The sequence below is a fragment of the Actinokineospora inagensis DSM 44258 genome (assembly GCF_000482865.1).
Taxonomy (GTDB): domain Bacteria; phylum Actinomycetota; class Actinomycetes; order Mycobacteriales; family Pseudonocardiaceae; genus Actinokineospora; species Actinokineospora inagensis.
The window spans coordinates 1-57,048 of sequence record NZ_AXWW01000030.1; the positions used below are offsets into that span (position 1 = coordinate 1).

Consider the following 57,048-nt stretch of genomic DNA (forward strand, 5'->3'; position numbering starts at 1 on the left):
CTTGGTCGTTTCGGCAACGCGGCCAGGGACGTCGTGGGCAGGTCGAGACCCGGCCAACCTCCTGGGTCGAGCCACTAAGGTTGTCCGTGATGGACGCCGAGGTCGCCGCCGGGCAGTTGGTCGTCCGCGCCTCCGGTGCCGTCGCCGTCCGCCGCGCCGTGGAGGGACGCGGCGGTGACCCGGCGTCGCTGCAGGTCCTGCTGCGCGTCCCCCGCCTGCCCGCCGCGGACCTCGCGTTCGGCGACTGCTCGCTGCGGGTGCGCGGCGGGACGGTGCTGCTGACCGTCGCCACCGCCAACCTCACCGTCGGTTTCGCCGAACTCCGGCCGCTGCTGTTCCAACCGGTCCCCCTCGACCGCGGCCTGCACGCGCTGGTCGTCTCCTCGGTGGCCCACTTCCTCGGCCTGACCGTGGACCCGCACGGCGCCCGCGCCTACCTCACCGGCCTCACCGAACTGGTCCTGCGCGGCGCCCTGCGCACCGAACTGGACCGAGCCGACGCCATCGCCACCCGCAGGCGCGCCGCCATCAGCTACATCCGCGACCACCTGACCGACCCGACCCTGTCCGCCGACCGCATCGCCGACGCCCTCTTCATCTCCCGCCGCCGCCTCTACCAACTCTTCGACGACGGCGAGGGCGTCTCCGGCCGCATCCGCACCATGCGCGTCACCCGCGCCAAAGAACTCCTCACCGACCCCACCCAGGGCGACCGCCCGATCAGCGAGATCGCCCGCCACTGCGGCTTCACCAACGCCGCCCACTTCTCCCGCACCTTCCGCAAAACCGTCGGCCACTCCCCCCGCGACTACCGCGACAAGACCGGCTCGACCTGAGCAGCCCCCGATTTCCAGCCTACTGGTCAGCACCGACAAAACCCCTAGCCGCAAAGGCTTTCGCGAACAACAAGAGCCGGACCGAACCCAGGAGCGGCGAGCGGCGGCGCGGGCTGACTCGCAGGTCAGGGCATGCCTTGGACCAGCTCTCCCCGAGCTTGGCGATCATGCCCGAACAGCATCCCGAGCTGAGCAGCCCCCGATTTCCAGCCTAGCGGTGGGCACCGACAGGAAACTGCGCTCCGAACGGGCTTTGCGGGCGGTAAGAGCCCACCTGTCCACGGCGTGCGTTCAGCGGCCTACCACAGCCGTTCAGCGCTCCGGCGTCCCGACTTGTCTTCCGTTATCCCGCAAGCGTTTTCGAGGCGGCACTTCTGTCGGTGCCCACCGCTAGGCTGGATTCGGGGGCTGTTCGATTCGAGGCGGCGACGAGCCGAGCCACCTGTCGCTCAGGTGTCCCGCTCAGCTCTTGTTATCCGCGAAAACCCTTGCGGACACGGGTTTTGTCGGCGCCTACCAGGAAGCTCGAAATTGGGGGCTGCTCAGGGCAGGGCACCAATCACCGGCTCGAACTCGACCGTGGTGATCAACCGGCCGAGCAGGGTGGCGGTGTCGAGCCAGCCGCGGCCGGTGGGGGAGTGGAGGGTGAAGAGGGCGATGCGGCGGGTGCCGGGGTCGAGGACGACGGCCTGGAGCTGGCAGCCGGTGGGGGTGAGGCGTTCGGCGATGATCACGGGGTGGCCTGCCGCCGTGGTGGTTTCGGCGACGTCGTGCAGGTCGGTGTCGGACTGGGTGAGGTGGGCGACCAGGTCGGCGGCGGTGGTCGTGCCGTGCGGGTGGTCGACGGTGGTGGTGAGCGCGGTGAGGATCGCCGGGTCGGCGGCGGGGTGGGTGACGACGGCGAGCAAGTGGGCGCCCGCAGCCAGGTCGGCGGCCTCGCGGGCGGACTGCGCGACGCCGGGATCGTGCGCGGACTCAGGGCCGCGGGCGGCGATCATGGCAGCCGTGAGGCGGGCGGCGGTGTCCTCGGGCGTACCCAGGGGCACCGGGGTGATGCCGTCGACGGCGGCCAGCCTCACCGACGGCGCTCGGCGACGACAGCGGCGACGGCACCGGTCGGCCGCGCAACACCCGGTGGATGGCCGATCACCAGTCCGGCCAGCGCGGCAGTCGTGCTGGACATCCGGCGCAAGAGGGCCGAGACGGTGGCGGGTGTGCCGGTGGCCGGGATGTGCTGCCCCCGCAGGGAATCGAGCCGATCGGCGACGGCGGCCGCGGCGTTCAAGTGGTCGGCGGCCAAGGTTCGAGCGTCCCGGAGGACCGCGTCGAGCCGGGCAAGCAGGTCGGTACCGCGGGCCGCGGCGGCACTGTGGTCGGTACCGGTGAACTCGAAGTCGCGGAGCCGGTCGAGTTCGTCCTCGACATCGGCGAGCTGACGGCGGAGCACGGCAGCCTGCCGATCAAGGCGATCCGCAGTGGACTTGGCGACGGCCAGTGCATGCGCCCAGTCGTCAAGGATGTCAGCCGCTCGGTGCAGGTTGCCCGGGTCGATGACGGGCAACCCCGAGCGAAAAGCATCGGCGGCCGGACCGGTCCACGGGAGACCACGAGCCCGACCGACCGAAGATTCGGCCTGGACCAGGGCTTCCGCCGCCATCCGGTAGTCCCGGGCCAGCTCGGCAACGGCGTCCGGATCACCGCTGACGGGGTCAAACCCGAGTCCGGAGTAGACAGTCATCGGAAACGCCGGGCGGTGGCGGTGTCCGAGTCCGTGTAGCTGTCCACGGTGGCGTTGAGGTGGCCCACGGCGGAGATCAGCGAGCTGCGGACCGACGACAGCGTGTCGCGGGTGTCCGCCGAGAAGGCCGCGATCGCCGAGTTCAGGCGGTCGGGGCCGGCGTCGACGGTGGGAAGCTGGACCGCCAGTGCCTCCGCCGCCGAGTCGAGGCTGGTAGCGGCGGCGGCCAAGTCACCCGGGGCGACGCTGAAGCCGGTCATGCGCCGAAGACGGGTGGGTACGCGGGTGGGAGGTCGTCGAACAGGTCGAGACCCTCTTCATAGCGGCTCTTGTGTTCGATGTCGTCCTCGCCGCGCGCACCGGATCCGGACATCGGGCCGTACATGCTGTTGGACCCGGTGGCACCACCCCGGCCCGCGAGACCACGCTCCAGCGCACTGCCCCGCGCGGCGTTCTCGCCGACTCCGGACATCGCGCCCCCACCGGCGGAACCCGAACCAAACCCCGGGCTGTAAGAGCCCTGACCAGAACCGTAGCCGGAACCGGTCGGGGTGCCGTACGTGTTGCCGGGGTTGGCGGCGGACGTCGGCGAGGCGACCGGGGTGTTGGCGGCGACGTAGGTACCGCCGGTCGGGGCGGTCGGCGAACCCGGCGGATCGGGCGTGGGCGGCACGGGTCTCTTCGGGTCTGACGACTCGTGGCCGGGGTGCCGCTGGGTCGGCGGGGTGAACTCGGCGAAGGTGGGGTCGCCGGACGCCTGGGTGGTGGTCGGCGCGGTTCGGTAGTCCGGCAGGGCGGTCTGGACATCGTGGCTCTGCGACGCGTAGGTCTGCATCACGTGGACGGCCTTCGCCTTGGCCTCGTTCCGCTGCGCCACGGTCAGGTGCTGGTCGGTGGTGAGCTGCTTGAGGAGCACGGCGCTCGCCGGGTCGTTGCCCGCCTTGACGTCGTAACCGGCGTCGAAGTGGCGGTCGGCGAAGTAGAACACCGGTTCCGGCATGGTCTTCTGCGCGTGCGACACGGCGTCGGTGAAGTTGGACAGGCCCTCACCGATCTGGGCGGAGGTGTGCGCGGCCTCGCCCGCCCACTGGGTGAGCCGGGTGTTGGCCTCGGCGGCACGCAGGGCGGCCGGACCGCGCCAGGTGCCGAGCAGGTCCTGCACGACGTCGCGGACCCGGCCGGTGGTGGCCGAGATCTCGTCGGCGAGCGTGGACCACTGGACGGCACGGGTGCCCAGCTCACCGGGGTTCGCCTTCATCACCATGTTGTAGAGGGTCGCGTGGTCGTAGGCGTCCCAGTTGACCGATCGGAAGTCGGTGAAGGTCAGGTTCTGCTGCCGGTCGCTCGCGTCCTGGTTGGCCTGCTGCTTCTGGGCCGCGGTCAGGGGGTGCACCTCGTTGTAGTACTTGTCGTACCGATCCGGGTTGTACGTCATCTCAGGCTTCCTCCCCCACGCGCCGCAGCGTGGTCGCGGCGTGCTCGTCGACCCGCTGGTAAGTGGCCAACGTGGCGTTGATCGCTGCCCGGACCTGGTTCAGCTCGCCCAGGTACTGGGTGAGCACGGCCCGCAGCCCGGTCGAGGCGTCGGTGCGGCCGACGAACTCACGTTCCATGGCAGCGGCCAGGAGACCGGCCCCGGCGGGCAGCGGCGCGGCCAGGTCCCCGACTTGGCGCAACTGGTTGTTCAGGTCGTCGGCCAGGATGGCCAGTTCTCGGTCGGCGGCTTGCAGGGCCGCGTAGTCGACCTCGACGCCGTCGCTGCCCGTGCCGGTCACCCGGTAGTCGCCGGGGGGACCCGCGTGGACGTCGGTGTCGGTGACCACCTGCGCGACCGGTCCCGATTCGGACCGCATGGCCCGCGCCTGCCGCATGTCGTGCACCCGCGTCATGTCCCTCTCCCACCCGCCGTTCGCCGCACTCAGGGTGACTCACCGTCACCTCAGGTGCTACCTCTACTCCGGTCTACTGCTCAACTGGGCACTTCTGGCGCGCAGTTCGGCAACAGCGCGCTGATCAGTATCGGTTGATGGGTGACGTTACCCTCCACCAGTGAGTGAATTGGCAACTGACCACAACTCGATTCGCCGCGCGGTGGCGGCGTCCGCGATGGGCAACTGCATCGAGTGGTACGACTTCGGCGTCTTCGGGTTCATGCCCGCGGTGCTCGGGGCCGTCTTCTTCGACGCCGCCACGCCCACCGAGAACGTGCTGGGGACCTTCGCCGTGCTGGCGGTGGCGTTCATCGCCCGCCCGTTCGGCGGTTTCGTCTTCGGCCCGCTCGGCGACCGGGTCGGCCGCCGCCGGGTGCTCGCCACCACCATCGTGCTGATGTCCGGGTCGACGTTCGCGATCGGACTGTTCCCCTCATACCAGACAGCGGGCGTGCTCACGCCCATCCTCGTCCTGCTGGCCCGCCTCGTCCAGGGGTTCTCGGCGGGCGGCGAGTACGGCGGGGCGGCCACCTTCATGGCCGAGTACGCCCCGGACCGCAAGCGAGGATTCCTCGGCAGTTGGCTGGAGTTCGGCTCGCTCGGCGGGTACCTGCTGGGCGCGGGCGTGGTCACGGCGACCACGATCGCGCTCGGCGAGGACGCGATGGCGAGTTGGGGCTGGCGGATCCCGTTCCTGCTCGCCGGTCCACTCGGGCTGGTCGGGTTGTACCTGCGGACCCGGCTGGAGGACACGCCGCTGTTCCAGGAGGCGCGGACCGAGGACCGGCTGGAGTCCTCGCCGCTCAAGACCGTGCTGCGCACCCAGTGGCGGCCGATCCTGCACCTCATCGGCTACATCATCCTGCTCAACATCGCCGACTACGTGATGTTAACCTACATGGAGTCGTACCTGACGACCACGCTCGGCCTGTCCGGGCGCACCCCGCTGCTGGTGATCATGGCGGTGATCGCCGGGATGATGGCCCTGGTCGGCCCGGTCGGCGCGCTGACCGACCGGATCGGCCGCAAACCGCTGCTCTACGCGGCCTGCGCGGGGTTCCTGGCGCTGCCGATCCCGGCGTTCACGCTGATGCGGACGGGCGGCACGGTCCCGCTGGTCTTGGGGCTGGTGCTGATCGCGGTGCCGCTGACGTTCCTGCTGGCCACCATCCCGTCGGTGCTGCCCGCGATGTTCCCGACCACGGTCCGCTACGGCGCGTTCGCCATCGGCTACAACATGTCGACCGCGCTGTTCGCCGGTACCGCCCCGTACATCGTGACGAAGCTGGTCGACGCCACCGGCAACCCGATGGTCCCCGCGTACTACCTGATGGTCGCCGCCCTGATCGCCGCGGTGCCCATCCACCTGCTGCCGGAGACAGCAGGCCGGTCGCTGCGCGAGGCGGCCGACAGCACGCCCGTCCCGGCGAAAGCCCCGGTCAACTGAGGTGCGGGGCGTGTGCGCGACCACAGCCACCCCAGTGCTTACTCTCCAGTAATGAGTCGCACCGCCCAGCCGTGGCCACCGGTCGAGACCGAGCTGCCGGACCGCCACGAGGACACGCCCGCCGCCGGGACCGACCTGCCGCCGCACTACGCGTACTGCTTCGGCTGCGGTGACCGGCAGGAGGACGGCCTGCACCTGACGGCCCAGGTCGGCGACGGCCACCACATCCGGTCGCGGTTCACCGTGACCGAGGCCCACCAGGGCGCGCCCGGCCTCGCGCACGGCGGCCTGCTCGCCTGCGCGTTCGACGAGGCGCTGGGCACCACCGTGGGCAACCTGCTGCGCCGACCCGCGGTGACCGGCAGGCTGGAGACCGACTTCCTCCGGCCCGTCCCGGTGGGCACGACCCTGGTGATCGACGCCCACCTGGACGGGATCGCGGGCCGCAAGGTCTACGTCAGCGCCGAGGGTCGGCTCGGTCCGGACGGCGAGGTCGCGGTGCGGGCGCGGGCGCTGTTCGTGCTCGTGGAGCTGAACCACTTCCTGGACAACGGGCGCCCCGAGGACCTCCAGGCCGTCGCCGCCGACCCGACCCTGCTCGGTTCCCGGCCGGTTGAGCTGAATCCGTAGGCTGGCCGCATGTTCATGGTCGTCGTCAGCATCGGCGTGTCGGCCCTGCACCTGTACCTGTGGCAGCGCCTGGTGCGGGACACGACCAGGACAGTCCGGGCGCGACGGATCGGCACCGGCCTGCTCGGTTTGCCTGCGCTGTTCTCGGTGGCCGCGCTCGTCCTGCCGAAGTTCGTCGGGGTGGCCGCGTCCGAGTGGTTCGCGTGGCCGGGATTCCTGTGGCTGGCGGTGTTCTTCTACCTGCTGCTGATCCTGGTCGTCCTCGAACTGCCGCGACTCGCGCTGCGCCGGTGGACGCGGGCGGACGACGGCGAACCGGACGAGGGCCGTCGGCTGTTCCTGTCCCGCGCGGCGGCCGTGGTCGCCGGGGCGGCGGCTGGTGGTGTGGTCGGGTACGGCACCGCGACCGCCCTGGGGACACCCGAGCTCAAGCGGGTCACGGTGCCGATCCGCGGTCTGGCCTCCGGGTTGGGCGGGTTCCGGATCGCGGTGGTCAGCGACATCCACCTCGGGCCGATCCTGGGCCGCGCGCACACCGAGCGGATCGTGCGGATGATCAACGAGACCAAGCCGGACCTGGTCGCCATGGTCGGCGACCTCGCGGACGGAACCGTCGAGGAGCTGGGCCGGGCCGCAGAACCGTTGGGGGACTTGACATCCCCGTGCTACTTCGTCACCGGCAACCACGAATACTACAGCGGCTACCAGCCCTGGGTCACCGAGCTGGAACGGCTCGGGCTGCACTACCTGCACAACGAGAACACCCAGATCACCCACGGCCCCAACGTTTTCACCCTCGCGGGCGTAACCGATGTGGCCGGGAAGTCGTACGGCGACGGCCCGGACATGGACCGGGCATTGGCCGGACGGGTTGGCGCGACGGTGTTGTTGGCGCACCAACCCGTCCAGGTGTCCGACGCGGCCAAGCGCGGGGTGGACCTGCAACTGTCCGGCCACACACACGGCGGCCAACTGTGGCCGTTCCACTACGTCGTCGGCCTGTCCCAGCCCGCGGTGTCCGGGTTGTCCAAAGTAGACAGCACCTGGCTGTACGTGACCAACGGCGCGGGCGCCTGGGGGCCGCCGGTGCGCGTGGGAGCACCACCGGACATCACAGTCGTCGAACTCGGCTAGTACTCGGCTAGCCCTGGCAGTCAGTCGGCGGCGTCTTCCCGGCCGACCCGGAGCGGCAGTCCCCGGGTCGGTAAACACCTCTTCGGGCTGTCAAGTCCCGCCTTGCGCTCAGGTCAGGGTGCGCGGCCGGATGGCGTTTGCCTTGTCGACCAGGGCGTGTCGTTGCTCGGGGCTGCCTGCGAGCCGGGCGAGGGCGCGGTAGCAGCGCTCCAGGCCGAACCGGAGTTCGCGTTCGGACAGTTCGCAGCCGAGGACGGTGCGTTTGGCGTTCGCCGGGCTGGCGCCGGGTTTTCCGGCCTGTACCCAGCCGTAGGCGGCTTCCAGTAGTTCGGCGGACAACTGGGTGCGGCGTTCCGCGTCGAGCGCCAACCGCTCCAGCCGCTTGGCCGCGTCGTGCAGTTCGTGCTCGGCGACCCGGCTGACCTCCTGCGCGCGGGCCTTCACCTTGATCGCGGCGACCTGGGCGGCGATGTGGTGGCTGGACGACTCGGGTACCGCCTCCAGCACCTCGATCGCCCCGGCCCGACCGCCCTGGGCCAGGTACACGCGGGCGAGCCCGAACGCGGCGCTGACGTAGGAGTGGTCGGTGCGCCAGACCAGTTCGTAGAACCGGGCGGCCGCGAAGTGGTCTCCGGCGAGCTCCGCGCTGACCGCCAGCGCCAGCTTCGGCGCGATCTCCCCCGGTACCGCGTCGTACACCCGCTCGAACGCCTCGCGGGCGGGCTTGGGCGCGTTGTTGGCCAGCGCCAGCAACCCGCGGTACCAGTCCGGTCGCCACTCGGCGGGCGAGGTCGACATCCGGCGGGCGATGTCCAGCTCGGCCACGGCGGCCCGGAGGTCGCCCTGGTCCAGCCGCGCCTTGACCATGCGCAGCCGCACCTCGACGGACTCCTGCGGGGCGGCGGCCAGCGCGGCGACCAGCTCGGCGGGCTCGGTCGCGGTGATGGTCGCCAGCGCGGCGGCGGCCGGGTCGTCGGTGTCCACCAGCGGGAGCGGCAGCACCGACGCCACCTCCATCGGGTGCGGCGGCCGCAACGAGTCGGCCGCGCCGAAGGTCCTGGTCTCCAGGCTGAACACAGTGGACAGTCCGGGCCGCGGTTTCCCGGTGCCCAGCGCCATCACCTCGCGCAGCACCCCGGTCAACTGTTCGGCCATCTCCTCGGCCGAGGTGAACCGGCGCTCGGGGGCGGGGTGCGTGGCGCGCTTGAGGACCCGGAAGTAGCTGCCGAACAACGCGAACAGCGGCTCGGCGTCCGGACCGGGCAGGCTGTGCTTGTAGCGGGTCGTGTACCCGGCGAACTCGATCGAGAGCACCGCCAGCGTGCGGCCGACGGTGTAGATGTCGGATGCCACGGTGGCGCCCTCGGTCGCCAACTCCGGGGCCGCGTACCCGGCGGTGAAGAACAGCGGGCTCTCGTAGTCGTCGACCTTGCGCACGGCACCGAGGTCGATCAGCTTCAACTGCTCACCGGCCTGGATCACGTTGTCCGGCTTGAGATCGCAGTAGAGCATGTCGATGCTGTGCAGGTAGCCCAGCGCGGGCAGCATCTCCAGCCCGTACGCGATCACCTGCCCGATCGGCAGCGGCTCCGGCCGCCCGGTCGCCAGGTGGTGTTCGAGCGCCAACTGCCGCAGCGACTGGCCGCCGACGTACTCCATCACGATGTAGCCGACCATCGAGCCGGTCTTCGGGTCCGGGTGCTGCACGAAGTTGTAGATCTTGACGACGTTCGGGTGCTCGACCTCGGCCAGGAACCGCCGCTCGGCAACCACCGAGGCCATCGAGGTGGCGTCGCCGGTGTCGATCATGCCCTTGAGCACGACCCAGCGGTCGCTGACGTTGTGGTCCTTGGCCAGGTAGATCCAGCCGAGACCGCCGTAGGCGATGCTGCCGAGCACCTCGTACTGGCCGCCGACCAGGTCACCGCGGAACAGCCGCGGCCGGAAGGTGAACTCGTGGCCGCAGGTCGGGCACGCGCCCTCCGCCGCCCCCGGCGCCCCGTCGACCCCCCGGCCGACCTCGGCGCCGCAGTTGTTGCAGAACCGCTTGTTCTCCGCCACGACCGGGTTGTCCAGCACCGCGCTGGACGGGTCCTTCACCGGGACGTTCGGCACCTCGACCAGCCCGGCGCCCAACCGCCCCCGCCCGGACGAGCGCGACCCGGTGCGGCGCCCGGAGTGCGGGAACGGCGTCGACCCGCTGTCCGTGCGCGCCAACAACTCCGTCTTCGGCGCGTCGTCCTCCTCCGGCTTCGGCGGCACGATGCTCTGGGTGAGCGTGGTCTCCGCCAGCACACTGGTCAACTGACCGTCTTCGGCGGGCGGCGCGAACGGGCTCTCCGCCGGGATCGAGTGCCGGTCGGTCACGTCCGGGTTCACCTGCGGCACAGGACTCACCTGCGGTACCGGGAAGCCACCGCTGGTGTTACCCGGCCGTGGCTGGGGTCGGGGCCGGGGCGGGACCGGCTGCCTGCCGGTGATCGCGCCCGGCGGGAACGGGTTCGGGCCGGTGTTGCCGCCGGGGCGCGGGGGCAGCGGCTGCGGGCCGGTCCGCGGTCCCGGGCGCGGCGGCCCCTGGCGCGGTCCAGGCGGGGGACCGGGGCGGGCGCCGGGCTGGACCGGCTGGGGGCCGGAACGCGCGCCGGGTGGGATCGGGTGCGGTCCGGAAGTCATTCCCGGCGGCGCCTGCTGCGGGAACGGGTACGGCCCGCTGGACTGCCCGGGTGCCGCGTGCCTGCCCCGCCGCGGTCGGACCGGCGGGATGAACTGGGTTCCCTCCGCGTCCGGCGCGGGGGGCTCCGGCGGCGTCGGTTCTTCGACCAACGCGCCCGAGAGCCGGTTGGCGACATCGACCTTGGTCGAGTCCGGCTCGGGTGGCTGCCACGCGCTCTCCTGGCCCGGCCGCGCGGACTCGTCCGCCGCCTCGACCTCTTCCCTGGTCACCACGCCGGTCTGCTCGTCGTCGACGACCGGGGCCGACTCGTCGGCGGCCGCGACGGTTTCCTTCGGCAGCACACCGGTTTTCTCGTCGACCTCGGCCACCGGGTCGACTTCGCTGACCTCGCTGATTTCGTCGACCTTGCTGACCTCGTTGACCTCCGCCTCCGGCAGCACACCGGTCTCCTCGGCGTCGGCAACCGGGATCTCAACCGGGGCAGGCGGAACCTCAACCGGCTCGGGCGAGACGTCAACGGGCTCAGGCGCGATCTCAGCCGGGGCAGGCGGGATCTCGACCGGGGCGGGCCGGTCCTCGACCGGGCTGGGTGGGTTCTCCACTGGGGCGGGCGGCTGGTCGGGGGCGGGCTCGGGCGCCACGGGCTCCGGTGCCACCGGCTCCGGGGCGGGCGGCGCGGGTTCCGGCGCGGGCGCCGGTTCGTCCGAAGTGGACTCTTCGGTCGGTGGCGAGTCGAAGCGCCAGCGGGCGGGCTTGGCGACCGGCTCGGGGTCGCCGGGTGGGGTCCAGTGGTTCATCGCCGCTCCTCCCGCTCAGTCCCGGTACCGGGCGACCGGTGGTGTGGCCGCGCCACCGGCCTGGGCCAGCCACTTGCCGTAGCTGGTCGCCCAGGAGCCGTTCGCGGTGGACCGCTCCAGGACGCCGTTGACGAACCGCACCATGTCCTGGTTCTGCTTGGGGATGCCGATGCCGTACGGCTCGTCGGTGAACCGCGGGCCGACCATCTTCACGTTCGGGTCCTGGGCGACCATGCCCGCCAGGATCGTGTCGTCCGTGGACACCGCGACGACCTGGCCCTGCTGCAGCATCACCAGGCAGTCCGACCAGTTGTCCACCGCGACGACCTCCGGTGGGGCGGCGGACTGGCGGAGCTTCGCGATCGACGTGGAGCCCTTGGCGGCGCAGACCCGCTTGCCGCCCAACTGGTCGATGCCGGTGATCGCGGACGACCGGTCGACCGCGACCCGCTGCCCGGCGACGTAGTAGGTGGTCGAGAAGTTGATGTCGGCCCAGCGCTCGCAGGTGGCCGTCATGGTGCGGACCACGATGTCCACCTCGCCCTTCTTCAGCGCGTCGATCCGCTCGGCGGAGGTGATCACCTTGTACTGCACCTTGTTCGGGTCGCCGAAGATGGCGGCGGCGACGTCGCGCACCCGGTCGATGTCGAAGCCCTCCAGCGCGTTGCTGGTGGGGTTGCGGAAGCCGAACAGGAACGTGTTCTGGTCGACACCGGCGATCAACCGGCCGCGGTCCTGGATGGCGCGCATGGTCGACCCGGCGGGCATCGCGCCCGGCTGCGGCTGGGTCCCCGGGCGCAGGCTCGCGGTCGGGTCGCACTGCGGGACCTGGCTGGCGGCACCGCTGGTGGTCGGCGGGTTGATCTCCACGCCGACCGGTTGCGGCTCGTCGACGCTGGTCACGGTCGCCAGGTCAACCGGCTTGCCGGAGGAGGCACAGCCTGCGGCGAGCAGCAGGACCATGACCAGCCCGGCGAGCTTCTCCATCGGTGCCTGCCTCATCGGTACTGCCCTCGTCGGTACTGGCCTCATCGGTATTCCCGCAGCCGCTCGCGGATGCCCACGGTGATCCCGGCGGCGGCGACCACGGCGAGCACCGCGATGCCGAGCACCAGGCCGGTGAGCGCGTTGCCCGCCTTGGTGGTCTGGGTGAAGAACTCCGCGCGCCCGGCGTCGAGCGCGGCGATGAGGTTCTTGTCGAGCTTGGCGAAGGCGCTGGCCGCGCTGTCCGGGGCGTCCCCGATCGCGACCTTCACCGCTTCCTCGTACTGGCCGCCGTCGTCGAGTTCGCGGATCTTGCGGTGCGCGGCGACCCACTCGTCGGCGTTCTGCACGGCCAACTGCACCTCGCCCGCCAGGTCGTCGTTGGCGGCGAGGTCCTTGGCGCGGGCCAGCAAGTTGCCCTGGCCGTCGCCGGTGAAGGTGGCGGCGAGCTGGGCCCACTCCTTCTCGTAGCCGGGGCCGTCGCCGCGAGCCACCAGGGTCAGCGTCTCGTCGGCGCGGCACTTGAGCGAGTTGATCCTGGCCTGCACCAGCACGTCGACCTGCTGCGCGCCGTTGCGTTCGGCGTCACCCACGTGCGTGGACAACACGAACAGGGCCACCGCGCTCCAGATCAGCGCGAGCGCCACGGCCAGGGTCGCTGTGACCAGGCCGATGTTGAGCAACCGGTTCGTCTTGCGGGTCAGGTACCGCTGGGTCAGCACCAGGGTCGCGAGCAGCGCGACGACCAGCACGACCGACACCCACGGCACCTCCTTGGCCGACTCCTGCTCGCCGTCGAGCCTGCCGTAGTTGATCTGGTAGAGCTTCTCGGCCGCGGGCAGCAACTTCGACCGCATCAGCCCGGACGCCTCCCGCAGGTAGGCCGCGCCCGCCGGGAACCCCTGCCGGTTGTTCGACCGGGCCGTCTCCACCAGCCCCGAGTACACCGGGAGCTGCTGGGACAAGACCGACACCTGGTCGGCGGCCAGGGCGTCGTCGCCGACGTCGGAGGACGCCTTGCCCAGCGCGGCACCGGCCTGCAACAGGTCGAACTCGTAGCGGCTGCGCAGGCCCTCGGGCTCCACCCCGCCGGAGAGGAACGCGCTGGCCGCGGTGGCGTCGGCGTCGGAGAGCGACCGGAAGATCTGCTGCGCCGCGGCGGCCAGCGGCTCCCGGTGCTGCACGAGGTCGTCCAGCGTGTCGCGCTTGTCCTGCACGGCCAGGGCCGCGAACACGCCCGTGAGCAGCGTCAACAGGACCAGCCCGACCGCGGCGGCGGACAGCCTGCCTGGCGTGGTCCGCGCCGAGCGGGTCACCCGGCCGAGTACCGGCGGTCGCTCGGGCACGGCCGTCACCACGGGGTCACACCCAACCGCACGTCCGCGCCGCCTTCCCACCGCTGCCTGGTCGGACCTGAACTTAGTGGAGCGATATGGCCCTAGCCACCAACTCGGCAAGGTCGTGACCCTCGTGGTGACCGGTCCACCGGACACAGCCGGTCACCGGTGCCTTCCCACTTGCGCGCCGCGTAGTCGCTCGGTTGCTGTCTGGTTAACACCGGACGCCGGTGGGACCGTGACTAGCATGAACAGCGAGCACATGCAGCACATCGCGACCTTCTGCGGACAGTGCAACTGCGGCTGTCCTGAACTGTGGATCGACCAGCAAGCACCGGAGGAACGCCGCGTGGTCATCACCGACGACTTCGGTCAACGCATCCAGATGAGCCTCGGCCAGCTCAGCGACCTGGTGGACGACGTCAAGGCGGGCGTCGTCGACCAGGTGCTGGCGCCGAGCCGGTAACCGAGGCGCGGTGGCGGCCCCGACATGGCTCGGCTGGGTGCTCACCTCGGCGTTCCTCGTGATCGCCGGGTACAGCGTCGCCCGGCTCGTCGCCGCCGCGCGCCTGGCGGTCCCCGGTTACGGGGGTTGCCACCGGGCGGTGGACACCGCCCACGCCGCCATGGCCACGGGCATGGCGGTGATGTGCTCCCCGGTGGGCGGCCCGTTGCCCGCCGCCGGGTGGCAGGCGGTCTTCGCGCTGGTGACCGCCTGGTTCCTCGGGTCGAGTGTGCTCAACCGGCGCGGTGAGCGCCTCCGGGTCGGCTGGCACGGCCCGGACTGGCAGCACGCGGTCGCCGCGCTGGGGATGCTGTACATGCTGACGGCGGTCCCCCACACGTCGCACGCCATGTCCGCGACGTGGACCGAGCCGCACACCGGTACCGCCGCCATCCCGGCGCTGGGGTGGGCGTTCGTCGGCTTCTTCCTGATCCAGGCCGTCTGGCTCAGTCCGGTGTTAGTCAGCGGCGGCGGCACCGGTCTGCTCGCCGACCGCAGGGTGACCGCCGGGTGCCAGGTCGTGATGGCCCTGGGCACCGGCTACCTGATCTTCTTGATGCTGTAGCACGCGAGCCAGCACCGCCGCGCCGACCCCGAGCGCGGCGAGGACGGTGAACGCCACCGGCGGGGCGTCGAGCAGGAACCCGATGCCGAGCGAGACGACCACGCCACCCGCGTTGCCCGCCAGCCAGATCAACGACGTGATCGGCCCCGCCAGCGCCGGGTGTGCGCGCTCCACCATGGCCAGCGCCACCGGCAGCGCGGAGAGCAGCGTGAATCCGAAGGGGACACTCACCACCAACCCGGTCGCCCCCGGGGCCATCCCGAGCGCCAGGCAGACGACCGCGACGACGACACCGGTGGTGAGCAACGCCAGCGGCTCCTTGCGGGTCCGCTCGGCCAACGGCGGCACCAGCACGCAGCCGACCACCCCGGCCACGAGCATGATCAGCAGGAGCAGGCCGGACCGGTCCGCGGGGAAACCGGACTTGGCCAGCAGCGGGTCCAGCCAGGTCGCCACCGCCACGAAGATCCCCATACCGAGGAACACGATCCCCGCCAGCACCGGCACCCCGGGCACCCGCAGCGCCCCCTTCGGTGCCCGCTCGTGCTCGAACACCGGCCGCACCCGCAGCGCCACCAGCCCGCCGACGGCGGTGAGCACCGAGAACCCGGCACCGATCGCCACCACCAGCGGCACGTCGTCCGGGATCGCGGTGCCGATACCGGTCGCCATGATCATGCCGAGGTAGGTCGCCCCAGCCCCGATCGCGATCCCCACCGCCCGGTGCCCCGGCACCAGGTACGTCGCCGCCACCCTCGTGATCGCGTTGGCCAGGATCGGCTGCGCGACGGCCGCCAACACCTGCCCCACCAACGCCGCCCAATAGGCGTCCTCGACGATCCGCAACCCCGCGCCAACCGCGATCAACAACGCCCCCACCGCCAGCGTCGGCCGCAACCACCGGTCCAGCGCGATCCCGGTCGGCACCGCCAAGACCACGAACAGCAGCGGGAACAGGTTCGCCAGCCACCCGACGGCCTGCTCGGAAACCCCGAAATGCCGGGCCGTCGCGGTCGTCACCGAGGCGTAGCCCAACCAACACACCTGCGTCGCCACACCCAAGCAGGCGAACGCGGCGACCACCGGCCAGCGCGAGGACATACCGGCCAGTATTGAAGTTTCTTCACATCGCCGTCAATCCCCGCCTTACACAACCCGAACACGACCCAGCCCCGCCTTTTACCCGCGCCCGGCAAGGTGATCCGTGTCGGAAGCACGCGACGAGGAGGAGAGAGCAGATGCGAGCCAGGTCGGCCGTTGTTGTCGCAGCCCTGACCGTCGGGGTCGGGGTCACCGGGGCGGGGGTGGCGGCGGCGCAGTCCAGCACGCAGGCGCCGCCGAGCGGGTCGGTGACGATCACGTTGAGCGCGGAGCAGGTGAACCGGATCTGCACGGTGCGGATTCCCAAGATCGAGCAGCGGGCGGACCGGTTGGTCGCCCGGATCAACGGGGGCGCCGAGACCAAGGGATCGGTGGCGTGGTTGAAGGCACGCGCCGACAAGGAACAGGCGGCCGGTCGGACCACGACGGCGAACCTGCTCAAGGAGCGCGCGGACCGCCGGGCCGGTCGGGTCGACGACCTGAACAAGGCGAAGCAGCGGGCCGAGGACTTCAAGGGCAAGTACTGCGGGTCGAAGTGACCCTGCGCAAAGCCGCCGTCGCCATGGTGCTGCTGCTCGGGTGCGTGGCGTGCCGGGCGAACACCAGCACGCCGCCCGCGCATCCGACTGGCAACTCGGTCGACCAGGAGTTGGGCGGCGTCGAGTCCACCTTGGACAACGTCGAGTCGGAGATGGCGGGGGACTAGTACGGTGCGCGCATGACCGCTGACCGGGGCCTGGTGCTCGTCGTGGAGGACGACCCGGCGATCGCCGAGCTGGTGCGGTTGTACCTGCGGCGCGACGGGTACGGCGTGCACGTCGAGTCCGACGGGCCGGGCGCGCTCGAAGCGGTGCGCAGGTTCAAACCGGTGGCGCTGGTGCTGGACATCGGGCTGCCCGGGATGGACGGGGTCGAGGTCTGCCGGAAGTTGCGGTCCGCCGACGACTGGACGCCGGTGCTGTTCGTGACGGCGCGCGACGACGAGGTCGACCGGGTGCTCGGGCTGGAACTGGGCGCCGACGACTACGTCACCAAACCGTTCAGCCCGCGCGAGTTGGTGGCCAGGGTGCGGACCGTGCTGCGGCGCACGGGCGACCCGGGTGGCGGCGACGTGTTGCGCGCCGGGGGCACCCGGGTCGACCCGCGGCAACGGCGGGTCTGGGCCGGGGACGTGGAGGTCCAGTTGACCTCCACGGAGTTCGACCTGCTCGCCCACCTGATGCGCAGGCCGGGTCAGGTGTTCGAGCGGGCGCAACTGTTGAGCGCGGTGTGGGGCTACGCGGCCGCCGCCGGTACCCGGACGGTGGACGTGCACATCGCCCAGTTGCGGGCGAAGCTGGGCCCGGCGAGTCCGATCCGGACCGTCCGGGGTGTCGGGTACGCCGCGGACCGCGGGTGAGGGGCACCCTCGCGGTCCGGGTCACCGCGCTCTGCCTGGCCGTGGCCGGGGTGGTCGCGGTGGTCGGCGGCCTGATCTCGGCCCGCCTGGTGGTCTCGACCGCCCGCCAGGTGACCCAGCAGACCCTGTCCGACCAGGCCGATGTGTTCGTCAGCCAGTTCGCCGACAACCGCATCGGCCTGCGTCGGATGGTCGAGGTGCTCAACGGGCAGGGCGTGGCCGTGGTGCAGGTCCGGCCGAACGGGACGGTCGTCAGCGGCGACGCGACCGCGGAGAAGGCGGCCACGCAGGCCGGGTTGGCGCACGTGACCACGGCCGAGCACGCGGCGGTGGACGTCGGCGGGCGGACCATGCTGGTCGAGCTGCGACCCGCGGACAGCCGGGGCGCGATCGCCCTGGTCAAGGCGTCGGAGACGGTGAAGGGTTCCGGGCGCAAGCTGGTCGCCAACATCGTCGTGGCGCTCGGGATCGGTCTGCTGGTCGCGGCCGTCGCGGGGCTCGTGCTGGCCCGGTTGCTCGCCCGCCCGCTGACCCGCACCGCCGCCGTCGCCTACTCGATGACCCACGGCAGGCGTGACCTGCGGGCGCCGGTGCAGGGGCCGCGCGAGGTCGCCGAGGTGGCGGCGGCGGTGAACGAACTCTCGGACGCCTTGCAGCGCAGCGAATCCCGGCAGCGCGACTTCCTGCTGTCGGTCTCGCACGAACTGCGCACGCCGCTGACCGCGGTGAAGGGCTTCGCCGAGTCCCTGGCCGACGGGGTCGTCACCGGGGACGCCGTCGCGTCCGCCGGGCGCACCATCGAGCAGGAGGCGGACCGGCTGGACCGGCTGGTCCGCGACCTGCTCGACCTCGCCCGCCTCGGCGCCGACGACTTCCGGCTGGACCTGATCACCGTCGACCTGACCGCGCTGGTCGCCGACTCGGCCGAGGTCTGGTCGGCCCGGTGCGCGGCGGCCGGGGTGCGGTTCGCGGTCGAGGCGCCCGCCCACCCGGTCGTGGTCGTCACCGACCCGCGGCGGCTCCGGCAGGTGGTGGACGGGCTCGCCGAGAACGCGCTCCGGGTCACCCCCGCCCATCGACCGATCGTGCTGTCGCTGCGGGAAAGCCCTGGTCAGGCCGTGCTCGAAGTGCGCGACGGCGGCCCGGGGCTGGCGCCGGAGGAGTACGCGGTCGCGTTCGAGCGCGGCCTGCTCAACGCTCGGTACGCGGGCAGCCGCCCGGTCGGCACCGGCATCGGCCTCGCCCTGGTGCACGGTCTGGTGACCCGGATGAGCGGCACGATCAGCGCGGGCCCGGCCCCGGAGGGCGGCGCCGCGTTCACCGTCCGACTCCCGTCCGACGGGTGACTATTGCGTGGCTGCCTCCAACAGGCGGTACAGGGTGGCCGCCAACTCGTGGTCGCCTTCGACGGTGACCGCGTCCACCGGAGCCCGGCGCCAGAGCCAGCGGAGCAGGGTGTCCGGGTCGGCGCGGACGGTGGCGTCCGCGGTGCCGCTGGGGGCCACGGTGATGGTCGAGGCCAGGGTGACGTACCAGGACGACGCACCCGCCTCGACGCGGACGACGCGCCCGTCGAGCGTGTCCAGCACGCCGCCGAAGCCGCTCGGGTAGGCGGCCGACGCGAAGGCGAGGAAGGTGATCAGGACCTCGTCGATGCCGTCGGTGGCGAGTTCGGTGGGCACCGGCGCCGACTCGACCCCGGCGGCCGCCTCGGCGTCGATCCGGTGGATGACGGCCTCCTGCGCCATCCGCCGCCCCCAGAAGCCGACCGACTGGTCCGGTTCGTACCAGGTCAGCGTCTGTTCGGCCGGGTCGCGGGCGGTCAACTCGGCGAGCACGTCGACGGCGGCCGCGTCGAAGGCCACCAGCGGGTCCTGGCCGGTGAAGTCCGGCGGCCACGACTCGGGTTGGGCGTTGAGCCGCATGGTGGTCGCCTTGTCCAGGTAGACCTCGGCGACGTGGAACAGCAGGTCGGTACCGGTCCACCCGGGACAGGTGGGCACGGGCTTGTCCAGCGCGGTGGCGGCGGCCGCGCGCAGGATCTCGTTGTCGGCGCGCAGGTACGCCAAGTAGGTCTCGTGGTCCATGGCCAGACTCAACCACGGACCACCGACAGTCGCGGAACTATGTGGCGATCCAGAAGAACCGGCCGCGCGGGTCGTATTCGACGATCGTCGCGTGGGCGCCGGTGCGCAGTGGGCTCTGTCCGGCTTGGCGGACCTGGACGACGACGACCTGACCGTCCGCCGTGGTCACCTCGGCCTCGCCGAACACCCGGTCGACCCGGCCCGAACGGACAACACAATCGGTGCCGGCGAGCTCAAGCGGGTCGGGCAGCGCGCGGTTGAGCACCGGCACCAGGAACCGCACCGCGGCCAGCGCGGACACCAGGGCCACGGCCAACACCAGGGCACCCGGCAGCAGCGGTGACGGCTTGACCGGGCTGAGCAACAAATCACCGGCAACGCTGACCCCCCAGGCGATCGCGACCACCAGCGACAGCGCCACGCTGAGCGGGACCCGCCCCAGGCCGAACGCCTCCGGGTCGGCGGCGCCAACTGCGTCTACTGTGGACAGTCCAAGGCCGACCAGCAGCCAGTAGCCCGCCACCACCACGAGCAGGAACGTGAACACCACTGCGGGAAAACTGAAGGCAGCGACCAGGATGTGGTCCACTGGCGGATCCCTTCGCCGAAATCGTGCGTCGCAAAGTACTGCGCGACGCGCGGGCGGTCCGCCGGAATCGCCGAACACGATGCGGTGATGTGACAAACCGGGATGCGACACACCGGCGGAACGGGCCACACCGGACGGTTCACCCGTCGAGCGAATTCTCCACCTCGGTCAGCATCGGGGCCACCCGGAACGGGATCTGCTCGGTCATCGCGACCGCGGTCGTGCTGCGGATGACGCCCCGGCAGGCGAGCACCGCGTTGATCACCTCGTGCAGGTGCCGGGTGCTGCGCGCCGCCACCCGGACCAACAGGTCGCCGTCGCCCGCGATACCGTGCGCCTCCAGCACGAACGGCACGGCGACCAGGTCCTCGATCGCGGACCCCAGCCGCCCCTGCGCGACCTGCACGGTGACGAACGCGGTCACCTCGATCCCCAACTGGGTGTAGTCGACCGCCCGCCCGCGCGCGCCGACCACGCCCTGGCGCTCCAGCCGGGTGACCCGGGCGTGCGCGGTGTTGCGCGCGATGCCCAGCCGCTCGGCGAGTTCGGTGATACCGACCCGCGGGTTCGCGACCAGTTCGCGGATGACCCGCAGGTCGAGCCGGTTCACGGTGCCCACGATGCGCAACCTCCCCGGGTTCCTGCCGCCGATTTTGCGCAATCCGCGCAAGTGCACCTGCACAGTCTTGCACTACGCTCACCGCAGGCCGTCTCCTTGCCCGAAGGTGCGCACAAGAAGGTGAGAGCGATGACCGAGTACCGCCCCGCCGACGTGATCCGACTCGACCACGGCCGCGGCGCCCTGACCGGCGTGCAGGCGCTGGGCAGGCTGCTGGTCGACCAGCACCGCGCCGACCAGGCCCGCGGCTGGCGCACCGCCGGGTTGGTCTCCGGTTACCGAGGGTCACCGCTGGCCGGGCTGGACCTCGTGCTGCAGCGCAACGCCGACCTGCTCGCCGAGCACGACATCGAGTTCATCCCCGGTGTCAACGAAGAGCTGGGCGCGACCGTCGTCTACGGCTCGCAGCTCGCCCCGCAGTTGCCCGGGTCGAGGTTCGACGGCGTCTTCGGGCTCTGGTACGGCAAGGCGCCCGGCGTCGACCGGTCGGTGGACGCCTTCAAGCACGGCACCTGGATGGGCACGACCCGCAAGGGCGGGGTGCTGGTGGTCGCGGGGGACGATCCGGCGAGCAAGTCGTCGTCGCTGCCGTCGAACTCGACGATGGCGCTGGCCGAGTCGTACATGCCGGTGCTGGCCCCGGTGGACGTGGCCGACGTGCTGCGGTTGGGCCGGTTCGGCATCGAGATGTCCCGGTTCACCGGCTCGTGGACCGGTTTCACCGTGGTGACCGCGGTCGGCGACGGCTACGAGGTCGTCGACCTGGGCACGCGCCCGGAGATCGTGGTCCCGGAGTTCGAGTGGGACGGTCGCCCGTGGACACCGACGTTCAAGGCGGGCGTGGGCATCCCGGAGGCGCTGGCGCTGGAGCGCGAGGTGCTGGAGGGCAGGCTCGCGGCGGCCGTCGCGTTCGGGGCGGCCAACGGGCTGAACCGGATCGAGGGGGCGGTGCGCGACGCCCGGATCGGGATCGTCGCGTCCGGACACACCTACGCCTGCCTGCGCGACGCGCTCGACCGGCTGGGCGTCGACCCGGAGCGGCGCGGCGTCCGGCTGCTGCGGCTGGGCATGGTGCACCCGCTGGACCAGGAGCTGCTGGGCCGGTTCGCCGACGGCCTGGACGAGCTGGTGGTCGTCGAGGACAAGCGGGCGTTCGTCGAGACCCTGGTCAAGGAAGCCCTGTTCGACCGGGCCGTGCGGCCGAGGGTGTACGGCAAGCGCGGGCCGAACGGCACGGCGCTGATCCCGGTCACCGGCGCCCTGGAGACCGACCGGCTCGTCACCGTGCTCGGGCCGTTCCTGGCCGACCGCGTCGAGGGTGTCCAACTGCCGCGCCGGGTGGAGCGGATCGCGCTGCCGGTGGTCAACCGCACCCCGTTCTTCTGCTCCGGCTGCCCGCACAACCGGTCCACCGAGGTCCCGGACGGCTCGCTGGCGGGCGCGGGCATCGGCTGCCACGCGCTGACCACGTTCATGGACCGCAGCGTCGGCTTCACCCAGATGGGCGGCGAGGGGGTCAGTTGGGTCGGCGCGGCCCGGTTCACCGACACCCCGCACTTCTTCCAGAACCTCGGCGACGGCACCTTCTTCCACTCCGGCAGCCTCGCCGTCCGGCAGGCCGTCGCGGCGGGCACCAACATCACCTTCAAGCTGCTGTACAACGCCGCCGTGGCGATGACCGGCGGCCAACACGCGGACGGCTCGGTCGACCCGGCCGCGGTCACCCGCATGCTGCACGCCGAGGGCGTCGCGAAAACCGTTGTGGTGACGGACAACCCGGGCAAGTACCCGCGCGGAACCGGCTGGGCGCCCGGCGTCCGGGTGCGCCACCGCGACGACCTCGACGACGTGCAGCGCGACCTGCGCGAGACCCCCGGCGTCACGGTGATCGTCTACGACCAGGAGTGCGCCGCCGAGAAGCGCCGCAAGCGCAAGCGCGGCCTGCTGCCCGACCCGGTGACCCGGGTGCACATCAACGAGTCGGTGTGCGAGGGCTGCGGCGACTGCGGCCGCAAGTCGAACTGCCTGAGCGTCGAGCCGGTGGAAACCGAGTTCGGCCGCAAGACCCAGATCGACCAGACGTCCTGCAACAAGGACTACTCGTGCCTGCTCGGCGACTGCCCGTCGTTCCTGACCGTCGAGCCCGGCGACCGGGCCGCGGGTGTCAAAAACTCGGTGCGGCGCCAAGACCTGCCCGGTGACCTGCCGGAACCCGCGTCGCGGCCGGAGTCGGCGGCGCTGGTGATGGTCGGCATCGGCGGGACCGGCGTGGTCACCGTCAACCAGGTGCTGGCGACGGCCGCGCTGATCAGCGGGCTGGACGCGCGGGCGCTGGACCAGACCGGGCTGAGTCAGAAGGCGGGCGCGGTCGTGTCCCACCTGCGGATCTCGGCGGCGGGCGGCGAGGTCCCCGGCCTCGTCCCGGCGGGCACCGCCGACGGCTACCTGGTGTTCGACGCGCTCGCCGCCACCACCGAGCCCAACCTGTCCCGCTGCGGCGCGGACCGGACGGTCGCGGTCGTGTCCACCGCCCAGGTGCCGACCGGCCGGATGGTCGTCGACACCACCGTGGCCTACCCCGGCGACCTGGTACCCAAGATCGCAGGCCGGGTCCGCGACCTGCGTGCGTTCGACGCCCTCGCCCTGGCCGAGCGGCTGTTCGGCAGCACAGCCGCGGCGAACTTCCTGGTCGTCGGCGCGGCCTACCAACTGGGCCTGCTGCCGGTGACCGCGGCCGCCGTCGAGAAGGCCATCGAGCTCAACGGGGTCGGCGTCGCCACCACCGTCCAGGCGTTCCGCGCGGGCCGCAAGGCCGTGCTGGACCCGGCGTGGCTCACCGGGTCCCCGACCACCGAGGTGCCCCCGTCGCCGCTGGCCGAGGGCTTCACCGGGGAACTGCGCAGGCTGCTGGACATCCGGCTGCCGGAACTCGTCGCCTACCAGAACAAGGCCTACGCCCAGCGCTACCTCGCCACGGTCCGCGCCGTCGCCGACGCCGAGGCCGCCGCCGGGCTGCCCGGGACACTGGCCGAGGCCGTCGCGCGGAACCTGTTCAAGTTGATGGCGTACAAGGACGAGTACGAGGTCGCCCGGCTGCACCTGGACGCGCACGTCGAGGTCGAGGCCAAGTTCGGCCCCGGCACCCGGATCGGGTTCGCGCTGCACCCGCCGCTGCTGCGCGCCATCGGCATGCGCCGCAAGATCACCCTCAAGCGCACCGCCCGGCCCGCGTTCACCGCCCTGCGCGCCCTCCGGGTACTGCGCGGCACCGCCGTCGACCCGTTCGGCCTGGCGCGGGTCCGCAAGGTCGAACGCGCCCTGATCACCGAGTACGAGGCGCTCGTGCCCACGCTGCTGACCGCGCTGGACCGCTACGACCTCGCCGTCGAGATCGCCGCCCTCCCTGACCTGGTCCGCGGCTACGAGGACATCAAGCTGACCTCCGTAGCGGCATATCGCGAGAAACTGTCCGAAATGCTCGGACGCTTGGCGGAGTCCCCGGTCGCCATCCCATAGCGTGGGTCCGGTTGCGCCGGGTCCATTTGCGGCCGAACCTGTTGTTCCCCAACCACTTTCGGGAGCAGCGATGACCGTGGACACCCGGCTCAACAACGTCGACATCGAGGCGGTCGGCGCCCTCGTCGACGCCATCCGGCAGGACAGCGCCAAGGCCAACACCACCTGGGCCGCCCACGTCACCTGGCAGGGCGGCTTCCAGTCCACCGCCCGCGTCCGCGGCTTCGCCGAAACCCCCTCCGACGAACCCACCACCCTCGGCGGCACCGACACCGCCCCCAACCCGGTCGAACAATTGCTCGCCGCCCTCGGCAACTGCCTCGCCGTCGGCTACGCCGCCAACGCCACCGCCGCGGGCATCCCCCTCGACTCCCTCCGCATCGACCTCCGCGGCGACATAGACCTGCACGTCTTCCTCGGCCTCCGCGAAGGCCACGCGGGCTTCGACTCGATCACCGCCAAGGTCCACCTCACCTCCCCCGCCCCCACCGCCGACCTCAAGGCCCTGCACCACCGAGTCACCGCCTCCTCCCCGGTCGGCCACACCCTCGGCACCGCCATCCCCGTCAAGATCGACCTGGCCTGACCGCGTGGCGATCTGACAGCGCGTCGGCGAATGCCCGATTCCGTGTGGCCGCTCACGGGAAAACTCACTCGTCCAGAGTCTTTTTCCATCAAGGATTTGTCGGCATAACGTCAACAAAACCGCCGATCCGCTGAATCACACAACAACTGCGGTCACCCGGAGGAACGACCGCACGCGGGCCAGATGGCGGCATACCATGAATCGGAAGCGCCAGTCATCGTGAACAACAGCCGGATTGAGTGAAAATTCCGGCACTTCCCGGCTGCGCGCGGTCGAACTGACGTAAAGTCGGGGGTATACGTGCAGGAAGCCGCCGGGGGGCTTGATGGCGCGGAGCGGAGCGGACCACCACGACCAACCGGACGGCAGGCCCGCGGCGGCGGACAACCGTGTCGTGGGCGCCGTCGGCGGCACCGTCATCCAGGCCGGGAACATTCACGGTGGTATCTATTTCGGCAATCCACCCGCCGCGTCAGTGGTCCCCCGACAACTGAACCCACCACCACCGAATTTCGTGGACCGGCACCGGGAATTGACCGAGCTGGCCACCGCGCTGGCGGGCTCGGGGTCGAATCCGACGGTGGTGGTGATGCGCGGTGTCGGCGGGGTGGGCAAGACCGCGCTCGCGCTGCGCTGGCTGGGGATGATCGGCGACCGCTACCCCGACGGGCACCTGTTCGCCGAACTGACCCAGGCGAGCGGCGCGCCGGTACCGGTCGAGGACGTGCTCGGCCGGTTCCTGCGGGCGCTGGGCGTGCCGACCGAGTCGATCCCGGCCACGCTCGTCGAGCGGACCACACTGTACCGGTCCGTCACCGCCGGGTCCCGGCTGGCCGTGCTGCTCGACGACGTCACCTCCGCGGCCCAGGCCAGGGTCCTGCTGCCCACCTCGCCGGACAGCGTCGTCGTCGCGACGAGCAGGCGGCCGTTGATCGCCCTGGTCGCCACGGGCGCGGTCGCGGTGCGGGTCGAGCCGCTGCCGCCGGACGGCGCGCTGCGGCTGCTCACCTCGTTCATCGGCGAGGACCGGGTGGCGACCGACCGCGGGAACGCCGAGCTCCTGGTCCGGCTGTGCGGTGGGCTGCCGATCGCGCTGTGCGTGGCGGCCGCGCTGGTGGTCGCCCGGCCGCGCCGGTCGCTGGCGAACCTGGTGGAACGGCTGCGCGACGAGCACCGGCGGCTCGACGTGCTCTCGATCGAGGAGGACTACTCAGTGCGCGCCACCTTCGACCTCGCCTACCGGGAACTCCCGGCACCGACCGCGGCGGCCTACCGGGCGATCGGGCTCAGCCCCGGCGGACTCGTGCGGCCCGAACTGCTCGCGCACGCCACCGGCACCCCGGTCGACGCCGCCGCCGACACGATCGAGGAACTGGTCGACGCGGGGCTGGTCGACGAACTGGACGAGGGCTGGTACCGACCGCACAACCTGGTCCACGTGCACGCGAAGGCCCTGGCGACCGGGTGCGACGACGCCACCGCCGTGCTGCGCCGCGTCGTCGACTGGTACGTGTCCGCGACCCGGCTGGTGAGCCACACCGTGATGCCCGCCCGGCAGGTTCCCGAGTGGACGGACGAGGTCGAGGTGACGCTGCCGCCGCGGCTGACCGAGTACGCGCCCGCGCTCGACTGGTTGGACCGCGTGCGCGACGACGTGGTGCTGGTGATGCGGTCGTGCCTGGAGCAGGGTTGGCACGAGTCGGTGTACCTGCTCGGGTACGCCCTGCAGCCGCTGTTCGTGCTGGACAAGCAACTGGTGGCCGCGATCGAGGTCTGCGACCTGGCCAGGCGCGCCGCGGCCGTGGCCGGTGAGCCGGAGCGCGAGGCTAAGATGCGCAAGCGGCTGGCCCGGCTGTTCACCCGGATCGGTCAGTACGACAGCGCCGAGCGGGAGATCCGGGCGACGATCCTGGCCGCCGAGGCGCGGTCCGATGTGTCCGAAGTGGCCAGTGCGCACAAGAGCCTCGGGCTGCTCGCACACGCCCGCGAGTCCTACGACACGGCCGTGGCCGAGTTCGAGACGGCACTGGCGACCATGCGGACCACGGGACCGGCGCGAGCCGTCGGCCTGCTGCTCACCGAACTGGGCAGCAGCGAGATCGCCGCCGGACAGCCCGAGAGCGCGGTCGACCACCTCACCGAGGCGCGAGAACTCCTTGCCACACTGGACAAGTCGGACGAGTACAACACCGCGCGGGCCGACCGCGAACTCGCCCGCGCCCACATGGCCACCGGCGACTTGGACACAGCAGGCGACCTGCTGCGGTCGACGCTGGCGGTCTTCGAACGGCACCAGGCCCGGCACGAGGCCGCGGACACGCACCGGGCGCTGGCGGAGTTGTCCCGGCGAGCCGGTGACCCCGAAGAGGAACGGCGGCACAACGAACGTGCCGCCGCCATCCTCGAAGGACTGTCCTGACTCACCGAAGTCGGCGTGCCGCCGGTAAACCGAACGACGTCACCAACTCCTCCTGCACGAGCGCGCTCGGCGCTCGATCCACCTCAGGCGCACCGCCGACGGCCCACCCGGCGCTGAGCACCGCGTTGCGCAATGCGGTGACCGCGTCGCCGGATGTGGCGTAGTGGTAGGCGAACGAGCCGACGAGCGTGTCACCCGCACCGCTCTGGTACCGCACACCGCGCGGAGTGGTAGCCGGAACCTGCCAGATCCGACGCCGGTCCCGCACCCCGATCACCGCGCCGTCCGCGCCGCAGCCGACCACGACGACCGGCGTGCGGTGCACCCGCCACATGTCCTCGACCCAGTTGACCGGTCCGAGCGGCAGCCCCTCGTGCGAGCAGGCCACCACGTGCGCCGCGGCCATCCAGTCCCGGTTGTGCGGGCTGTCCACCGAGTCCACGATGTGCGCGTCGGTGATGATCGGCACGCCCCGGTCGGCGGTGACCGGGATGAGCGACCGGGTGAACCCGATGTTGGACAGCACGGCGATGTCGCAGTCGTCGCCGAGCAGGGACCCGAACACGTCCGCCGGGTAGCTCAGCCGGGGCGTGTCCCGCAAGTCGCTGGTGCCCGACCGGGTACCAGCGGCGTCGAACAGCACGACCGCCCTCGGCTGCTCCGCGCACACCTGCGCGCCGGGGCCGTAGAGACCCTGCTCGCGCAGGCACTGCACGGCGACCGACCCGAGCACGTCTGCGCCGACATAGGTGGCGAACGCGACGTCGGCGCCCAGCCGCGCCGCCACCCTGGCCACGGTGTGCCCGCTGCCCGCGATCCGGAAGTGCAGCCCGCCGGGCAGCCGCCTGCTGGAGATCAGCGGCACCGGGAACTCCGGTACCAGACAGGAAACCCCGACGTTGACCACCCCGGCGACCGCGACGCGCGGGGTCACCGCAGCGCCGTCCGCGCGACCAGCAGCGAGCACAGCGTCCGGACGGCCGCCGCCGCGATCTCCCGGTCCACGTCCCCGCTCAACGTCATCCACAGTGGACGTCCGATGTGGATACTGTCTCGACCGGCCGCGACCAGCCAGCGGCCGCCCGCGTGCCGGGTGGCCGCCACCGTGCAGCCGGGCAGTTCGGCGAGCGACCGGAGCACCCACCGCCTGCCGTCGGCCTCGTCGTCGTGCTCCCACAACAGCATGTCGGCCCGCTGCAGCGCCGCCCGACCGGCTTCCGACCGGCGGACGAGCACGGCGTCGGCGTCGTACCAGTCACGCATAACGCCTCCCCTCTGCGTGGTGGTCCGGCACCGGGATCGGCTCCGGACCGCGGTGCTTGCCCTGGATCGGCAACCGGAGCAGCTCGTAGAGCCGCTCCCGCAGCGCCCGGTGCGAGCCACCGGGCAACGACGTGAGCCGAGCGGCGATCGCCGCGGCCAACGACCGGTCACCCAGCCGGAACTGGGATTCCGCGTGGGCGCGGGGTTCCCAGCGTGGCGCGGACGCGGCCAGCAGCGCCTGCGGCGAATCCGGGTCCACGACGTCGTCCGGGGTGCCGAAGGTCAGCACGGACCGACCGGTCGCCGCCGCGTACACCCCGGTGGAACCGTGGTCGGCCAGCACGTGGTCGGCGGCGATCACCGCGGGCCGCCAGTCCGCCTCCGGCTCGACCAGGGTCAGCCCGCGCTGCCGCGCTTGGCCCAGCCAGGACCGGAACTGCCTGCGGCCGTGCCCGAGCCACACCGCCGGGTGGACGGTGGCCACGACCTGGAACCGGCGCGGGTCCAACTCGCGCAGCAACCGGCCGAACAGCGGCAGGTCCCGCTCCACCAGTGACGCCTTGCCCCACGTGGACGCGACCACGACCAGTTCCCGGCCGCGCCGCACCCCCAGCGCCCGCCGGTACCGGTCACGCAGGTGCGCGCTGCGCAACATCCGGTCGTAGCAAGGATCTCCGGCAACCAAGGCGACATCGAGTGCCGCCGGGCACTGCCGGGCCAACAGCTCCCGCTGCCGTTCGTGCGAGAGCACCAGCGCCGCGGGTAGCAACCGGCCGTCCCGCAGCAACCGGGCCGGGTCCAGCCCGTATACGGGGCCGCCCACGGTGACCCGCTTCCCGTAGCCTGCTCCGTGCGGGAACAGCACCAGAGGCCCGTGCAGCCGCTCCACCCCGCCGAAGGCAGCGGCCAGCACCAGGTCGAACCGCTCGCGCACCGCTCGTGCCCACGGGATCCGGAACGCCCCCGCGGTGTCGAGGAGCCGCTCCACCCCGGCCCCGAACACGTCTGGCGCGCGCGTGTACAACACCTGCACCCTCGGGTCGGACTCCACCAGGTCCACGACGTCGAGCAACCGCTGTCCGGACACCACGCTGTGCACCGCGACCAGAACCGTGCGATCGGTGCGCACGGTCCGCCACCGCTCGGCATCGATCCCCACCGGCACGGCGGCCCATTCCGCGTCATCCATCCTTCCCCACCCCCTTAAGCGAACAAGGACTTACCCGGCCAACCCTGACGGCACGGGCGAACAGTTCCCTTGCAGTCCGCCTGCGGAGCGGGGAACAGCCCGTGTAACGATTCAGCAACGCGCTGGAATGGGTTGCGACGCGGATCACATCCCGGTCAGACTCGATATCCGCCAGCCCTCCGACCGTGAGCGGGAGGAAGCACCGGTGGACATCCGCATCCTGGGCCCCATTCGACTGGGTGGCCGAGCCTGGAAAGCCGATCACCGCAAGCCGCGCAGCCTCATCGAGCTGCTCCTGGTCAACGCCAACAAGGCGGTCAGCCGGGACTTGATGGTCGAGTACCTGTGGGACGACGCGGGACCACCGAATCCCCGCAAGACGCTCAACGTGTACCTCAGCCGGGCCAGAAGGCTGGTGGACCGCGATGTCGAAGATGCCAAATTGTGGACAAACAAGAACGACTGCGTCCTCGAACTGGCCGCTGAGCGCGTTGACTACCACCGATCCGTCGCCCTCATCGAGAAGGGCAACAAGGCAGCCGCCCGCGGTGACCACGCCGAGGCCGTGCGGCACCTGGAACCGGCGGTGGCGCTCTGGCGAGACGGCCGCCCGCTCGACTCCGCGGACACCTCCCGCGCCCACCGCATGCGCGAGGACCTGGTCAACCAAGACCTCTTACCGGCCTACCGCACGCTGTTCAGCGCCAAGCTCGCCCTGGGCGACCACGAGTACGTCCTGCGCGAACTCCGCGACGTGCAGCAGGAACGCCCACACGACGAGACCCTGGCGGGCCTTTGGATGCGCGCACTGCACGCCGCGAGCCGCACCCGCGACATCCCGGACTTTCACCGCGCTTTCATCCAGCGGCTCAAGACCGATCTCGACACCGGCCCGTCCCCCCAACTGCTCCGCCTGTACGACGCCCTGGTCACCGACGACACCCCGCCGGTCGAACCCGGACCAGCCCTCGCCGACCTCCCCAGGGACACCCCCTACTTCACCGGTCGGGAAGACCTGCTGCGCAGGCTCGACGACGCCGCCGCGCAGGGCAACTCGCTGGTCACGATCGACGGCCCCGGCGGCGTCGGGAAGTCCGCGCTCATCGTCCGCTGGGTGCGCACCCGGATGGACCGCTTCCCGGACGGCGTGCTGTACAAGAACCTGCAGGGCTTCACCCCGGACGCGGAACCGCTCGACCCCACCGCCGTGCTCGCCGACTTCCTGACCAGCCTCCGGCTGCCGCGCGACGAACTGCCCACCACCCAGGACGACCTGGTGGCCCGGCTGCGCGCCCTGCTCAGTGGCAAGCGACTGGTCGTCGTGCTGGACAACGTCCGCGACGCGGCGCACGCCCGACCGCTGCTGGCGGCGACCACGCCCTGCCACGTGATCATCTCCAGCAGGCAGGCGCTCACCGGGCTCGCGTTGTCCGACAACGCCCACCTGGTCACCGTGCCGCCGCTGTCACACCCGCAGCAGATCACCCTGCTCGCCACCCGGCTCGGCGACCGGATGCGCGAAGACCCGGCGGCGGCCAGGAAACTCGCCGTCCGCACCGACGGGCTCCCGCTGGCGCTGCTGGTGGTCGCCGAGCACGTCGCCGCCCGGCCGTCGGTCCCGCTGCGCGAGCTGGCGGCCCAGCTCAGCGAGGCCCACCGCGTCCTCAACGCGGGCGGCCACGGTGACACGAACCTGCGGTCGGTGCTCTCGGTGACCCTGGAGGCACTGGACGAACCGGCGCGGCACCTGTTCGACCTCATCGGCCTGCACCCGCTGCCGCTGATCAGCGGCTCGGTCGCCAAAGCCATGACCGGCACCGGGGAAGCCGCCACCGAGCACGCCATGGACCGCCTGCTCGGCGCCCACCTGATGCGCCAGACCGACGGCGACCACTACCGGGTGCACGACCTCATACACATGATCGCCGCCGAGCGCTCCGTCCACCTCGGCACCGCGCAGGACCAGGCCCGGCGCCGGATGATCGAGTGGTACCTGCTGTCCGCCGCCGCCGCGCGTGACCAGGCCGTGCCGGACGGCGTCGACGTGCCCACCCTGCCCCTGTCGGAAGGCGTGACCCCGCTCGGTTTCGACACGGCGGAAGCGGCCCTGCACTGGTTCGCCACCGAACGCGCCAACCTGATGGCGATCATCCGACTGGCCGCGCGGCACCGGTACGACGACCACGTCTGGCGGCTCACCGCCGCGACCTCCGAACCGCTGCGGCGGCTCGGCTACCTCAACGACGCCCTGGTGGCCAACCGGCTCGGCATCAGCGCGGCGGAAGCGGCGGGCAACGTCCTCGGGGAGGCCGGGAGCACGAACAACCTGGGGCTCATCCACGAGGCGATGCACGACAACGTCGAAGCGATCCGCCAGTTCGAGCGGGCGTTCGACCTGTTCGTCGTGATCGGACACATCTACGGCCAAGCCGCTTCGCTGCACAACGTCGCCCGGATCCGGCGGCACAACGGCGATCTGGCGACAGCGGCCGAGCACGCCACGCGCAGCCTCGAACTCCTGGAGAGCGTCAAGGCGGGCCCGTGGGCGACCGCCAGGGTGCACCGCTCGCTCGGCGAACTGGCCGCACAGATGGGCGACCACCAAGAGGCCCTGCACCGGTACCACCGGGCACTGTCGCAGGCCAAGCTCGTCGACGACGTCGAAGGCAAGGCCGCCACCATGACCGCCCTCGCCGAACTGCACCTGCACGGCAAGGAGCTCCCCTACGCCCTGGACTACGGCCGCAGCGCGTTGACGATGCACAGCCAGGCGATGAACCGGGCGGGTACCGCACGCACCCTGCTCGTGATCGCCGACGCCCAACTCCAACTGGACGGCGGCGGAACCACGGAGGCCGTGGCCGCCGTGGGCGCCTACCGGGAACTCGGCGACGACCTCGGCCTGGCTGAGGCGCTCGAACTGCTCGGCCGCTGCCACAGCTCGGCGGGCGCCCACGAGCTCGCCGCGCGCAGTTGGGCCACCTGCGCCGATCTCCTGTCCACTGTGGATCCAGAGCGGGCGGCTCGGGTGGCCGGGTGGGTCCGCGCCGCCCAGATCCGGGCCGGTCACCCGGTACCCGAACAGCACACCGCCGCCCCGGTCGAGTCCGCCGAGCCGACAAGACCGATGCCCCGGCGGTGACCCGGCTCAGCCCATGCCGATCCACGTGGTGAAACAGGTGACGGCCCCGGACACGACGCTCGCCGCGAACCGGGCGCCCCCCGGGTCGCCTGCGGGCGCGCCCATGCCGATCCACTGCGCGATGGTCGACCCGGCACGCCCCACCGCACTCATGTAGAGGGTGGCCGCCGCCGGGAAGTGTCCCGTGGCAACCAGGTCAACGAAGGTCATTTGTGCCCTCCCGGGGCGATTGTCGCCGAGCGACGAAGATCAACTGAGGCGACAGCCTAGGAGATGGCAATTGTGGAGAATCGCCCGGGTCACCAAATCGAGATCGCCCGGACGTGTGACTAATCAAGAACGAGCCCGATCGACTCCACAATGGAAGCCGCCGCCGAACCGGATCGTCCGATGATCAGCGGGATCCCGGTTGACCCCATTCGCCAGTCGGACTCGCCGAATCCGTCACCGCGACACCGGTTCCCGGGCACCCGACCGCCATCCCGGTACCCACAGCCAGGCGCGGTCGGTGATCACGTTGGCGCGCAACCGGATCTCGTCGGCCGCCGGGATCGGGCCGGTACCGACCCGGTCGGAGAGCAGCACGACCAGGTTGGCGTCCGGGGCCTCGTCGAGGGTGTCGGCGAGGGGTGGGGCGGTGAGCAGGTCTTGGGCTTCGGCGGGGGTGCCGAGGTGAACGGCGACCCGCAGGCGGAGTCGCGGGTGTGCGGTGTTGTGGGCGGCCAGTTCGCAGGCCAAGGCGGGCAGGAAGTGGGGAATGGCGGCGGGGTCGGCGGGGTGCAGGACGCCGGTGAGGGTGTCGGGGAGCCAGTGGGCGGTCAGGTGGGCGTGATCGACCGCGGCGGTGAGCACCTTTTCGGCGTGCTGCCGTGGGGATCCAGCGGCGGCAACGCAGAGTTGGGCGGCCTCTGCGCCGATCGGTGGCATGGATTGAGCCTTTCGTGTCGAGAGGGGGTGCGACCGACACTCTCCGACACTTCAGCCTAGGGCACTACGCATGGCGGCGGATTGTCGCCCCACCCGGCGATCTGGCGCAGTCGGGGCATGTCGACGACGCGGATCTTGCGGTACGCCTTGCTGATCACGCGTTCGTGTTCCAGGTCGGCGAGGGCCTTCTCGACGGTGCGGTTGGCCAGGCCCGCCATGTAGCCGAGCTCGTGCTGGGTGAGCTGGAAGCTCAGGTCCCAGTGCTCGCCGACCCGCTGGCCGTAGTAGGTGGCCAATTCCACGATGAGCCTGCTCAGCTTGATCCGGCCGTCCTTGATGGTGGCGTCCACCCGGCGGCGGTTGGCCCAGCGCAGCCGGGAGCTGATCATGCGGCTGACCTCGATGGCCAGGTCCGGGTAGTCCGCCATCAACGCGCGCAAGCGGTTGCGGTGCACCGAGCGGACCACCAGCGGGGTGGCGGCCTGCACGGTCGCCGACCGGCGGGCGTCCGGGTCGATGGCGCCCATCTCGCCGACCATGTCGCCCGCGACGCGGATGCCCAGCAGGCTCTTGGTGCCGCTGGCGGTCTCCACGAACACCTTCACCGCGCCCTCGATGATCAGGTAGGCGATGTCGCCCTCCTCGTCCTGGCGCAGCAGGTAGTGGTTGCGCGGGTACCGGATCTCCGAACCGGCGGCGAGCAGCGCCGCCCTGGTGCGCTCGGCGAGGCGACCGAGCAGGCTGCTGGGCGGCCAGTCGGAGTCAGCGGTCACGTCGTCTCCCCGGTGCGTCGTACGGACGACGGAATCCAGCCTGCCGCCGTCGCCGACCCCGTGCCGGGCAATCACCCCGATGCCACCGTGATGGCCCGGAACAGCCCACGACGAATTCCCCGGGTCGCGCTACTCCCAGTAGTACTTTGCCCTTTTCGAGCGACCCGGGTTCAGCGGGACTGCGGCAGCTTCCCGGTACGACCACGGAACGACGGCGGCGGCACCAGCGGCCCGATGTCCCCGTCCGGCGCCTCGTCCAGGTCGACGACCACCGGCGCGTGGTCGCTCGGCCCGGTCCCCTTACGCGCATGGCGGTCCACCCACGCCGCAGCGACCCGGTCCGCCACGGGTGACCCTGCGAGCACGAGGTCGATCCGCATGCCGAGGTCCTTGTGGAACATGCCTGCGCGGTAGTCCCAGTACGTGAAGACCCGCTCATCGGGCCACCGGTCGCGGACAACGTCATGTAGCCCGAGCTGGACTATCTCGTCGAGCGCGGCTCGTTCCGGCTCCGTCACGTGCGTGTGCCCGACGTAGGCCTCTGGGTCGAACACGTCCGCGTCCGTAGGGGCGATGTTGATGTCACCGCAGACGAGGACCTCTTTGGGGCCTGCGGCCACGACGTCCTTGAGTGCGGCCAGCCACTTGAGCTTGTAGTAGTAGTGGTCCGACTCGGGTACGCGGCCGTTCGGCACATAGACCGAGTGGACGCGTACACCGCCGCAGGTAGCGGAGACCGCGCGAGCCTCTTGGTGCGGGAAGCCCGGACCGTCAGGGATGCCGCGCACGACGTCATCCAGCCCTACCCGCGACAGGAGCGCCACACCGTTCCACTGCACCTCACCGTTGAGCGCGAACTCGTAGCCGCGTTCCGCCAACGGCTCGGCCAGCAACGCGGTGAACGCGTCGTCGGCGAGCTTGGTCTCCTGCAGGCAGACGACGTCAGGCCGCCGCTCGTCCAACCAGGGCAGCAGCCGGGGGAGCCGCTGCTTGACCGAGTTCACGTTCCAGGTAGCCACGCGCACCCTGGCCACGGTAGTCGTCACGGGCGCGATCGGTCGTACGGCCTAGAGGCTCACTAGTAGGTGAACGTGCCGATGATGTCGTTGACCTGGCGTGCGGTCGCGGCCAGGGTCGCCGCCGAGCGCTGGGTCGCGCTCGCGCCCTCCGCGGTCGCCGTCGCGCTGCCGGAGATGCCGTCGAGGCTGTCCCGGATCTGGCCGGTCGTGTGGCTGACCTCGCCGACCCCGGCGGTGATCCGGCCGGTCGTACGGGTCTGCTCGTCCACCGCGACCCCGATGCCGTGCTGGCCGTCGTTGATGCGGGTGATCACGTCCCGGATGCCGTCGATCGCCTCGACCGCCTCCCCGGTCATGGTCTGGATGACGCCGATCTTGGCCTTCACGTTCTCGGTCGCCGTCGCCGTCTCCTGCGCCAGGTCCTTGACCTCGCCCGCGACCACCGCGAACCCCTTGCCCGCCGCGCCCGCCCTGGCCGCCTCGATGGTGGCATTGAGCGCGAGCAGGTTCGTCTGCTCGGCGATGGAGGTGATGGCCCGCACGATCTCGTCGATCTCCCGGCTCGCCGTGCGCAGCCGCTGCACACCAGCCGCGGTCTCCTCGGCCGCCCGCACCGCCTGCGCCGACACCGACGCGGTGTCCGAACTCGCCCGCGCCACGCTGTCCACCGAGGCCCCGATCTGTGCCGACGCTGCCGCGATCTCGGACACCGTCGACGTCACGTGCCCCGCCGACTCGGCGACGTCGTTGGCCCGCGCCAACGTCTCCTCGGCCGCCGCGCCCAACCGGCCGGACACGTCGTCCAGGTCGGCCCCGGCCGCCAGCAGCGTCGCGGTGCCCTCGCCCATCGACGTCAACACCTCGCGCATCGCCCCGGCCGTCGCGTTGATCGCGTCCGCCATCTCGCCCAGCTCGTCGCGCCGGGGGTGCTCCACCCGCCCGGTCAGATCCCGCGCGGCCATGGCCTGCAGCCCGCGCGCCATCCGCAGCAGCGGCCCGCGCACGGTCCTGATCGTCCACACCGAGATCCCGGCGAACGCCACGGCCGCCGCCAGTCCACAAAGGATGATCAGCGTCAGGTTGGTCGACCCGATGTCGTCCGCGTCCGCCCGCTTCTGGTCGACGGCGGCGGACAGTTGGTCGTCGAACTGCCCGAGCCTTTCCTCCAACTGACCGAAAACGTCCAAGAAGGCGGGCACCAACGCCTTCGCCGCGACCGGATCAGTCGCCGCCGCGGCCACGATCGCCTGCGCCTTCTGCTCGTAGTCCAACACAGAAGCCCGCGCCTGCCCGAACTCCACCTGGATGGCCGCGGGCGCCCCCGCGGCCGCCGTGTCGAACTGCGCCGTCATGTCCGCCGTGTGCTGCGACACCTCATCAACGGAATACGCCTTCCGCTCCGCCGCCGACTGCGCACTCACCGCCGCCATGACATCCCCACGAACCGCGTCGTGCATCATGTCCGCGTTCCACTGAGCGCTCATCGCCGCGCTGACCTTGGCCAACTCGTCGGTAGCCGTCCCCTGCGCCCCAGACGCGTACCCCGCGACCCCCGCCATCACACCGAGAGCCACCACGCCCCCACTCGCCATCAACCCCAAGCGGCCCCTCACGGTCAACCCCATGACACATCCTCTCGGCGCGGGTACGCCCGGGGCAATTGGCAGCACGCGGGGCCGTCTGAGAGATATGCGCGGGTACCGCCCGGTCAGGGCACCCATCGTGGCTGATTCGGGTTCGACGCCACCCTCCGTGACAACCGGGGTCGTCCGCCCGTGGGGCACGGGAGCGGTCAAGGCCCCGACAGAATCCCTGACCGCCCCCGCACCTTGTCTTTCAAAGGGGGAGAAAGACAAGACACAGCGTATGCGCCCGACGTGCGGGCAGACCTGCCGTTGACACCCCCGCATGGGCGACCACGCCGCCCGCACCATCGGGTGAGGCCTCCCGCGCTTACTACTGCTCAGACCGTGATCGTGGCCGATCGGAAATCCCGATCAGCACGTCCTTCTTGAGGTGCTCCTTGATGAGGTAAACCAGTCGTTCGCCATCAATCAGCTCCATCCGACCATGCTCCCGCGCCTTCTCCCAACACTTGGGCGTGAACCAGGAAGTCGTGATCAGAATCCCCCAACCGGCCTTCTTCTCCTCCATCGCTCCCGCGAGCTCGCGGATGTGGTTCACCCCGATCGACCTGCTGTAGCGCTTCGCCTGAACGATGCTCAGACCACCCATCAACGCCTGGCGCTGCACAATCACCGCGTCCACGCCGTCGTCATTGCTTTGCTGCGTTGTCCAGCCTTCCGCACCTTGCGCCTCGAAGATCTGCCGCACGAGGTGTTCGAAGTTGGTGTACGACATGTCCATCAGGTCGGGCCGGGAGTCAAGGGTGGAGACAGCGTCGAATCCATCGACGAACGAGAACTTGCTGAGGTCGAAGTCCAGGATCGGCTGGATGGGCTCCAGTTCGTACGGGTGACTCGACACGATGGCCTTCAGATGGCGAACACAGGCCTCCGGTGACACCTTTTCCAAGTTGCTATCCGGAGGAAACGCGCCACGCTCAACACTGATACTGATGATGCACGGATATTCGTGCTCTCCCGTCGCCGGATTCGTCGCATGCACATGGCCGTTGAACCCAACCGAAGCCAACGTCCGATCGCCGTCGAACAGATCACGCACGCACAGCAACGCGACTTGGCTGATCACACTGCGGTAGAGCGCGGCGACCTCGTTCTTCGGTCGCGCGACCGAGCGCACCTCGTCCTTGGTGGACAGGTACCGGTAGCCCGCCTCAGCAGGCACCACCGTCCGCGGCGGCAACTCGAAACGCACGATGACCTGTTCAGATCGAGGGTTGAACGTAACGTCGACGTTGTGCGGAAACCCCTTCGGCAGCGGCACCCGCTTGAGCACATGCCCAAAATAGCCCTCGACTGCCGCCTTTTCCCGAGCAGCAAACCCCCGGATGTGTTTATCTACGACCAAGTTCTGTTCGCGGGCACCAGCCTCCGCCTTGGCAACACGCCGACCATGTTCTTCCCTCGCCACGACCACCCGCCGCTGGCGTTCCACCTCGGCCTTCTCGGCTTCACCAACCGCACGCTCGTATCTCGCCTTGGCGATCTCCAGTTCGCGCTCATACCGAGCGGCCCCGCCAAACAAACGAGAGACAGCGCCTGGCGAACGAGGTGAATACTGCCCCCAGTCGGGCTTACGCACCGGATCAGCCAAATCCCCAAGATCCAACTGCGGCACCTTCGGAACCACCCGCAGCGCACCGAGGTCGAACCGAGCAGACCGGGACAACCCACCCCGAAGAAGATTGTTCAATGACTCAACAGTTCGCTCAAGCTTCTGGTTCTTGCGTTCGGTATCAGCGACACGCGCCTCCAGATGCCTCTGCTTCGCCGCCTTCTCCGCCGCAACGCGCGCACGCTCCGCCGCCCGCTGCTCTTGCTCCACCTGACGCGCGAGTGCCCTCTGCTGGCGTTCCCAGTCAGGCCGCGCACCACCCTTGGCTCCCGCCATCCACGCCTCCCCCTGCTCCAGTAATCACCCGGGTACACATGGTAGTAGAACCACGGTCCAGGATCACCGGACTCAAGCAGCCAAGCGAAGAGAACACGGCCGACCGCGGCAAGGGTCGACGGCTTACGAGGGCGAGTGGGCCTATATGCCGGACATATCGCCCCACCGAGATCCAGCAGACCTACCGAGGTCAGGTTTCGCCACACCAACGCACCCAGCACCCCACCCGATAGCCACACAAGAGGCAGATGACGATTGCCCGCATCCTCAGCAGCCCAACCAACAGCCGGGTCACCCATCCTCGACAAACCGGGGCCACCGCACGCCAGATCGCGGACCTCCTGGGTCACGCCCGACCATCGATGACCCAGGACGTGTACATGGGCCGGGGCGCGGTCAACCGGACGACCGCCGACAAGCTCCAGGCCGAGCGATGGGGCCGCGAAAACGGTGAGTAAACGGTGAAGATGATCTAGGACCGTCCGGCTACAGCGCCGCTGACCAGGGAGAAGAGTGGGCCGCCTGGGGCTCGAACCCAGAACCTACGGGTCCCCGCTCCGCCCTAACCACTGTCTTCTATGGACTATCCACACCTATCACTACCTGCACAAACGGCCACCGACTACCGGTGATCCTTCCCCGCAGCCGGTGGTCGTTTCACGTCGTTTGTGCGGGGTTTCAGCGGGCTTTGATCTCGTTCCCACCCGCTGCCAGACCCTCCCCACTTCCTCGCACAGGCCATCCCTAGCGGTGGGAGGTTGGTGTCAAGGGTGGAGCTTGCTCCATCGCGCAGCGACGCCGCAGGCGCCCTTGATAGCGACCTCCCACCGTTAGACGCTCGAGGCCGAGGAAGCACCCGCCCGAAGCCGCGGTGACCTCCCGCCAGCTCACCCCGACTCCAGTCGCGTCGCCTGCGCGGAGCGGCGCACCCTCACCCGGTGCCCGGCCGCGCCGCGCGCTCGCGCGGGCGTAGCGAAGCGGCAGCCCGCGCCGTAGCGCGATGGATGCGGAACCACCCACCCAGGTGACCGGCCCGCAAGCCGCGCCGCGCAGGCGGCGCGGCCTTGATCCCATAGAGGCAAGTTCAGCAGTAGGCGGCCTAAACCGCGCCTGGGGCGACGCATGTCTTGGTCTCTGAGTCCATCGTTCGAAGCATCTCAGGGTCATTAGCAGCCATCTTGCCTACGGCGCTGACGAAGACGTCGATGCGGTGCTCAAGGTATGCCGAGAAAGACTCGCGCCGGAAGGAAGCTTCATGGCTCAAACATCAGAATGCACTGAGGAGTCAAGACTGGCGAAGACTTGCGCGCAAGGATATGTCCTTCAAAAGACTATGTCGGAATGTGGTGAATAAGTGCTGCAGCAGGCGAGTTAGGTGAATGGAGTTGAGCCGCTACACGGAGGCTGGCAAGGTGTTCGGCAAGCCGATTCGAGCGGATGTGAGTCGCCATGTCTGCGACTCGGTGGCCGATGGCGACACCGGTTTCCGCGTCGCCGCCGGCGAGATGGGCGGTGGCTAGGTCAGCGAGGAGGAAGGTGAGGCGTTTGGTGCGGGTGGTGTGGGGTTGAGAAGTGGCTTCCGTGAGGGTGTCGATGGCTTTGGTTGCGTAGGCGGGTTCATGAGTGGCGAGAATGGTGTAGACGAGGCCGGTTTCGCCGGTAAGGAGAGTGTGGGTGTAGGTGCGGGGCTGGGGCAATGGGGCGCCGCCTGAGTAGGTGAGGGCGTCTTCAGCGCGGGTGAGGGTGTCGATGGCGCGGGCTACGTTTCCGGACTCGGCGTAGGCGCGGGCATGGGAAGCGAGGATGAGGGCTCGGGCTTCGCCGGAGGTGGAATGGTCGGCGGAGAGGGCGGCGAGGGTGAAGGCGTTGTGGGCTTCGGTGTAGTGGCGGTCTTGGACGTAGACGCGGCCGATTTGGTTGAGGGCCAGGGCGGCGCGGAGGTGGTCGTTGGCTTCGCGGGCAACGGCGAGGGCTTGGCCGGTGTAACGGAGGGCGGGGCCGGGGAGGCCGACGCTGTGGGAGGCCCAACCGGCGAGGGCCAGCAGGTCGGACAGAGTAGCGCGGAGCTGGTGGTCGACGTCATCCGTGTGGGTGGCCTTCAGTAGGCCGCGTGCCCAGCCGAGTTGGGCGATGACGGCGTCACGGACTGCGCCACCGCCGAGTTTCTGTTCTTGGGTCCAGAGAACGCGGGTCAGTTCACGGAGTTGGTCAACCTCGGTGTGGCCGACGCGGGAGGGGGTGGGGGTGGCGACGGCGGGACTGCTGAGGAGGGCGAGGTCGGCGCTGGTGAGGGTGGCGCCCATGGCGATCTTGGCCAGCAGGCCCATGAACTCTCGTCGGTCGGGCACGGGTGACACCGCCTCTCTCTGGGAGGGATCTTGGTGAGTGGGGTTCTCCGAGGTGGGGATGTAGGCGAGGCCCATGAAACCGCGGGGGATGCCCAGGCCGTCGGCGATGCGGGCGAGGACGTCGTAGGTCATGACCTGGCGGCCTCGGGCGATGGCGGAGACCTCGGGCTGGGCCTGGCCGGTGAGCAGCGCGATCCGTCGCTGGGAAACACCGTGACGTTTGAGGGCACGGTAGACGGTGACCATGTCGCGTTCGGCGAGAGCGGACCGGACGATGGGCTGGTCCCAGATCGCCGGGTCCGGCCGCTCATAGAGGTTGCCCCAGGTGCTCATGCCTGCCTGCTTCCGCATCGGCGCTGGTCACACCCCTAGTAGCGGACCAGGTACCCAAGGTAACAACGCCGGAGTGACCCGTCACGCCACAAACGCGATGAGACGACCGGTATATACGCCGGGCATATCACCCCACCGATATTTACCCGGCCCATCAGGGTCAGGGGTCAGCGCGCCAACGGGTCCAGTACCTCGCGCGATGGCCGCACAAGAGCCAAGTGGCGGTCTCTCCTTCGAGCGGCGCATGCCCGCATCCTCGGTGACCCAACCGACGGCCGTTTGGAGTAACCATGAGCGAACAGCAGCGACCGAAGCCAGTGACACCGGAGAACGGCGATGTGTACCTGTTGTCCCGACCTCCACAGACCACGGCTAAGGTCCTCGCCAACGCCAAGCGTGGGCAGTCGTGGCCCGGTGGGGTGCCGTCGCTGGTGGAGGACCTGAACTACGTCATCGGTCATGCGCGAAACCTGCTGACCAGCCTGGCCGACGATGCCTTCTGCGAGGATGGCGGCATAGAGGTCGACAACCTCGACAGCATGGCCTATCGGGTCATCGAGGCATGCCGCTGGCTCCAGGTCCACCAGGCGGTGGCAGCGTGATGACTGCCACGACCGCTGCGCCCGCTGCGATGTGGGACGAGATCACTCGCGCGACCAACTCCATCCGCGAGCACATCGAGCAGAACAACCTGTGGACCAGCAGTGTCACCGTGTTCACGACCCGCTCATCGTCCAGCCGTGTGGAGATCCGCGTGTCCGGTGAGCTCAGCGAATCCTGCGCCCGTCTGCTGGACTGGCGCGACACCCTGACCAACACTTGGCTGTACATGCGGGTAGGCAGGGAGCCGGGCGAGTCCGACGTCAGCGTATTCGGACGCTTCGCCGGAACGGCGGTGACCGTCACCGCACCGCTCGGTGAGGAAGACGTCAGCGGCCTCAGCGGCAACCAGCTCGGTGAATGGGTTCTCGACTGGCTCCACACGCACGCGGGTTAGCACCCGTCCCGCGCCGGCCAACGAGCGATTCCAACCTGGCGCGGGACGGCGCTACCTAGGTGAAGTACGGGGCCTGGTTCTGGCTCCCGTGTTGTATCCGAAGCCGAATGGTCGGGTGCATGTTCAGATCGCCCAGCGAATCGACCGGATGCCACCCGACTTCCTTGCTCTCGTCGCTGGTTCGCAACGTTCCGCCGACTACTCCAGCCCGGAAGCAGATCGAGAACTCCTGTCGAACCTCGCCATCGGTGTAGGCGATGACATGACCCGGGTCGCTATAGATCCCCACCAAGCCGGTCACCTCGACGTCGATGCCAGTCTCTTCCTTGACCTCGCGCATCACCGTCTGCGTAAGGGTTTCCCCCACGTCGAGAGCACCGCCAGGGATCGAATACAGGTCGTTGTCCGTCCGCCTGATCAGGAGCAGGTGCCCGTCAGCGTTGGTGATGTACGCGGTGACGGCGACCACGATGCTGTTCGGAGTCGGCGCGTTAGGATCGTGGTAGTAGTCGGTGCGTGCCATAGGAGTCTCCTACCACCTCGGGGGCTTGGCCAAGCTCCACACGCTGTCGAAGCTCTCGGAATAGGTCTCGAACAGATCCCCACCGGAGAGACGGCGAAGGTGGATCAGTGGCGCGTGCCCGGCCACGTAGCCGTACACATGGGTGTTGACCAACATGTCATCGTCATACCGGTAGATGCTGTTGTAGAGCGTCGTGCCGTGGACGCGAACCTCAGCCCCCGGCGTTTCGGCAACCGGACGGAAGAACGCGAGCGAGTTGCGGGCTTTGGCCGGGATAGCCTCGCGCCCGATCCCTTCCTCCTCGCCGCGTTGAGCGAGTGCTCGGGACGCGGGATCACCGAGCAAGACGCGGACCTTCACCCCATCCGCCGCCTTCGCCTGCAAGGTGCGGATGAAACGCGGATTGTCGGCGAGGAACATGCCCGCGTAGATCAAGATCTCGATGTAGCGGTTGGCGCCTTCCAGCAGCCGGTCCCAGGTCTCAGCGGGCACTGAATGGCGGTGCGGGTAGAGCTTGACCACCTCTGACGTGCCGATCTCCGTCTTCCGTTCGGGCGCCACCGCGTCCGGCCACAGGTAGTTCTCCGTCTCACGGACCATCAAGGCGATGGTGTGGCGGTGACGCGGGTAAGGCGTCCGCCCCTTGGTGATCCAACGCTCGACGGTCTTGGGGTCGACGTTGGTCGCCTTGGCGATCTGATCCAGGTCCAGACCGTTCCTGAGCAGCGCGTCTCGGAGACGCTCGTTGGCCATGCCCGCCCTCCCCGGTGACGTTTAGGGACGTCTCAAGCTAGCACAGGACGTCCGTAGATGTCCCGCCATGCGGTGCTCCCGTCCTCCATTTTGGACGAAAGTTGGGTATGTCCGGGAACCACTCGGGCGGACCCGACCAGGAGGAACGACCCATGCCAGTCATCCCTACGCGGTTCCCGGTTCGGTTCGGGGAGGTGTTCCCCATGGGTGCGTTCGTGCTGGGCGTTGAGCCGTCCATGGCCTTCTCCGACAACCCGGCCGCACCCAAGCAGCAGGAACGGGACAAGGACACCGGGCAGCTCGTGTGGACGGTGCGAGCGCTTGACGCCAATGAAGAGGCAGCTCGGTTCGGTGCTGAGTTCAAGGTCAAGGTTGCGGCCGACCACCAGCCCGTTCCGCCGCCGAAGCCCAACGGATTCCCGTTCCCGGCGGTTGAGTTCGACGGCCTCACCGTCACCCCGTACGCCAATGCGAAAGGCCGTATCGCACACAGCTTCCGCGCGACCGGGATGCAGGCCCCTTCCACCGGCCGCAAACCCGCCGGTGAGCAGAAGACGGCGGCGTGAGCGGCTGGACTGTAGAGATGCGCGACATGGTCCAGGTCCACGTCACCGACGACGTGCCGATCAGAGCACAGGCGCTCCCCTTCGCCGACCGGGTCGAGATCCGATTCGGGAAGGCGTTCCCCGTCGCCTTGATCGTGGACCGGACCGCTCTGGACACCCTCATCACCGCGATCACCGCTGGACGAGCAGAACTCGACGCGGCGAGGACACATGGCCAAGAGCGCGGCAGCCCAAAGCAGCCTCGGGACAGGCAATGACAGGCCAGGACATCCCGGAGAATGAACCACCGACGCTCTCTCAACGGCCGTCGTGGCGGCTGCGAACCCCAATCCCGGCAACTCTGACCGCTGGAAGGGCCTACGTACTGCCCGGCCCAAGGCGCGGCGCACCCCGCACGGAGTGGATCGAGTACTACCGCTGGTGCCAGGAGGTGTTCCGAGCGATCGCCGCGACCGACACCCGGCACCGGAATGAGGCACTGGCAGAAGTGTTCATCGCTTCCGACTGGGAAGGGAGGCTGAACAACCCAGACTCGAACATCGACCCGAACGAGTACTACAAGCCTTAAGTCCATTGTGGATTGACCACGCGAAGCTCGCGTGGCGATGACACACGTCTTCGTACTGATTCAAGGGATCGTGGGCACAGAAGCGGATCTCGGTTTGGCGGCCTGTCCGCTTCTGTGCTGTCCACACCAGACATGGAGTAGACAAGTGATGAAGCTAGAGCATGGCGCTGTGGTGGCGCCAGACGGGTCCACCGTGCTGCGTAGTGGTGGTGGGCTGTGAGGGGCCGGTGGGTCGATCCGGCGCCGTTGGAGGTGGCCCGGCCGCGTTTGCCGTGGTGGACGTTGTTGCCAGTGGGGGCGAAGGTGGTGTTGCTGCCGTTCGCGACGTTGTGGGTGGCCTGCTGGTTGGCTGGGCAGGCGGGACGTGTGGTCTGCCGCTATCCGCTGACGGTGGCGGTGTGTGCGCTGGTGGCGTGGGGTTGGCTGGCTTGGGGTGAGTGGTCGACCACGGTCGTCGGTGGCGTGTTGCTGTTGGGGGCGTCGGCGTGGTGGTACTGGGGGCCGGAGTCGTTCGCGCGGTGGATGGTGTTGCCGCGTACGGAGTTGCGGCGGTTCTGGGTGTACGCGACCCGGTGGCGGTCGGTGATGCGGCTCGCGGAGCTGACCAGGGACAAACGCGGCCGGGAGTACCGCCCGGGGCTGGGCGGTGTCAGAGCGCAGGGGTGGCGCGACGTCGTGCGGGTCCGGATGGTGCGCGGGCAGGCCCCGGAGCAGTGGGAAGCCCGCGCATCCGGGCTGGCGCACGCCTTCGACGCCCGGTCGTGCCGGGTGCGGGTGATCAAACCCGGCGTGATCGCGCTCGACTTGATCCACGCCGATCCGCTGGTGCTGCCGCTGGACGCTCCCCCGTTGGCCGATGCCGTGGACCTGCGGCGATTGGTGGTCGGGCGCACCGAGACGGGGCGGGCGTGGCGGTTGCGGCTGCACGGCAACCACGTCCTGGTGGTCGGCTCCACCGGGGCCGGCAAGGGCTCTCTGCTGTGGTCGGTCGTGCGGGCACTGGCACCAGCGGTGCGGGCGGGGTCGGTGCGGCTCTACGGGGTCGACCCGAAGGGCGGAATGGAGTTGGGGCAGGCACCGGGCCTGTTCACCCAGGTCGCCTATGACAACGGGGACGCCGCCGTGACCCTGCTCGAAGACCTCGCCGCCGAGATCAAACGCCGCGCCACCTCCTACCGAGGACGGCGACGATCGTGGTCACCCGAGTCGGGGGACCCGTTCCTGGTCTTGGTCGTTGACGAGTTGGCCGACCTGATCGCCTACCAGGCCGACAAGGCATTGCGCGAACGCGCGGCCAGGGCGGTGCAGACGATCACCTCGCAGGGGCGGGCGCCTGGCGCGGCGGTGTTGGCGTTGGTGCAGGACCCACGCAAGGAGATCGTGTCCTTCCGACACCTGTTCACCATCCGCATCGCGATGCGCCTGGACGAACCCACCCAGGTCGACATGGTGTTGGGCGACGGGGTCCGCCAGCGCGGCGCGGCGGCCCACGAGATCAGCGAACACACCCCCGGCGTCGCCTGGGTCAAGGAAGACGGCAAACGGGAACCAGTCCGAGCGCGGGCCTTCCACATCACCGATGACGACCTGGCCGAACTCGCCGTACCCACCCTGATCGGCGGTGTCCGATGAACAGGCTCACCACTGTGTTGACCGCTGTCGCCCAACACATCGAACTGTGTGGGCTCACCGACGCAACTCATTTCACGGCGCCCGACCTCCACCACGACGCCGTGATCCAACTGGCCTCAGACAACCTGTGCCAGAGCAGCAACCAACTCTTGACCTGGGCAGCCACGCTCGTCGACCCATCCGCGCACGCCTGGCGCCCACCGCACGGCCACCGTGTCCACGTCGACATCATCGGCACCATCAGCAACGACATCGTGGTCCGCGTCTACATCGGGGTCGCGTTCGACCCGGCTCGGTTCCCGGACCTGGAACCCGACGGGCAACAGAGTGTCGGCATGTCGGTCCTGCGGGCCTGGGCGGCTGAGGCGGTGGCAGCATGAGCACCCGCGCCGAGCGCCTCGCCCAACCCCTCATGACCGACGTCGTCACCGCTACTGCAGAGAAGTACGGCGTCTGCATCCGCCCCTTCACCATGGAAGTCGGCGACCTCGACACCGGCGAACTCAAGTACATCCCGATCCCCTGCGGGACCACCATTGAGTCCGCCTGCGGCCCCTGCGCCCGCAAAGCCCGTGCCCTGCGGATGACCCAATGCCGGGAAGGCTGGCACCTGGACGAGGAACCGGCCATCGACAAGACACCGCCCACCCGCGACCACACCGAACTGATGACCTACCGCGCGGACCTGGTCGCCGCCTACCGCGACTCCGAGGAGGAAGACCTGCGGGAGGAAATCCACTCGGTGGACGAGGAACTGCGAGCCCTCGGTGTCCGAGGCCGCCTCCCCTCCGTCGATGCGCCGATCAAGCGTGCTCCCCAACGGTCCACCAAACGCCGCCAAGAGGCACCGAACCTGCCGCGACGGAAGGTGGAGCGACGGACCGTGGGCAGGGAGTATGCCGGTGGGTTCCGGCCTTCGATGTTCGTCACCCTCACCTGCGACACCTACGGCCCCGTCCGCAACGACGGCACCCCGATCAACCCCGACCGCTACGACTACCGCCGCGCAGCCCGCGACGCGATCCACTTCGCCTCCCTCGTCGACCGGTGGTGGCAGAACCTCCGCCGCGTCGTCGGCTGGGACGTGCAGTACTTCGCCACCATCGAACCCCAACGACGCATCGCCCCACACCTACACGCCGCACTGCGCGGCTCCATCCCCCACGAAGTACTCCGCCAGGTCACAGCCGCGACCTACCTCCAGGTCTGGTGGCCACCCCACGACGAACTCGTCTACCGCGACCGCCTACCCGTCTGGGACAACGGCCACTTCGTCGACCCCGACACCCGCCGGCCGCTCATGCCCTGGGCCGAGGCCATCGACCAAGTCCCACAACCCGCACACGTGGCCACCTTCGGAACACAAGTCCACTCGAAAGGCATCCTCGGCGGCAGCGACCAGGCCGGACGCCACATCGGATACCTCACCAAGTACTCCGTCATTCTCTTACTGCACACTGGTTGGCATGACCGCTTCCCGCCCCCGCCGCGCAGGCGGGCGTACGCATCTGGACATCGTGCCTGAGCTGCTGGTTTGGGCGCTATATGGCCGTGAGTCGTTGGACCCCAAGGGCACAGCCGTTCAGGTCACCAACCAGCTTGCCGACCTTCGCCCGTTCGCCCTGGGGATCGGCGGACGCATCGGTGAGGAATATCCCGAGAACAACGTGTCCGCATTCAAACGGGTACGGGTGATGCTGCCGGACGGCACCTACGGCTATCGCGTGGTGCGGCCCGACTGGGACGCCATGATGACCGCGCTTAGGCGGGGAGAGTTCAACGCGCTAGCGTTGCCCAATATCGACCGTGGGATGCGCGACCCGCGCGACTTGGAAGATCTGATCGATCTGGTCGAGCAGTACGGCGTGTATGTGGTGGGTCGGACCGGGAGCATCGATCTCACTACCGATGAGGGGATTTCCAGCGCGAGACGGGAAGTCGACCAGCGCAATCGCGAGTCACGGAACATCTCGCGTCGCATGGCCGATGGGAACCGGCGGGCAGCGTTGGCCGGTAAGGTACATGGCGGACATAACCGGGCGTTCGGTTGGCGAAAAGACCGAACCACGATGAGCAAGCGGGAAGCCGCCCATATCCGGCGAGAAATTCCGCGCTTGCTCGGCGGTGTGCGTCCACGAACGATCGCGATCGAATGGGAGAAGCGCGGGATACCCACGATCAACGGTGGCCAGTGGCGCGCTATGACGATTCAGCAGATTTTCACTAACCCTCGCCTGTGCGGGTGGCGCACCTACCTTGGGGAGGTGTTGCGCGATGACGACGGCAGTCCGATTCGCGGGCAGTGGGAGCCCATCGTCAGCGAAGAAGAACACTTGGCGTTGGTCGCGAAGCTGACCCCTTCGGACTCGGCAGAGGTTCCCAAACGGGGGCGGGGCCATGTCACGCGGCGGTTGCTCGCACCGTTCACGCGATGCGGTCGGTGCAACGCACGAATGAATGGCGGCACCCGTGTCGACAAGCGTGCTGGCAAACCAGCCGGTCAACGTATTGTCATCTACAAGTGTCCGCCACGCGGTTTCGGAGGATGCGGCCGCGTTTCCCGCGCCGCCGCCCCGATCGATGAATACATCACTGCGCTGGTCCTGGCCGAACAGAGCAAGATTCAACTCAAGCGCGCGGAAGAACTGCCACCATGGAGTAAGGAGCACGAACTACAAGCAGTGCTCGATCAAATTAGGGAAGCTACCGAAGCGTATAAGAAGCGGCAGATTTCGGGTAGTCGCTATTTTCCACTGATGGCGTCACTCGAAGAGGGGGAGAGTAAGCTTCGCGCGGAAAAACGAAAGTACGAGGCGAAACGCCAAGCGCGTGTGACACGAGCTGTGAACCTTGAGGCCGAATGGAACCGTCCTGACTTCACCCTGGAACAGAAACAAGCAGCGATAGCGCGCAGCCTAACCGCTGTTATCGTCCATCCCGCCCCCCACCCCGGGGCTCGCTTCACACCCGACCAGATTACCCCGGTGTGGCGCCAAGACGACGAATGAGCAACAACCGACACGCGAAAGGGGCCCCGGCATGGCGCCGGGGCCCCTTTCATATTTCAGAGCTTCTACCTCTCTCCGGAAACGTCCAGACCGTAGATGGCTGCCACCTCACGCGCCCACGCCCGTGAACGCGGTGGCGCGTTCTTCAACTGCTCCTGCGCCCATTGCTCAGGAGTGGGCACCACAGCAGGCGTCCGGCGGGCCTGTGGCTCCGCTCTGACGACCGACGGAGCGCCTGGCCGACCGCACCCCTTCGCGCGCCGCACGGCCGCCTGAGACGGTCCCTCGACGTCGCGTCTGCCCTGCCGGGGCTGCGGCACCGCCGCGTACCCGTCCGGGGCGGAGACCGATCGGTCACAGCCCAACCGAGAATCCGCGGGGTTGGCTTCCCGTTCATGAACCTGACGATCATCGCTACTTCCTTGACTAGCCGTGAACTCGGTGGTGATCGATAACGGCTCAGATGCCGCAGCCACCACCCCCGCTTACGCCAGGGAGGGACCCCACACGGTCCCCCGGCACATAGCGAATCCAGCGGATTTCGACCATGCGAACACCACCACGTCGCCCCCTCCCTGAACCACTTCTGCCCAGGTCAGCGCAGGGAGAACCAACCAGGGAGGCTACCGGGACAACTCCCTGCCTCCCTGACCGCTCCCTGAGCCGACCCGCGTCGGCCAGCGTCGTGACACCCTCGCTGCCCACCGGCGAACATCTGAAATACACGATCTTCGTTTTCATGTCGTGTCCCTACTCGACCACAGCCCGCTGGAGTGCGAGCCACCACCCAGTAAGACACGGAATCCCTGAACCGGCTATACCAGAGACGGCATAGAACATTCCACATGTGAATAAGCTAGACCGCTTGCCGAGTGCGCCCCGGACGCTCGATAGCGGGAACTGATGAAATCCGCCCCCTGGCTGCCATCTCTCCAAAAGAGCTGCGGCAAACGATCAGTCCAACCCTGCCAATTTCCTGCGACGTGATGCCCATTCTGAATCGCGCCAAGTTCCTGGTAGCATATCTATTGCTTCAGCGGCTATTCGCTTCGCTTGACTAGCGTCGCCCATCGCATGCAAAACAAATGCACGCTGCCCATGAAAGAAGGCGGTCGTGTACCAATAGGCGTAGTCTGGCAACTCATCTTCGGGCGGCAACTGGTCGCTTAGGTGATCCGCTTCGCGCAGTGCCAGTAATGCGTCATTCCTACTTCCGCTTCGAGCGTGTAGCTCGGCCCTTTGGAATGTCAGGTATGTCCGCAACCCGACGTGCACCCTCTCGTCTCGAACGGCCGCCTCATTAAGGGCCGTTGCGGCGTTGAGATTGTCGCGTCGAAGGTTCTTGTACGAAAGGAAGCTTAGCGCTGTTGACAATCGCTGCAGGTCACCGCTCTCCAACGCCAAGGCGATAGCCCGGTCAAGGTGGGCCTGTGCTGGCCCCCACCTTTGGTCGGGTATATTCAGCCAGCCGAGATATTGATGCATCTCACTCAGCAGACCCACCGATTTCGAGCGCACGTCCCCTGTAGCATTTTCGGCGAGAATAGTCGCCAACTCAGCCTGTTGGAGCACGGTAGGACGGACGGCGGAAGCATTGGTTACGTCTTCTAGTCTCCTGAGGCCAGCAAGGACCGTCGCCACGGTATCTACGGCTTGGGGGTCAGTGTGATTCTCACCTTGAACTATCTTGTCGATTCGATCTTGACCGCCAGCTAGAGCCTTTTCGATTTCGACCAATAGAGCGCCTTCGGTGGTTGCGCGGTTGCCGAAAAACAACCCGCTTCCCGTGAGGCGACTTTGCCCCGGAAGGTCGAACCAAAGCATCTCCTGTGGCAGATGGAGAATCTGCGCGTAACGTTGGAGTGTGTCAAGGTTTTGTTCCGGCTTGCTGCCGTTCTCAGTTTTACTCACCTGTGCCTGCGTAAGGCTAAGCCATCGCCCTAGTAATTCCTGGTTCAGACCCTTGCCGAACACTCGGAGATGATGGGGATGAAAGCGGTAAGCCTTGAATACTTTGCCGATGTCTCGACTTGCGAAGGCTGCTCGAAACTCGTCTGTCTCGAAAAACTCCCGGGGATACTCGACCGGCACGGCGAGTTGGTCACGGACGTCCCGAAGACACTTGCCGCACATGCTCGCGGTGTTGTCTGCCGCCAACGGCGAACCGCAATTTGCGCAGCGTCGGGACACTTGTCCCGTGGAACCCCCACCTCTCGGGGTACGTCCAGAGATCATCTGATCACCCGCTCCACGTGAAAAGCGTCCATCTTGTGCATTCACAGGATATACCTCGTGTCCTTTGCCTCTCCGGCGCGCGCTCTCGCGCAGTTCCCGACCGAACACGGTGCGCCATATTGGTTCAGACCATTATGTGGTCATGGCGCACGGTCGATCCTGGGTCGCATCGATGCCCCAGCTAAGCCGACCGCGCTGAGCAAGTAACAGCAGGTCAGAGCCCTGTATCATCAACAGTAAGAGATTGACGATTTACCTCACCAAAGCCACAGGCGAGGTCATCGAAGCCCACACCGACCGCCAACACGCCCACCACGACCGACTGCACGAAGAACTCTCGATCACCCCGTGCTCACCCAGGTGCCCCATCTGGCTGCTCTACGGCATCCAACCCCTCGGCATCTCCAGCCGCACCACCCCCGGCCACTGCCGAAGCCGAGCACACCGACGCACCACCCTCGGACTCCCCGGCCGCCGAGTCCTCGTCTCCCGCAAATGGTCCGGCAAAACCCTCACCGACCACCGAACCGACCGCAAAACCTTCGTCACCCAAGCACTCGCCGCCATCGGGATCATCAAACCCGAACCCGACCGATCCCGGCTGACCTGGCACAAAGTCAAACCCGGCGACCCCGCCGCCCCACCCCGGGTCCACCTGCTCATGCACGCCATCAGCGAACGCATCCGCTGGAGAGCCGAATACGACGCCGCCATCCTCACGGCCAACCTTTCAGCAACACCACCACAAGCAGCCTGACCCGGGAGAACGGTATGAGCAACCAGCAACCACGCGCCCGGTTGTGGGGGATTCCGGAGGTCTCCGAGTACCTCGGGGTTCCGGAGCAGACGATCTACCAGTGGCGGACCAAGAAGTATGGGCCACCTGGGCGGAAAATCGGGAAGTACGTGCGATTCCGCCCTGAGGACGTCATTGCCTGGGTGGATGAGCAGCCAGAGGCGGCATAGTGCCTCGGCCGCCTATGCCGGTGGGGACGTTCGGGAAGGTCTACACGAAGAAGTGGCGGGACCAGTACCGGGCTCGGTGTCGATACCGCCACTACGACGGCAAGATCTACGAGGTTGAGCGGTATGGGTCGACCACCACCAAAGCTGAGGAACGGCTCAAGCTTGCCATTCGGGACTTCATGGCCCCTGCCAAGGGCAATCAGTTCAGCGCGCAGAGCAAGTTCTCCGCGTTGGCGGCCGGGTGGATGGCGGAACTGGAACGGCTGGCAGAGCGTGGGATCGGGTCGTGGGGGACTATCGACACCTATCGGAGTCGGCTGCAGACGGTAGTTCTTCCTACACTTGGGGAACTGCGAGCGCATGAACTGACTGTGATGGGCCTGAATGCCGTCGTCCAGGACGTGCGGGACAAGTCGACTGCCAGTTCGGCGAAGACGGTGCGGGCGATCGTTTCCGGGATCTGTGGGTTCGCGGTTACGCACGGGGCTTTGGAAAGGAACCTCGCCCGGGACATCGGGCGGATCGATTCGAGGCAGGCGCGGCACAGGCCATCACAGTCGCGGGCGTTGACCGAAGTGGAGCTGCTGGATCTGCTCGGCAAGCTTGATGTGGATGAACAGGCGCTGAGGGATGATCTGCCGGACCTGGTGCGGTTCTTCCTGGCGACGGGAGAGCGCACCGGGGAAGCGTTGGCGGCGCATTGGGAGCAGTTCAACCCGGTCGGCAAGGTCATCCAGGTCCACGCGAACGTCATCCGGGCCACGGGACGCGGCAAGATCCTCAACGAGGGGAAGACGGCCAACTCGGTCCGGCCGATCGCGTTGACGGACTGGTGTGTCGCGATGTTGGTCCAGCGCCAGGCGGTGACCGGGGCGACCACGGGACCGATCTTCCCGAGTTCCACCGGCACCATCCGCGAGGCGAGCAACGTGCGGAACCGGGCTTGGAAGCCGTTCCTCAACCGGGCGGGCTACCAGTGGGTCACCTTCCGCACCTTCCGGCGGACAGTCGCGACCCTGCTGGATGACGCAGGCCTCACCGCGCGGCAGATCGCGGACGTGCTCGGGCATGCCCGGCCGTCGATGACCCAGGACGTCTACATGGCCCGGGGCGCGGTGAGCCGGGCGGCGGCCGAAGCGCTGGGGAATGTGCGGGGTTTCTGCGGGGATGGATCATGACCTACGCCGGGGGAACGGCGCTGACCAGGGAGAAGAGTGGGCCGCCTGGGGCTCGAACCCAGAACCTACGGATTAAAAGTCCGCAGCTCTACCAATTGAGCTAACGGCCCAGGGGGCCGAGTGTAGCGGGCGGAGGTGGGGGCGGATTGGGGGCCCGATGGGGGACCTGCCGGTGGGTGGTGTGGGTCACAAAGGTAACTGTGGGTTGCACAGAGCAAGTGGGAGGCCGGTCCGGTTGGCGAGCGGGAGGACGGGTGGGCAGGTGCGGAAAGATCATGGGAAGGGGGACCGGCAGGTCTGGACCAAAGCGGGTGGTGGTCACGGGCGGTGGCCGTCCGGTACTGGCCAAGAGTCCATTGTGGCTGGTCACGCGGTTGTAGCGTCCATCTGCGACACCCACTGGGGGTGGCGGACGGAGGTAACAGGGCGATGACGGTCATGGGCAAGGTCGCGGCGGTGGCGGCGGCTGGGGCGGCGGCGTTGGTGGTGTCGGCGGGGGTCGCGCAGGCGAGCACGACGGACAGCGGGACGATCCTCTACACGGGGACCCTGGCGGACTGCCAAGAAGGCGGCAACAACGGGGTGGCCGGGAACGTGTTCGACAGCTACTACTGCGAGTCGTCGTGGGGTGGGACTTACACGTTGCGGGTGTATCCGACCGTGGTGGGGTTCAGTGGTGTTTACCTGCACACCTTCCCGACGTCGGTGGGGTGTGAGACCGCGGCGGCGGCTGGGGAGCCGGGGATCTGGACGTCGTACGAGTGCAAGGACGGGTTCGCCGGGTACGCGTTGATTGTTTCCGGGTGAAGGCGCGGGTCCCGCCCGGGGGAATCACCCGGGCGGGACCCGATTTCGGGCACGGCGGGCCAAATCCGTTGACGGAGACCGGAAAGGGGTGCGAGGCTCCGGAAAACCGGGAGGCGAAAATGGATCAGGACCGGCGGGCGGTCGCCGCCGCTGCGGTGTCGACGGTGTTGTGGGCGTCGGCGTTCGTGGTCATCCGGGACGCGGGGCGGTACTTCTCGCCGGGGGCGTTGGCGGAGGGACGGCTGCTGGCTGGGGCGGCGGCGCTGCTGGTCTACCTGGGGATACGGCGGGAGGGGTGGCCGCCGAAGGGGGCTTGGCCGGGGATCGCGGTGTCGGGGGTGCTGTGGTTCGGCGGCTACATGGTGGTGCTCAACTGGGGTGAGCGGCTGGTCGACGCGGGCACCGCGGCGATGGTGGTCAACATCGGGCCGTTGCTGATCGCGTTGCTCGGCGGGTGGCTGTTGCGGGAGGGATTCCCGCCGCGGCTGATGACGGGGATGGCGGTTTCGTTCGCGGGCGCGCTGGTGGTTGGCTTTTCCACGGCGGAATCCGGGGCGGCGTCCATTCTCGGAATCGCGCTGTGCCTGGTCGCGGCGGTGACTTACGCGGCCGGGGTGGTTTCCCAGAAACCCGCGTTGAAACACGGGTCGGCGTTGCAGGTCACGACATTCGGGTGCGTGATCGGCGCTGTCGCGTGCCTTCCCTTCTCTGGGCAGCTCATCGACGAGGTGGGCAAGGCGCCGGTCAGCGCCAGTCTTGGCGTGGTCTACCTCGGCCTTTTCCCCACCGCGCTGGCGTTCTACACGTGGGCGTACGCGCTTTCCCGCACCACGGCCGGAAAAATGGGGGCCACCACGTACGTCGTCCCCACCCTGGTGGTGGTCATGTCGTGGCTGTTCCTCGGCGAGGTGCCCGGCCTGTTGACACTGCTCGGCGGCGCGCTCTGCCTGGCCGGGGTCGCGGTGGCGCGGACCCGGCGGCGGACACCGGCGGTGGCGAGAACGTGAATCACTCACCCGTTCGGCTCACGCGAACACGGCCGGATGGCGATGTGATCTAGTGGTTCGACCCGGACGTTGGCTGGGTATCGGCCTGGCCACGGCGTTCCTGGCAAGGCGCCGCAACGGCCTCGTACTGGACGTACTTGGTCGTTTCGGTCACGAAGCCAGGGACGTCGTGGGCAGGTCGAGACCGGGCAACGTCCGGGTCGGGCCACTAGCTTGGGTTCCCATCCTGCCACCAGAAAGGGGCCGAGATGACCACAGCGCCAGCCGACCAGCACCAACGGGGGACGGCGTTCGCCGACCTGCACCGCGGGCCGGGCGCGTTCGTCCTCGCCAACGCGTGGGACGCGGGGACCGCGCGGGTGCTGACCGGGCTCGGGTTCCGCGCGCTGGCCACCACCAGCGGCGGGCTCGCGTTCAGCCTCGGCCGAGCCGACGGCCGCAACCTGGTCAGCCGGGACGAGACCCTGGCCAACGCGCGCGCGGTGATCGCCAACACGCACCTGCCGGTCTCCGCCGACCTGGAGAACGGGTTCGGTGACGACCCCGGCACCGTCGCCGACACGATCCGGCTGGCTGGCGAGTCCGGCCTGGTCGGCGGGTCGATCGAGGACGCCACCGGCCGACCCGACGACCCGATCCACGGGTTGGACCTGGCCGTCGAGCGGATCACCGCCGCCGTCGAGGCCGCCCGCGCGCTGCCGTTCCCGTTCACCCTCACCGCCCGCGCCGAGAACTTCCTCTACGGCAGACCGGATCTGGACGACACCATCCGCAGGCTCCAGGCGTTCGCCGACGCGGGCGCGGATGTCCTCTACGCCCCCGGCCTGCCGGACATCGAGTCCGTGAAGGCCGTCTGCGCCGCCGTCGACAAACCGGTCAACGTGCTGGCCACCGGCCCGGCCGCGCGCTGCTCGGTGGCCAAGCTGGGCGAGATCGGCGCCCGCCGGATCAGCCTCGGCTCCGCGCTGCCCAGGGCCGCGCTGACCGCCGCCGTGCTGGCCGCGCAGGAGATCGTCGAGTCCGGCACCTTCACCCTGACCACCGGCGCGATGTCGTACGCCCAGGCCGAGGCCCTTGAGAACGGAGAGCGATGACCCACCTGTGGTTGCGGCACGAGGTGCGATCCACCGAGCGCCGCGCCCCCATCGTCCCCGACGACGCCCGAACCCTGGTGGACGCCGGGATCGCGGTCACCGTCGAGGACTCCCCGCACCGGGTGTTCCGCACCGACGACTACGCCGCAGTGGGCTGCGCGATCGCCGAACCGGGTTCCTGGACCGACGCCCCACAAGACGCGTTCATCATCGGTCTCAAAGAACTTCCCGACGCACCAACGGAACTACACCACCGACACGTCTACTTCGGACACGCGTACAAGGGCCAGCA

53 protein-coding genes, 1 tRNA gene and 2 pseudogenes (1 of these 56 only partly in view) are annotated in these 57,048 nt (G+C 69.2%); 30 read left to right on the plus strand and 26 right to left on the minus strand.

What is annotated here, in order from left to right; genetic code table 11:
• The first annotated feature begins 89 nt into the window (after positions 1–89).
• Positions 90–836 (plus strand): helix-turn-helix transcriptional regulator, encoded by a 747-nt coding sequence (locus tag H504_RS0113020; RefSeq protein WP_035304216.1) that lies wholly within the window; start codon positions 90–92, stop codon positions 834–836.
• A gap of 542 nt (positions 837–1,378) precedes the next feature.
• Here the strand turns inward: H504_RS0113020 and H504_RS41115 are convergent.
• Genes H504_RS41115 through H504_RS0113045 form a run of 5 tightly spaced genes read right to left on the minus strand, consistent with a single transcriptional unit; the run spans position 1,379 to position 4,463 of the window.
• The gene (locus H504_RS41115; protein WP_026423140.1) at positions 1,379–1,915 is read right to left on the minus strand and encodes a hypothetical protein; all 537 of its coding nucleotides are present in this window, start codon (positions 1,913–1,915) and stop codon (positions 1,379–1,381) included.
• The gene (locus H504_RS41120; RefSeq protein WP_026423141.1) at positions 1,912–2,574 is read right to left on the minus strand and encodes a hypothetical protein; all 663 of its coding nucleotides are present in this window, start codon (positions 2,572–2,574) and stop codon (positions 1,912–1,914) included. The genes H504_RS41115 and H504_RS41120 overlap by 4 nt, the downstream gene beginning before the upstream one ends.
• Positions 2,571–2,834 (minus strand): hypothetical protein, encoded by a 264-nt coding sequence (locus H504_RS0113035; RefSeq protein ID WP_026423142.1) that lies wholly within the window; start codon positions 2,832–2,834, stop codon positions 2,571–2,573. Before H504_RS0113035 ends, H504_RS41120 begins: the two co-directional genes overlap by 4 nt.
• Positions 2,831–4,009 carry a WXG100 family type VII secretion target gene (locus H504_RS0113040; protein WP_026423143.1) on the minus strand — a complete coding sequence of 393 codons (1,179 nt, stop codon included), beginning with the start codon at positions 4,007–4,009 and terminating at the stop codon, positions 2,831–2,833. Before H504_RS0113040 ends, H504_RS0113035 begins: the two co-directional genes overlap by 4 nt.
• Position 4,010: 1 nt before the next feature.
• Positions 4,011–4,463: a hypothetical protein gene (locus H504_RS0113045; RefSeq protein WP_026423144.1), complete on the minus strand. Its 453-nt coding sequence runs from the start codon at positions 4,461–4,463 to the stop codon at positions 4,011–4,013.
• A gap of 160 nt (positions 4,464–4,623) precedes the next feature.
• Here H504_RS0113045 and H504_RS34760 point away from each other — a divergent pair, with 160 nt between their 5' ends.
• Genes H504_RS34760 through H504_RS0113060 form a run of 3 tightly spaced genes read left to right on the plus strand, consistent with a single transcriptional unit; the run spans position 4,624 to position 7,716 of the window.
• The gene (locus H504_RS34760; protein ID WP_035304219.1) at positions 4,624–5,952 is read left to right on the plus strand and encodes an MFS transporter; all 1,329 of its coding nucleotides are present in this window, start codon (positions 4,624–4,626) and stop codon (positions 5,950–5,952) included.
• A gap of 51 nt (positions 5,953–6,003) precedes the next feature.
• Entirely contained in the window at positions 6,004–6,582 is a 579-nt protein-coding gene (locus tag H504_RS34765) for a PaaI family thioesterase (protein ID WP_035304220.1), read from the plus strand.
• A 9-nt stretch (positions 6,583–6,591) separates the two neighbouring features.
• Positions 6,592–7,716 (plus strand): metallophosphoesterase, encoded by a 1,125-nt coding sequence (locus H504_RS0113060; RefSeq protein ID WP_026423145.1) that lies wholly within the window; start codon positions 6,592–6,594, stop codon positions 7,714–7,716.
• A gap of 108 nt (positions 7,717–7,824) precedes the next feature.
• Here H504_RS0113060 and H504_RS0113065 read toward each other — a convergent pair whose 3' ends face one another.
• From H504_RS0113065 to H504_RS0113075, 3 genes are all read right to left on the minus strand, one after another.
• Positions 7,825–10,389 (minus strand): serine/threonine-protein kinase, encoded by a 2,565-nt coding sequence (locus H504_RS0113065; RefSeq protein ID WP_245614234.1) that lies wholly within the window; start codon positions 10,387–10,389, stop codon positions 7,825–7,827.
• Positions 10,390–11,202: 813 nt separating this feature from the next.
• Positions 11,203–12,189 carry a glutamate ABC transporter substrate-binding protein gene (locus tag H504_RS0113070; protein ID WP_026423147.1) on the minus strand — a complete coding sequence of 329 codons (987 nt, stop codon included), beginning with the start codon at positions 12,187–12,189 and terminating at the stop codon, positions 11,203–11,205.
• 26 nt (positions 12,190–12,215) lie between these two features.
• Entirely contained in the window at positions 12,216–13,517 is a 1,302-nt protein-coding gene (locus H504_RS0113075) for a hypothetical protein (RefSeq protein ID WP_245614226.1), read from the minus strand.
• Positions 13,518–13,755: 238 nt separating this feature from the next.
• Here H504_RS0113075 and H504_RS0113080 point away from each other — a divergent pair, with 238 nt between their 5' ends.
• Together H504_RS0113080 and H504_RS38620 are read left to right on the plus strand one after the other, a co-directional pair.
• Positions 13,756–13,974, plus strand: coding sequence for a hypothetical protein (locus H504_RS0113080; protein ID WP_084467627.1), 219 nt, complete (start codon positions 13,756–13,758; stop codon positions 13,972–13,974).
• 10 nt (positions 13,975–13,984) lie between these two features.
• Entirely contained in the window at positions 13,985–14,578 is a 594-nt protein-coding gene (locus tag H504_RS38620; RefSeq protein WP_051385785.1) for a DUF5134 domain-containing protein, read from the plus strand.
• Here the strand turns inward: H504_RS38620 and H504_RS34775 are convergent.
• Complete coding sequence (locus tag H504_RS34775) at positions 14,471–15,679, minus strand: MFS transporter (protein WP_051385786.1); 1,209 nt, start codon at positions 15,677–15,679, stop codon at positions 14,471–14,473. The genes H504_RS38620 and H504_RS34775 overlap by 108 nt on opposite strands.
• A 137-nt stretch (positions 15,680–15,816) precedes the next feature.
• Here H504_RS34775 and H504_RS0113095 point away from each other — a divergent pair, with 137 nt between their 5' ends.
• From H504_RS0113095 to H504_RS0113110, 4 genes are read left to right on the plus strand one after another with little or no spacing between them, the layout of a single operon-like run.
• Positions 15,817–16,218 carry a hypothetical protein gene (locus tag H504_RS0113095; RefSeq protein WP_051385787.1) on the plus strand — a complete coding sequence of 134 codons (402 nt, stop codon included), beginning with the start codon at positions 15,817–15,819 and terminating at the stop codon, positions 16,216–16,218.
• Positions 16,215–16,385 (plus strand): hypothetical protein, encoded by a 171-nt coding sequence (locus H504_RS41125; RefSeq protein ID WP_157440378.1) that lies wholly within the window; start codon positions 16,215–16,217, stop codon positions 16,383–16,385. Before H504_RS0113095 ends, H504_RS41125 begins: the two co-directional genes overlap by 4 nt.
• 12 nt (positions 16,386–16,397) lie before the next feature.
• On the plus strand, positions 16,398–17,078 hold the full coding sequence (locus tag H504_RS0113105) for a response regulator transcription factor (protein WP_026423151.1): 681 nt from the start codon (positions 16,398–16,400) through the stop codon (positions 17,076–17,078).
• Complete coding sequence (locus H504_RS0113110; RefSeq protein WP_026423152.1) at positions 17,075–18,424, plus strand: HAMP domain-containing sensor histidine kinase; 1,350 nt, start codon at positions 17,075–17,077, stop codon at positions 18,422–18,424. Before H504_RS0113105 ends, H504_RS0113110 begins: the two co-directional genes overlap by 4 nt.
• Here H504_RS0113110 and H504_RS0113115 read toward each other — a convergent pair whose 3' ends face one another.
• The 3 genes from H504_RS0113115 to H504_RS0113125 form a co-directional block, all read right to left on the minus strand.
• Complete coding sequence (locus tag H504_RS0113115) at positions 18,425–19,165, minus strand: maleylpyruvate isomerase N-terminal domain-containing protein (protein WP_026423153.1); 741 nt, start codon at positions 19,163–19,165, stop codon at positions 18,425–18,427.
• 37 nt (positions 19,166–19,202) lie between these two features.
• Complete coding sequence (locus tag H504_RS0113120) at positions 19,203–19,754, minus strand: hypothetical protein (protein ID WP_026423154.1); 552 nt, start codon at positions 19,752–19,754, stop codon at positions 19,203–19,205.
• A gap of 139 nt (positions 19,755–19,893) precedes the next feature.
• Complete coding sequence (locus H504_RS0113125) at positions 19,894–20,373, minus strand: Lrp/AsnC family transcriptional regulator (protein WP_026423155.1); 480 nt, start codon at positions 20,371–20,373, stop codon at positions 19,894–19,896.
• Between the two features lie 129 nt (positions 20,374–20,502).
• Between H504_RS0113125 and H504_RS0113130 the strand changes: the two genes are divergently transcribed.
• From H504_RS0113130 to H504_RS0113140, 3 genes are all read left to right on the plus strand, one after another.
• Positions 20,503–23,889 carry an indolepyruvate ferredoxin oxidoreductase family protein gene (locus tag H504_RS0113130; RefSeq protein WP_026423156.1) on the plus strand — a complete coding sequence of 1,129 codons (3,387 nt, stop codon included), beginning with the start codon at positions 20,503–20,505 and terminating at the stop codon, positions 23,887–23,889.
• A 70-nt stretch (positions 23,890–23,959) separates the two neighbouring features.
• On the plus strand, positions 23,960–24,475 hold the full coding sequence (locus tag H504_RS0113135) for an OsmC family protein (RefSeq protein WP_026423157.1): 516 nt from the start codon (positions 23,960–23,962) through the stop codon (positions 24,473–24,475).
• Positions 24,476–24,989: 514 nt separating this feature from the next.
• Complete coding sequence (locus H504_RS0113140; RefSeq protein ID WP_169735380.1) at positions 24,990–26,894, plus strand: NB-ARC domain-containing protein; 1,905 nt, start codon at positions 24,990–24,992, stop codon at positions 26,892–26,894.
• A gap of 1 nt (position 26,895) precedes the next feature.
• Here the strand turns inward: H504_RS0113140 and H504_RS34780 are convergent, their stop codons facing one another.
• From H504_RS34780 to H504_RS34785, 3 genes are read right to left on the minus strand one after another with little or no spacing between them, the layout of a single operon-like run.
• Complete coding sequence (locus H504_RS34780) at positions 26,896–27,828, minus strand: carbohydrate kinase family protein (RefSeq protein ID WP_157440379.1); 933 nt, start codon at positions 27,826–27,828, stop codon at positions 26,896–26,898.
• Complete coding sequence (locus H504_RS41130) at positions 27,825–28,157, minus strand: hypothetical protein (protein WP_026423159.1); 333 nt, start codon at positions 28,155–28,157, stop codon at positions 27,825–27,827. Before H504_RS41130 ends, H504_RS34780 begins: the two co-directional genes overlap by 4 nt.
• Positions 28,150–29,346 carry a hypothetical protein gene (locus H504_RS34785; protein WP_051385790.1) on the minus strand — a complete coding sequence of 399 codons (1,197 nt, stop codon included), beginning with the start codon at positions 29,344–29,346 and terminating at the stop codon, positions 28,150–28,152. The genes H504_RS41130 and H504_RS34785 overlap by 8 nt, the downstream gene beginning before the upstream one ends.
• A 205-nt stretch (positions 29,347–29,551) precedes the next feature.
• Here H504_RS34785 and H504_RS0113160 point away from each other — a divergent pair, with 205 nt between their 5' ends.
• Positions 29,552–32,488 (plus strand): AfsR/SARP family transcriptional regulator, encoded by a 2,937-nt coding sequence (locus tag H504_RS0113160; RefSeq protein ID WP_026423160.1) that lies wholly within the window; start codon positions 29,552–29,554, stop codon positions 32,486–32,488.
• 6 nt (positions 32,489–32,494) lie between these two features.
• On the opposite strand, the gene H504_RS0113165 is transcribed toward H504_RS0113160, so the two are convergent.
• The 7 genes from H504_RS0113165 to H504_RS0113205 form a co-directional block, all read right to left on the minus strand.
• The gene (locus H504_RS0113165; protein WP_026423161.1) at positions 32,495–32,698 is read right to left on the minus strand and encodes a hypothetical protein; all 204 of its coding nucleotides are present in this window, start codon (positions 32,696–32,698) and stop codon (positions 32,495–32,497) included.
• Positions 32,699–32,932: 234 nt separating this feature from the next.
• A complete protein-coding gene (locus tag H504_RS0113170) occupies positions 32,933–33,415 on the minus strand; it encodes a hypothetical protein (RefSeq protein ID WP_157440380.1) in 483 nt (160 codons plus the stop codon).
• 56 nt (positions 33,416–33,471) lie between these two features.
• Positions 33,472–34,188: a Crp/Fnr family transcriptional regulator gene (locus H504_RS0113175; RefSeq protein WP_026423163.1), complete on the minus strand. Its 717-nt coding sequence runs from the start codon at positions 34,186–34,188 to the stop codon at positions 33,472–33,474.
• 170 nt (positions 34,189–34,358) lie between these two features.
• Entirely contained in the window at positions 34,359–35,222 is an 864-nt protein-coding gene (locus H504_RS0113180; RefSeq protein ID WP_211239312.1) for an exodeoxyribonuclease III, read from the minus strand.
• A gap of 44 nt (positions 35,223–35,266) precedes the next feature.
• Positions 35,267–36,832 (minus strand): methyl-accepting chemotaxis protein, encoded by a 1,566-nt coding sequence (locus tag H504_RS0113185; RefSeq protein WP_026423165.1) that lies wholly within the window; start codon positions 36,830–36,832, stop codon positions 35,267–35,269.
• A 331-nt stretch (positions 36,833–37,163) separates the two neighbouring features.
• On the minus strand, positions 37,164–38,741 hold the full coding sequence (locus H504_RS39775; RefSeq protein ID WP_084467634.1) for a restriction endonuclease: 1,578 nt from the start codon (positions 38,739–38,741) through the stop codon (positions 37,164–37,166).
• 1,331 nt (positions 38,742–40,072) lie between these two features.
• Positions 40,073–41,422 (minus strand): helix-turn-helix domain-containing protein, encoded by a 1,350-nt coding sequence (locus tag H504_RS0113205; RefSeq protein ID WP_157440381.1) that lies wholly within the window; start codon positions 41,420–41,422, stop codon positions 40,073–40,075.
• 290 nt (positions 41,423–41,712) lie between these two features.
• Here H504_RS0113205 and H504_RS0113210 point away from each other — a divergent pair, with 290 nt between their 5' ends.
• Positions 41,713–42,024 carry a hypothetical protein gene (locus H504_RS0113210; RefSeq protein ID WP_157440382.1) on the plus strand — a complete coding sequence of 104 codons (312 nt, stop codon included), beginning with the start codon at positions 41,713–41,715 and terminating at the stop codon, positions 42,022–42,024.
• The gene (locus H504_RS0113215) at positions 42,024–42,419 is read left to right on the plus strand and encodes a hypothetical protein (protein ID WP_157440383.1); all 396 of its coding nucleotides are present in this window, start codon (positions 42,024–42,026) and stop codon (positions 42,417–42,419) included. The genes H504_RS0113210 and H504_RS0113215 overlap by 1 nt, the downstream gene beginning before the upstream one ends.
• A gap of 55 nt (positions 42,420–42,474) precedes the next feature.
• Here the strand turns inward: H504_RS0113215 and H504_RS0113220 are convergent, their stop codons facing one another.
• Entirely contained in the window at positions 42,475–42,942 is a 468-nt protein-coding gene (locus H504_RS0113220; RefSeq protein WP_026423171.1) for an NUDIX hydrolase, read from the minus strand.
• Positions 42,943–42,951: 9 nt separating this feature from the next.
• Positions 42,952–43,695, minus strand: a complete 744-nt coding sequence (locus H504_RS0113225) for an XRE family transcriptional regulator (RefSeq protein ID WP_026423172.1) — start codon at positions 43,693–43,695, stop codon at positions 42,952–42,954.
• Between the two features lie 203 nt (positions 43,696–43,898).
• Between H504_RS0113225 and H504_RS34790 the strand changes: the two genes are divergently transcribed.
• From H504_RS34790 to H504_RS44020, 7 genes and pseudogenes are all read left to right on the plus strand, one after another.
• The gene (locus H504_RS34790; protein ID WP_245614227.1) at positions 43,899–44,261 is read left to right on the plus strand and encodes a plasmid replication, integration and excision activator; all 363 of its coding nucleotides are present in this window, start codon (positions 43,899–43,901) and stop codon (positions 44,259–44,261) included.
• Between the two features lie 17 nt (positions 44,262–44,278).
• Positions 44,279–44,518 (plus strand): hypothetical protein, encoded by a 240-nt coding sequence (locus tag H504_RS34795; protein WP_051385806.1) that lies wholly within the window; start codon positions 44,279–44,281, stop codon positions 44,516–44,518.
• A complete protein-coding gene (locus tag H504_RS41135) occupies positions 44,515–44,829 on the plus strand; it encodes an AMED_5909 family protein (RefSeq protein ID WP_157440384.1) in 315 nt (104 codons plus the stop codon). The genes H504_RS34795 and H504_RS41135 overlap by 4 nt, the downstream gene beginning before the upstream one ends.
• A 291-nt stretch (positions 44,830–45,120) precedes the next feature.
• Positions 45,121–46,461, plus strand: a complete 1,341-nt coding sequence (locus tag H504_RS34800; protein WP_051385793.1) for an FtsK/SpoIIIE domain-containing protein — start codon at positions 45,121–45,123, stop codon at positions 46,459–46,461.
• Entirely contained in the window at positions 46,458–46,841 is a 384-nt protein-coding gene (locus tag H504_RS0113250) for a hypothetical protein (RefSeq protein ID WP_026423173.1), read from the plus strand. Before H504_RS34800 ends, H504_RS0113250 begins: the two co-directional genes overlap by 4 nt.
• Positions 46,838–48,419 (plus strand): annotated as a pseudogene (locus H504_RS34805) (replication initiator); the annotation flags it as partial. The gene H504_RS0113250 and the pseudogene H504_RS34805, both read left to right, overlap by 4 nt.
• Before the next feature lie 111 nt (positions 48,420–48,530).
• Complete coding sequence (locus tag H504_RS44020) at positions 48,531–49,469, plus strand: recombinase family protein (RefSeq protein WP_483756966.1); 939 nt, start codon at positions 48,531–48,533, stop codon at positions 49,467–49,469.
• 954 nt (positions 49,470–50,423) lie between these two features.
• On the opposite strand, the gene H504_RS43045 is transcribed toward H504_RS44020, so the two are convergent.
• Positions 50,424–51,626, minus strand: coding sequence for an NsdA family TPR-like regulatory protein (locus H504_RS43045; protein ID WP_245614228.1), 1,203 nt, complete (start codon positions 51,624–51,626; stop codon positions 50,424–50,426).
• 322 nt (positions 51,627–51,948) lie between these two features.
• Between H504_RS43045 and H504_RS0113260 the strand changes: the two are divergent.
• The 3 genes and pseudogenes from H504_RS0113260 to H504_RS0113270 form a co-directional block, all read left to right on the plus strand.
• Positions 51,949–52,461: pseudogene (locus tag H504_RS0113260) on the plus strand (replication initiator); the annotation flags it as partial.
• 14 nt (positions 52,462–52,475) lie between these two features.
• Entirely contained in the window at positions 52,476–52,670 is a 195-nt protein-coding gene (locus tag H504_RS0113265) for a helix-turn-helix transcriptional regulator (protein ID WP_026423175.1), read from the plus strand.
• Between the two features lie 20 nt (positions 52,671–52,690).
• Positions 52,691–53,848 carry a tyrosine-type recombinase/integrase gene (locus H504_RS0113270; protein WP_245614229.1) on the plus strand — a complete coding sequence of 386 codons (1,158 nt, stop codon included), beginning with the start codon at positions 52,691–52,693 and terminating at the stop codon, positions 53,846–53,848.
• Positions 53,849–53,885: 37 nt separating this feature from the next.
• Here the strand turns inward: H504_RS0113270 and H504_RS0113275 are convergent.
• Positions 53,886–53,958: transfer RNA gene (locus tag H504_RS0113275), tRNA-Lys, on the minus strand.
• Positions 53,959–54,277: 319 nt separating this feature from the next.
• On the opposite strand from H504_RS0113275, the gene H504_RS34810 reads away from it, so the two are divergent.
• The 4 genes from H504_RS34810 to H504_RS34815 all read left to right on the plus strand — a co-directional run.
• A complete protein-coding gene (locus H504_RS34810) occupies positions 54,278–54,655 on the plus strand; it encodes a hypothetical protein (RefSeq protein ID WP_035304226.1) in 378 nt (125 codons plus the stop codon).
• 119 nt (positions 54,656–54,774) lie between these two features.
• Positions 54,775–55,662 (plus strand): DMT family transporter, encoded by an 888-nt coding sequence (locus H504_RS0113285; RefSeq protein ID WP_026423177.1) that lies wholly within the window; start codon positions 54,775–54,777, stop codon positions 55,660–55,662.
• A 248-nt stretch (positions 55,663–55,910) separates the two neighbouring features.
• The gene (locus H504_RS0113290) at positions 55,911–56,756 is read left to right on the plus strand and encodes an isocitrate lyase/PEP mutase family protein (RefSeq protein WP_026423178.1); all 846 of its coding nucleotides are present in this window, start codon (positions 55,911–55,913) and stop codon (positions 56,754–56,756) included.
• A protein-coding gene (locus tag H504_RS34815) for a saccharopine dehydrogenase (RefSeq protein WP_035304228.1) crosses the window boundary here: on the plus strand, positions 56,753–57,048 show its 5' portion. 721 nt of this gene lie beyond the right edge of the window; the window shows 296 of its 1,017 coding nt (coding positions 1–296); it begins with the start codon at positions 56,753–56,755; its stop codon lies beyond the right edge, outside the window. The genes H504_RS0113290 and H504_RS34815 overlap by 4 nt, the downstream gene beginning before the upstream one ends.

Excerpts from the sequence above, each read along its gene's own strand:
- H504_RS0113020 (WP_035304216.1), top strand. The coding sequence starts at position 90 with ATGGACGCCGAGGTCGCCGCCGGGCAGTTGGTCGTCCGCGCCTCCGGT.
- H504_RS41120 (WP_026423141.1), bottom strand. The coding sequence starts at position 2,574 with ATGACTGTCTACTCCGGACTCGGGTTTGACCCCGTCAGCGGTGATCCG.
- H504_RS0113035 (WP_026423142.1), bottom strand. The coding sequence starts at position 2,834 with ATGACCGGCTTCAGCGTCGCCCCGGGTGACTTGGCCGCCGCCGCTACC.
- H504_RS0113040 (WP_026423143.1), bottom strand. The coding sequence starts at position 4,009 with ATGACGTACAACCCGGATCGGTACGACAAGTACTACAACGAGGTGCAC.
- H504_RS0113045 (WP_026423144.1), bottom strand. The coding sequence starts at position 4,463 with ATGACGCGGGTGCACGACATGCGGCAGGCGCGGGCCATGCGGTCCGAA.
- H504_RS34765 (WP_035304220.1), top strand. The coding sequence starts at position 6,004 with ATGAGTCGCACCGCCCAGCCGTGGCCACCGGTCGAGACCGAGCTGCCG.
- H504_RS0113060 (WP_026423145.1), top strand. The coding sequence starts at position 6,592 with ATGTTCATGGTCGTCGTCAGCATCGGCGTGTCGGCCCTGCACCTGTAC.
- H504_RS0113065 (WP_245614234.1), bottom strand. The coding sequence starts at position 10,389 with ATGACTTCCGGACCGCACCCGATCCCACCCGGCGCGCGTTCCGGCCCC.
- H504_RS0113070 (WP_026423147.1), bottom strand. The coding sequence starts at position 12,189 with ATGAGGCAGGCACCGATGGAGAAGCTCGCCGGGCTGGTCATGGTCCTG.
- H504_RS0113080 (WP_084467627.1), top strand. The coding sequence starts at position 13,756 with ATGAACAGCGAGCACATGCAGCACATCGCGACCTTCTGCGGACAGTGC.
- H504_RS34775 (WP_051385786.1), bottom strand. The coding sequence starts at position 15,679 with ATGTCCTCGCGCTGGCCGGTGGTCGCCGCGTTCGCCTGCTTGGGTGTG.
- H504_RS0113095 (WP_051385787.1), top strand. The coding sequence starts at position 15,817 with ATGCGAGCCAGGTCGGCCGTTGTTGTCGCAGCCCTGACCGTCGGGGTC.
- H504_RS0113105 (WP_026423151.1), top strand. The coding sequence starts at position 16,398 with ATGACCGCTGACCGGGGCCTGGTGCTCGTCGTGGAGGACGACCCGGCG.
- H504_RS0113115 (WP_026423153.1), bottom strand. The coding sequence starts at position 19,165 with ATGGACCACGAGACCTACTTGGCGTACCTGCGCGCCGACAACGAGATC.
- H504_RS0113130 (WP_026423156.1), top strand. The coding sequence starts at position 20,503 with ATGACCGAGTACCGCCCCGCCGACGTGATCCGACTCGACCACGGCCGC.
- H504_RS0113135 (WP_026423157.1), top strand. The coding sequence starts at position 23,960 with ATGACCGTGGACACCCGGCTCAACAACGTCGACATCGAGGCGGTCGGC.
- H504_RS41130 (WP_026423159.1), bottom strand. The coding sequence starts at position 28,157 with ATGCGTGACTGGTACGACGCCGACGCCGTGCTCGTCCGCCGGTCGGAA.
- H504_RS34785 (WP_051385790.1), bottom strand. The coding sequence starts at position 29,346 with ATGGATGACGCGGAATGGGCCGCCGTGCCGGTGGGGATCGATGCCGAG.
- H504_RS0113165 (WP_026423161.1), bottom strand. The coding sequence starts at position 32,698 with ATGACCTTCGTTGACCTGGTTGCCACGGGACACTTCCCGGCGGCGGCC.
- H504_RS0113170 (WP_157440380.1), bottom strand. The coding sequence starts at position 33,415 with ATGCCACCGATCGGCGCAGAGGCCGCCCAACTCTGCGTTGCCGCCGCT.
- H504_RS0113185 (WP_026423165.1), bottom strand. The coding sequence starts at position 36,832 with ATGGGGTTGACCGTGAGGGGCCGCTTGGGGTTGATGGCGAGTGGGGGC.
- H504_RS39775 (WP_084467634.1), bottom strand. The coding sequence starts at position 38,741 with ATGGCGGGAGCCAAGGGTGGTGCGCGGCCTGACTGGGAACGCCAGCAG.
- H504_RS0113205 (WP_157440381.1), bottom strand. The coding sequence starts at position 41,422 with ATGAGCACCTGGGGCAACCTCTATGAGCGGCCGGACCCGGCGATCTGG.
- H504_RS0113210 (WP_157440382.1), top strand. The coding sequence starts at position 41,713 with ATGAGCGAACAGCAGCGACCGAAGCCAGTGACACCGGAGAACGGCGAT.
- H504_RS0113215 (WP_157440383.1), top strand. The coding sequence starts at position 42,024 with ATGACTGCCACGACCGCTGCGCCCGCTGCGATGTGGGACGAGATCACT.
- H504_RS0113220 (WP_026423171.1), bottom strand. The coding sequence starts at position 42,942 with ATGGCACGCACCGACTACTACCACGATCCTAACGCGCCGACTCCGAAC.
- H504_RS0113225 (WP_026423172.1), bottom strand. The coding sequence starts at position 43,695 with ATGGCCAACGAGCGTCTCCGAGACGCGCTGCTCAGGAACGGTCTGGAC.
- H504_RS34790 (WP_245614227.1), top strand. The coding sequence starts at position 43,899 with ATGGGTGCGTTCGTGCTGGGCGTTGAGCCGTCCATGGCCTTCTCCGAC.
- H504_RS34795 (WP_051385806.1), top strand. The coding sequence starts at position 44,279 with ATGCGCGACATGGTCCAGGTCCACGTCACCGACGACGTGCCGATCAGA.
- H504_RS41135 (WP_157440384.1), top strand. The coding sequence starts at position 44,515 with ATGACAGGCCAGGACATCCCGGAGAATGAACCACCGACGCTCTCTCAA.
- H504_RS0113250 (WP_026423173.1), top strand. The coding sequence starts at position 46,458 with ATGAACAGGCTCACCACTGTGTTGACCGCTGTCGCCCAACACATCGAA.
- H504_RS44020 (WP_483756966.1), top strand. The coding sequence starts at position 48,531 with ATGAGCAAGCGGGAAGCCGCCCATATCCGGCGAGAAATTCCGCGCTTG.
- H504_RS0113265 (WP_026423175.1), top strand. The coding sequence starts at position 52,476 with ATGAGCAACCAGCAACCACGCGCCCGGTTGTGGGGGATTCCGGAGGTC.
- H504_RS34810 (WP_035304226.1), top strand. The coding sequence starts at position 54,278 with ATGACGGTCATGGGCAAGGTCGCGGCGGTGGCGGCGGCTGGGGCGGCG.
- H504_RS0113285 (WP_026423177.1), top strand. The coding sequence starts at position 54,775 with ATGGATCAGGACCGGCGGGCGGTCGCCGCCGCTGCGGTGTCGACGGTG.
- H504_RS0113290 (WP_026423178.1), top strand. The coding sequence starts at position 55,911 with ATGACCACAGCGCCAGCCGACCAGCACCAACGGGGGACGGCGTTCGCC.